The organism is Streptomyces aureus (genome assembly GCF_000725495.1).
Classification (GTDB): Bacteria; Actinomycetota; Actinomycetes; order Streptomycetales; family Streptomycetaceae; genus Streptomyces; species Streptomyces aureus_B.
The window spans coordinates 55,715-112,836 of sequence record NZ_JNZD01000008.1; the positions used below are offsets into that span (position 1 = coordinate 55,715).

Here is a 57,122-nt window from a genome sequence, read left to right on the forward strand (position 1 = left end):
GCTGGAACCAGGGCTTCCTCCAGGTCTACCGCAAGCGCGACTGGAAGCAGCTGCCCACCTTCGGGCAGCGGCTGCTCGCCCGCTACACGCTCATGACGCCGTACCTCCAGGCCGTCACCGGGGTGATCATCCCGCTCAACGTGGCGGTCGCGCTCTTCCTCGACGTGCCCGTCGGCATCGCCTTCGTCACCTTCCTGCCGGCGGTGACCGCCCTGGTCACCTTCGTCTTCGAGATCGTCGGCCTGCACGACTTCGGCCGGCAGTACGGGCTGCCCGTCCGCACCGTGCACTACCTGAAGCTCGTCGCCGGCGGCCCCTTCTACCAGGTGCTGCTCGCGGGCGCCGCCGTGCGTGCCGTCTGGCGCGAGCAACGGGGCCGCAACGACTGGGAGCTGACCAGTCATGTCGGCGCGCACCTCACCGACGCGACCCGAGAGGACGTGCCCGCGTGACCTCCACCCTTCCCGCGGCGGCCACACCGACGGCCCCCGCGCAGCGGCCTCCCGCGCCCGGGTCCGTCCCCGCCGGGCCCGCCGCCCCGCGCCTGCGCGGCTCGCGCGCCGATCTGCTCCTGTGCGCGGGCCTGCTCGCGGCGATCCTCCTCGTTCAGGGCTGGAACATCGCCGCCTACCCCACCTTCAGCGACGACGAGGGCACCTACCTCGCCCAGGCCTGGGCCGTCCAGCAGGGCAAGGGCCTGGCCCACTACACGTACTGGTACGACCACCCGCCGCTGGGCTGGATCCAGATAGCCGTGCTGACCTGGATACCGGCGCACTTCAGCCCCTCCCTGATGACGGTCGGCTCGATGCGCCTGGCGATGCTCGTGGTCAGCGCCGTCAGCGCGTGCCTGCTGTACGTCCTCGCCCGCCGGCTGTCGCTGCCGCGCTGGGCCGCCGGACTCGCGATGCTCCTCTTCGGGCTCTCCCCGCTGTCCGTCGTGCTCCAGCGGGAGATCTTCCTCGACAACATCGCGGTGATGTGGACGCTCCTCGCGTTCTGCCTGGCCGCCTCGCCGAGCCGTCATCTGTGGCACCACTTCGGAGCGGGCCTCGCGGCCGCCGCCGCCGTGCTGACCAAGGAGACGATGCTGGTCGTCCTGCCCGCGCTGTTCGTCACCATGTGGCGGCACAGCCACCGCGACACCCGCAAGTTCGCGCTCACCGGCGCGGTCACGGCCTGCGTCCTGATCGGCACCGCGTATCCGCTGTTCGCCCTGCTGAAGGGCGAGCTGCTGCCCGGCGGCGGACACGTCTCGCTCTGGGAGGGCATCACCTACCAGATGAGCCGTCCCGGCTCCGGCTTCATCCTGGAACGCGGCACCGGCTCGTACGGGGTCCTGCACTCCTGGCTGTACTACGACCGGATCCTGCCGCTCGGCGGCCTCGCCGGCGCCCTGCTGCTCCTGGTCACCTTCCGCTGGTCGGTGACGGCCCGCGCCCTGGCCGGACCCGCGCTCACCGTGGCGATCCTCGCCCTGGTGGCACTGCGCCCCGGCGGCTACCTGCCCGCGATGTACGTCATCCAGGCGCTGCCCTTCCTCGCCCTCGTCCTCGCCGGCGGCACCGCGAGCGTCGCCCACGCCGTCCTGCGCCGCCGGCGGACGGAGCGGGAACGCACGTACGTGACCTGGGGACGGCGCGGACTGGCCGCGTTCCTCGTCGTGGCCGCGGGAGCGTATGTCGTGCCCCGCTGGTACGACGGCGACCGCGTCGCCGTGACCGCCGACGCCAACGCCCCCTACCGGGCGGCCTCCTCCTGGCTGCGCACCGAGGTGAAGAACCCGCGGGACACCCGGGTGCTCGTCGACGACGCGCTCTGGCTCGACCTCGTGCACGACGGCTACCGGCCGGGCCTCGGCGCCATCTGGTTCTACAAGGCCGACCTCGACCCCGCGGTCACGAAGACGATGCCGCGGGGCTGGAAGGACCTCGACTACGTGGTCGCCTCCCCGACGGTACGGCGGGACGCGGCCGACCTGCCGAACGTGAGAGCCGCGATCGAGCACTCCACCCCGGTCGCCACCTTCGGCACCGGCGAGGACCGCGTCGAGATCCGGCGGATCGACGCCGCCGGCACCACCACCGCCCGTACCGGAGGCAGTCGATGAGCAGCTTCGAGAGCACCGTCCCGGAGGAACTGGGAGACCCGGCGGTACGCGGCGCCGAGGTCCCGGAGCCGGGAGCCGTCACGGTCGTCGTCCCGACCTTCAACGAGTCCGCGAACATACGGCAGTTGCTGCGCCAGATCACCGAATCGGTGCCCGCGCGGCTGCCCTGCGAGGTCGTCTTCGTGGACGACTCCACGGACGACACCCCCGCAGTCATCGCCGAGGCCGCGCGGGACTGTCCGTTCCCGGTGACCGTGCTGCACCGCGAGGTGCCCGAGGGCGGCCTCGGCGGCGCGGTCGTGGAGGGACTGAAGGCGGCCGGCTCCCAGTGGATCGTCGTCATGGACGGGGACTGCCAGCATCCGCCGTCCCTGATACCGGAGTTGATCGCCTCGGGCGAGCGGGCGGGCGCCGGGCTCGTGGTCGCCAGCCGCTACATCGCGGGCGGCAGCCGGGCGGGACTCGCGGGCGGCTACCGGATCGCGGTGTCGCGCGGAGCGACCTGGCTGACCAAGGCGCTCTTCCCGCGCAGGCTGCGCGGCATCAGCGACCCGATGAGCGGGTTCTTCGCGATCCGCCGCAGCGCGGTCACCGCCGAGGTCCTACGGCCCCTCGGCTACAAGATCCTGCTCGAACTGGCCGTGCGCAGCCGCCCCCGCCGGGTCACCGAGGTGCCCTTCGTCTTCCAGGACCGCTTCGCCGGCGAGTCCAAGTCGAGCGCGCGCGAGGGCTTCAGGTTCCTGCGCCATCTCGTCGGGCTGCGCACCGCCTCGCCGGTGGCCCGCATGCTGGTCTTCGGGCTGATCGGCGCCACCGGCTTCGTGCCGAACCTGCTCGGCCTGTACGCGCTCACCGCCGCCGGACTGCACTACGTACCGGCGGAGATCCTCGCCAACCAGCTCGGCGTGGCCTGGAACTTCCTGCTCGTCGAACACCTGCTGTTCCGGGACCGCCGGGGACACCGACGGGGCTGGGACCGCCTCGGCCGGTTCGCGCTGCTCGCCAACGCCGATCTGGTGCTGCGCATCCCGCTGATCGCGCTCTTCGTCGGCCGTTTCGGCATGGGCGCGCTGTCCGCCACGGCCCTCGCCCTGGTGACGACGTTCGTCCTGCGCTTCGCCGGGACCGAGGCGCTGGTCTATCTGCCGCGCCGCGGCCGCGAGAGCGAGCGCGGGAGCCGTACCCCGAGGAGGACGGTATGAGATTCCGGGTGAGACCGCGGCGCGGAACCGCGCTCCTGGCCGTGACGGGGCTCGCGGCCGGGCTGCTGCTCGGATCGCCCCAGCCCGCGTCGGCCGCCAACCTCGTCACCAACCCGGGCTTCGAGACCGCGGGGACCGACGGCATGCCGTCCTGCTGGGAGAAGTCCGGCTGGGGCGACAACGACTTCACCTTCGCGACCGTGTCCGACGCGCACTCGGGGACCAAGGCCATGAAGGTCACGCTGACCCGCCGGGTCGACGGCGACCGCAAGGCGCTGATCACCGAGTCCGCCGCCTGCGCCCCGGTGGTCACCGCGGGCCGGCAGTACGACCTCGGGCTCTACTACAGGACGACGACCCCCGACGCGGCGATCACGCTCTTCCGGCACGACACCACCGCCGGCTGGCAGTACTGGACCGACCTCAAGACCCTGGACATGGCGGCGGCCTGGACCGAGGCGAGCGTGCGCACCCCGGCGGTCCCGGCGGGCACCGACCGCATCACCTGGGGCGTCTCCGTCTACGGCACCGGGTCCGCGACCACCGACGACTACACGATGGAACAGGTCTCCGACCCGATCCCGCCGGCCACGTGCACGGGCACGGCCGACGAGTGCGCGAACGGCAGGTGGACGGTCCTGCCCACGCAGAACCCGGTCCGCTCCATGCACTCCGTCGTCCTCAACAACGGCAAGGTGCTGCTGATCGCGGGCTCCGGGAACAGCGAGGAGAACTTCGACGCGGGCACCTTCACCTCCGCGGTGTACGACCCGGTGACCGGCTCGTACAAGGTGATCCCCACGCCCAAGGACATGTTCTGCTCCGGGCACGTCCAGCTCGCCGACGGGCGGGTGCTGGTGCTCAGCGGCAACAAGGCGTTCCCGGTCGCGGGCGGGCACGGGTACGAGGGGTACAAGGAGTCGTACGTCTTCGACCCGGTCACCGAGACGTACAGCAGGACCAACGACCTGAACGACGGCCACTGGTACCCGTCGGCGACCGAACTCGGCAACGGTGACGTCATCGCGTTCGGCGGCCTGCGCGAGGACTCGTCCGGCTCGGTGACCGCCGAACGCTGGTCGAACGAGCGGCAGCAGTGGCTTCCGCTGTGGCAGGTCAACCAGACCTGGTCGTTCTGGGGCCTGTACCCGTCGATGATCCTCATGCAGGACGGGCGCCTCTTCTACTCGGGCAGCCATGTCTTCGGCAACGGCACCCCGGGCACCGGCTCCGCGATCTACGACTATGACGCCAACACCACGACCGCCGTCCCCGGGCTCCAGAACAATGACGAGCGCGACCAGTCCGCGAGCGTGCTGCTGCCGCCCGCGCAGGACCAGAAGGTGCTCACCCTCGGCGGCGGCAACATCGACTCCAACCCGGCGGCGAACCGGCTCACCGACATCATCGACCTCAAGGCCGCGAGCCCCGCCTACACCATGGGCCCGCCGATCCCGCAGGGCACGGTGGACCTCGGCAACGGCCAGGTCGCCGAGACCGGCGGCCAGGGCAAGATGTACGTCTCCGCCGTCCTGCTGCCCGACGGCAAGGTCCTGGAGACCGGCGGCGCCCTGCACAACCGCGCCGACCCCGTCCGCGAGGCCTCGATCTTCGACCCGGCGACCTCCACCTTCGACCCGGTGGCCGCCGACCCCGAGGACCGCGGCTACCACTCCTCCGCGTTCCTGCTGCCCGACGGCCGGGTGATGGCCACCGGCGACAACCCGGGCAACGGCACCTGGAACCACGACGTGTCCATCTACACCCCGCCCTACCTGCTCAAGGGCACCCGCCCGGCCATCACCTCGGTGATCGACAACGAGTGGGTCTACGGCGACACGCAGCGCATCACCGTCGACCGGCCCGTCGTGAAGGCCGAGCTGATCCGGCCCGCCGCGGTCACGCACTCCTCCGACCCCAACCAGCGGTTCGTGGACCTGCCGCTGAGCGTGGACGGGAACAACGTCGACCTCAACGTGACGAGCAACCCCAACCTGGCGCCGCCCGGCTGGTACATGCTCTTCGCGGTCGACGCCAACGGCGTTCCGTCGGTGGCGAAGTGGGTGCACCTCCAGGGGCCGTCAGCCCTGGCCGCGGACACCGCCTCGGCGCACGTCCACTCCTTCGCCGACGCGCTGCCGGGCGCGGTCCAGGGGCCGGGAGGCAAGCGGACCTCGCAGAAGGTGTCCACCACCATCTCCGGGTGCGACCGCCACTACGGCTCGGTCAACGTCTGCGTGCCGACGGCCTTCCCGGAAGGGGTGAAGCGCACGACCGCCTCCCGCTGCGCCTGGCTGAAGAAGAACGACTACGGACGGCTGCGGGTCAACGGGAAGGACGACCCGCTCGGCCTCGACCCCAGCCGGGACGGACTGGCCTGCGGGGCCAAGGACCTGATCAGGCGCTAGGCGGGAGCCGGGGGCTCGGTCCGGGGTTGCCGGCCCGGACCGGAGCCGCGGGTCCCGGCGGCTGGTCCGGCGGTCCGTCCGGCGCCCGTCCGCGGGGCGTCGGTCAGGTCCCGAACTCCGCGAGGGCGCGCTCCACGACGGTCTCCAGCCGTTCGTGGTGCGCGCCCTTCCAGTAGGCGCGCCCGCACTCCACGCACTGGGCGAACACGTCGTAGGACCGCTCGGTGCCGCTCTCCAGCTGGTCGGCGACCTGCTCCTTGGTCGCCTTCGTGAGCAGGCCGTTGCACGCGGTGCAGCGCGTCCAGGGCTTCAGTTCGGGCGCGAACCGGCCGAGCACGTCCCGGAGCTGGTCGTCGGGACGGGTGCTGTAGACGAAGCCCCCGGCCCACAGCTCGCGGCGCCGCAGCAGCCCGCGGTCGCGGCTGAGCAGCACCCGCCGCTCGGCCGCCGAACGGGCGGCGAGCGCCGGGTCGCCGATGTCGGTTGACTCGTAGGCGGTGTCGATGCCGAGCAGGCGCATCCGGCGGGCCAGGGTGCCGAGATGGACGTCCAGGAGGAAGCGCAGCGGAGCGCCCGGCACCCGCTGGGGGCGGACGACCGCGGCGACCCGCACGGACTCGCCGGCCGCCGGGATGTGCGAGACGGGCACCTCCCGCCCGTCGACGACCAGGGCGCCGACCTCCGTCAGCGGCACGCCGAGCGATTCGACGACATGACCGAGGGTGGACACACCGTCCACGGCGAGGAGGTGGGCGCCGGTCCGCCGGGCGTGCGGGACGAACAGGGCCAGCTCGGGGGCGACTTCGACGTGGATCTCCGCTGCGTTCACCCCGTCAGGATGGCACGGGGGAGGGGCGCGGCCTCAGCGGTTTTGTACGGGCAGGCCGTTCTGGAGGATGTCCAGCGCTCGGTCGAGGAGGTCCGGGAAGTCGCCCCGGTGACCGTGCTCGGCCCAGAACATCGAGGTCTCCATCAGACCGCCGATGAGCGACATCGTGTACACCCGCACCTCCAGGCTGTCCGGGTCCAGGCCGGTGCGCTCGGAGATGGCGGTGGCGAACATGCGGCCGGTGACCGACATGCTCTCCATCATCCGCGAGCGCACCGCGGGAACGTCGACCAGCAGCCGGGTGCGGATCCGCGCCACCTCCGGGTCCTCCTCGATCCCGGTGCGCACGGCCTCCCGCATCACGTGGCGGACGGTCTGCGGCCACGGTTCGTCGGCCGGGCGGGCGCGCAGCTCCTCCATGAGGATCGGGTCGTACTCGTCGGTGAGCACGATGTCCTCCTTGGTCGGGAAGTACCGGAAGACGGTCGACGGCGACACCTCGGCGCGCTCGGCGATCTGGTCGATCGTCGTGGCGTCGTACCCCTGCTCCTTGATCAGCGCGTACGTCGCGTCGCGGATCGCCTCGCGCGTCTTGATCTTCTTGCGCTCGCGCAGCCCGAGTTGCGGGCGGTCGGCGGGGGAGGTGCTGCGGGCGGCCGTCATGGAGTTCATTGTCAGGCATCCGCCCGCTGCCGGGCCACGTCGGACCGCTGCTCCCCGGCCCCGGCCGCCGCCGTCGTCCCCGGCAGGAAGGCCGCCGCGAGCAGCGCCGAGACCAGGGCGGCGATCCCGCACACCAGCAGCGTCAGGGCCATGCCGTGGACGTACGCGCTGTCGGCGGACGCGGCGAGGCGGGCGGATCCGGTCCGCTCGGCGATCAGGTGCGCGGCCACCACGGAGTGCCCGGCGGTGTCGGCGGCCGCCGCGGGCAGACCGGTGACGTCGAGGCGGTCGCGGAAGGCGCCCGCGAGCAGGCTGCCGAGCAGGGCGATGCCGATGGCGCCGCCCACCTGGCGCAGGGTCATCAGCAGGCCCGAGCCGCTGCCGGCGCGGTCGGAGGGCAGGGTGGCGAGGGCTCCCGACATCGCGGGCACGACCGCGAAGCCGAAGCCGACCCCGGCGACGGACAGCCACAGCGCGGTGAAGGCGTAGCCGGAGTCCACCGTCGTACGGCTGCCCAGGAGAGCGGCGAAGGCCAGGACCACGAGACCCGCGCCGACCACGGCCCGCGCCCCGAAGCGGGCGACGACGGGCTGCGCGGCCCGTGCCGCGACGATCAGCCCGCCCATGAGCGGCAGCAGCCGCACCCCGGTGCCGAGGGCGTCGTTGCCGAGGACGGCCTGGAGGTACGGCGGCAGCACGAACATCAGCCCGGACAGCACGAACATGACCAGGGTGGCCGCGAGCGTGTTGAACAGGAACCCGCGGTGCGCGAGGAGGCCCATGTCGAGCATCGGCCGTGCCATGCGCCGCTCCCGCAGCACGAGGGCGGCGATCAGGACGACCGCCGAGGCGAAGCAGGCGAGGACGAGCGGGTCGCCCCAGCCGCGGGTCGGGGCCTCGATGATCGCGTAGATGAGGACGCCGAGCCCGGACGCGGTCAGCGCGGTGGAGAGGACGTCCACCCGGGGGGATGCGGGGTCGCGGGTCTCGGGCAGCAGCAGGACGCAGGCGAGGATGCCGAGGGCGGCCGTCGGGAGGTTGATCAGGAAGACCGAGCCCCACCAGAAGTGGTTGAGCAGCCAGCCGCCGACGATCGGGCCGAGCGGCAGGCCGAGCGTGGAGCCGGCCGAGACGATGCCGACGGCCTTGGTGCGCTCGTCGGGGGCGAACAGCGAGGGCAGGACCGACAGGGCGAGCGGGGTGACCAGCGCGCCGCCGACGCCCATCAGCGCACGGGCGGCGATCACCCAGGTGATGTCGTCGGTCAGTGATCCGGCGAGCGAGCCGACGAAGAAGATCCCGAGTCCGACGATGAGCATCCGGCGCCGCCCGAACCGGTCGCCCAGCAGCCCGGCGGGGAGCATCAGCGAGGCGAAGACGACGACGTAGGCGTCCGCCATCCACTGCTGCTGGCCGGTGGACGCGCCGAGGTCCCGGGCCATCGTCGGCAGCGCCACGTTGAGGATCGTCATGTCGAAGCCGAGCACGAGCATGCTCGCGACCAGGGCCCCGAGGGCCCACCAGCGGCGGGGGTCGCGCACCGCGGCGTCGTCGTTCATGGAAGTAACCATGAAATGAGAGTAGCTCTCAAAAGATGGTGACAGTCAATCGAGGGTCGCTTTCAGTCGGTCGGAGGGCGGAGGGTTGGCGCGATGGAGCCCCGGGATGGCCGGAAACCTCCTGTGGTCGGCCGCCCGGGAGGGCGCCCGACGCCGGGCCGGCCGGGCGTGGCGGCCGGAAAACACGCAGTGGCCGCGGCTGGGGAGCCGCGGCCACCGGGAGGGGTGAGGGGGTGGGGATCAGCCGTGCTGATAGGCCACCAGGGAGATGCCGACGTAGTGCACGATGAACGCCGCCAGCGTCAGCGAGTGGAAGACCTCGTGGAAGCCGAACCAGCGCGGTGACGGGTTGGGCTTCTTGATGCCGTAGATCACGCCCCCCGCGCTGTAGAGCAGTCCGCCGACGATCACCAGGACCAGGACGGCGATGCCGCCCGTGCGCATGAAGTCGGGCAGGAAGAAGACGGCCGCCCAGCCCATCGCGATGTAGCAGGGCGTGTAGAGCCAGCGCGGGGCGCCGACCCAGAACACCCGGAAGACGATGCCGGCCGCCGCCGCGGCCCAGATGCTCCACAACAGCCACTGGCCCTTGGCGTCCGGCAGCAGGAGCAGGGTCAGCGGTGTGTACGTGCCCGCGATGATCAGGAAGATGTTCGCGTGGTCGAGTCTGCGCAGGACGCCGTCCATCCGCGGACTCCAGTTGCCGCGGTGGTAGAGCGCGCTGACGCCGAACAGCAGGCAGGCGGTGAGGGCGAAGATCCCGCAGGCGATGCGCCCCCGGGTCGAATCGGCCAGCGCGGTCAGGACGAGTCCGGAGACCAGTGCGGCCGGGAACATGCCGAGGTGCAGCCAGCCACGGAGTTTGGGCTTGATCTCTTCCGACAGGGAGTGCGCGACAGACGTCTGGCCGGCGGCCGGCGAGTCCGTGGGCGCGTCGGGGACGGACGCAGTCATGGGCCGAATCGTACCTACGGAACCGTAAGTTACGCGTCAGTCCCGCGTAAGCGAACCGCGAGAGTGGCCATGATCTCACGGCCTCGGGGGGCGCCGCCGGGGTACTCGGCGTGAACCCGAAGTGAGCGGGCGGAAACCTTCCGCGAAGTGGCGATGCTCACTCCGCTCAGGTGTGAGGCTCTCTGGACATATGCGCGGTTCGGTCCGATCATCAAATGAGTGCGGTCGGCACCGGATGAGCGCCAGAGGTTCAGTCACCGAGAAGCATCCGGGTCGCAGCCCCCACGGGGCACAACAACAAACCCCTCATTTAGGAGCAATCGTGGCGCGCGACATCGCGGCTCCCGTCCCGACCAACCACAAGGAACTGATCTCGTGGGTCAACGAGATCGCCGAACTGACCGAACCGGACAGTGTGGTCTGGTGCGACGGATCCGAGGCGGAGTACGAGCGACTGAGCGAGGAGCTCGTCCGTAAGGGCACCTTCAAGAAGCTCGACCCGATCAAGCGCCCCAACTCCTACTACGCCGCCTCCGACCCGACCGATGTCGCGCGGGTCGAGGACCGGACGTTCATCTGCTCCGAGAAGGAGGAGGACGCGGGCCCGACCAACCACTGGAAGGCCCCCGCCGAGATGCGGGAGATCTTCTCCGGTGAGCAGGGCGTGTTCCGCGGCTCGATGCGCGGCCGCACGATGTACGTCGTCCCGTTCTGCATGGGCCCCCTCGGCTCGGACCTCTCCGCGATCGGCGTCGAGATCACCGACTCCGCCTACGTCGCCGTGTCCATGCGCACCATGACCCGCATGGGACAGCCCGTCCTGGACGAACTCGGCACCGACGGCTTCTTCGTGCGTGCAGTGCACACGCTCGGAGCGCCGCTGGCCGAGGGCGAGGCGGACGTGCCGTGGCCCTGCAACTCCACGAAGTACATCTCGCACTTCCCCGAGACCCGCGAGATCTGGTCGTACGGCTCCGGTTACGGCGGCAACGCGCTCCTGGGCAAGAAGTGCTACGCCCTGCGCATAGCCTCCGTGATGGCGCGCGACGAGGGCTGGCTCGCCGAGCACATGCTGATCCTCAAGCTGACGCCGCCGCAGGGCGAGTCGAAGTACGTCGCGGCCGCGTTCCCGAGCGCCTGCGGCAAGACCAACCTCGCCATGCTGGAGCCCACGATCTCCGGCTGGACGGTCGAGACCATCGGCGACGACATCGCCTGGATGCGGTTCGGCGAGGACGGCCGCCTCTACGCGATCAACCCCGAGGCCGGCTTCTTCGGCGTCGCGCCCGGCACCGGTGAGCACACCAACGCCAACGCGATGAAGACGCTGTGGGGCAACTCCGTCTTCACCAACGTCGCGCTCACCGACGACAACGACATCTGGTGGGAGGGCATGACGGAGGAGACTCCGGCACACCTGACCGACTGGAAGGGCAACGACTGGACGCCGGAGTCCGGCACGCCCGCGGCGCACCCCAACGCCCGCTTCACGACGCCCGCCTCGCAGTGCCCGATCATCGCGCCCGAGTGGGAGGACCCGAAGGGCGTGCCGATCTCGGCGATCCTCTTCGGCGGCCGCCGCGCCACCGCCGTCCCGCTGGTGACGGAGTCCTTCGACTGGAACCACGGCGTCTTCCTCGGCGCGAACGTCGCCTCCGAGAAGACCGCCGCCGCCGAGGGCAAGGTCGGCGAGCTGCGCCGCGACCCCTTCGCCATGCTGCCGTTCTGCGGCTACAACATGGGCGACTACATGGGCCACTGGGTCGACGTCGCCAAGGACAAGGACCAGGCGAAGCTCCCGAAGATCTACTACGTGAACTGGTTCCGCAAGAACGACGCGGGCAAGTTCGTGTGGCCCGGCTTCGGCGAGAACAGCCGCGTCCTGAAGTGGATCGTCGACCGCCTGGACGGCCGGGCCGAGGGCGTCGAGACCCCGATCGGCGTCCTGCCGACCCGGGAGTCCCTCGACACCGACGGTCTCGAGCTGGCCGAGTCCGACCTCGACTTCCTGCTCACGGTCGACAAGGAGGTCTGGCGCGAGGAGGCCGCCCTGGTCCCCGAGCACCTCAACACCTTCGGCGAGCACACGCCCAAGGAGCTGTGGGACGAGTACCGCGCACTGGTGCAGCGCCTGGGCTGAGGCCCTCAACCACTCCGCGGCCGACCCGAGTTGCCCTGACCTGCGACCGTTGCGGCGGTCGGCCGCGGTGACCGCACCCGCCGGGGTTTCGCACACATGTGTGCGAAACCCCGGCTTTTTCGTCCTCTGCGCCCCGCCCGTGCCGGAACGGCTGAAAAAGCGCGGATTTCGAGGGACACTCCTGACATCCTGCAGTCGACCCCGAAATGAGGTGGGCGGGGTGCGTACGCCTGTCAGCGACCCCATGAGGATCGGTCCGTACCGCATCGTGGGCCGGCTCGGCTCCGGTGGCATGGGATGGGTGTACCTCGGCCGCTCGCCCTCCGGGCGTGAGGTCGCGGTCAAGGTGGTGCGGCCCGAACTGGCCGCGGAGAGCGAGTTCCGGGAGCGTTTCGCACGCGAGGTCGCGGCGGCCCGCGTGGTCAGCGGCGCCTTCACCGCCGCGGTGGTCGACGCCGACACCGAGGCCGAACTGCCGTGGCTGGCGACGCTGTACGTGCCCGGTCCCTCGCTCGCCGAGGCGGTCCGCGCCGACGGACCGCTGCCCGAGCCGCAGGTGCGACGGCTCGGCGCCGGCCTGGTCGAGGCGCTCCAGGCCATCCACGCCGCGCGCGTGGTGCACCGGGACCTCAAGCCGGCCAACGTGCTGCTCGCCGCCGACGGACCGCGCGTCATCGACTTCGGGATCTCCCGCGTGGACGGCGCTCCGGGACTGACACAGGTCGGCGTCGTCGTCGGCACCCCGCCCTTCATGTCGCCCGAGCAGGTCAAGGGCGCCAGGGTGGGGCCGCCGAGCGACGTCTTCTCCCTCGGCGGGGTCCTGGTGTACGCCCTCACCGGACGGGCACCGCACGGCAGCGGGGACGCCGTCCGTTACCGCGTCGCCTTCGAGGAGCCCGAACTCGACGGCATCACGGGACCGTTGCGGGATCTGATCGCGAGCTGTCTGGCCAAGCGCCCCGAGGACCGGCCCCGGCTGGACCGGCTGATGGCCGGGCTGCTGGAGCAGGAACCCCGGGAGGCCGACTGGCCGCCGCCCACCGTGGCCCACAGCATCAAGGCGCGCACCCGGGATCTGGCCGGGCGCCGCCGGCAGAGCACCAGCGTGTCCGTGCCCTCCTGTCTCCTGTCGCACGCCCAGGCGCTGCTCGACGCCGGGCTGACCGACGCGATGGTCGCCGAGGCGGTGGGACGTGGCGGTGCCTGACTCCGTTCCCGGACACGGCCGCGAGATCCTCGAAATCGGAACACACTGGCGCCGGCTGGTGCAGAACTGGGTGACCGGCCGGAATTTCCACACGGAGACCGACACCGTTTCCGTCTCCATGCGCTTCGACCTCGAGGAAACGGGCCGGATGGTCACCGTCCGGTTCATGACGACCAAACGGCTGCTGGTCGCCTTCGCGACCGACGGGTATTTCCTGCGCAAGGACCAACTCGCCCTCGCGGCGGCCGCGTCCAACGCGTGGAACACCGAACAGCTCCGGCCCATGCTGTCCGTGTGGGACGTACGGGGGCCGCGTCCCTGTCTCGCGGGCGTGTACGACCTCCCCCTGACCTGCCGCATGACGCAAACGGATTTCGATGCTTTGGCCAGTGATTGGGTGGAGCGGGCGAGACATATGTTCACCCGATGCCATCAGGTGTTCGAGTTGTAGAAGTGAATTCCGCCGCATTCCCCAAACCCTTACGAGTGACCGCGGGTTTCCGCCACTATGGGCGAGTGCCTTTCAGGGCCACGGGGGTGTTTTTTCGCAGGGCCACGGGGGGTCTTTGTCATGCGGCGGATTTCTTTCCTCATGCTTTCCGGCCTCCTGACCGCACTCGCCCCGGCGGCACCCGCCGCGGCCGGCCCGTCCTGCGGACCGACCTTCGAACAGCACCTGCGCTGCTGGTCCGGCGCGGTCGACCAGGGGCCGGTGCGCGTCACGATCGACCGGCAACTGCCGTACGACGGGGGGTCCGCGCAGCGCAAGGACCTCGAACAGAGGGTGCTGGAGCAGCAGGAGCGCCTCCAGGTCGAGGTCCCGAAGGGCGTCCGCACCGGCCCCGGCGGCACGGCTCTCCTCGTACTGGCGGACAGCAGGCGCCGGTTCGTCGCGGACGACGCCCGGATCGACCCGCTGACGACCACGGCCCGGAGCGAGCTGGACGCCCGCGGAGCCTGCGCCCCCAGGGCGGGGGGAGAGGACAGATGCGCCCCGTTCGCGAAGGCCATGAAGGGCAGCGACCTGGTCCGCCTGGGCCTGGCCGTCGAACTGCCCCGGCAGTACACCGTCTCCGGCTCGGGGAGTGGCGCCGCCACGGGCCCGGCCCCCACCGATGAGACCGCCGCGGGCGAGCAGGGCCAGGGGCAAGGACAGGGCCAGGGCCAGAGCCGGGGCCAGGAGGCCGGGACCATCGGCAGCACCGGCCGCGCCCCCGCGGGCGGCACCGGCCAGGACGGCTCCGGTGGCACCGGCCAGGACGACTCGGGCTGGGACACCGCCACCCAGGTGCTCACCGTCCTGTGCGCCGTGCTCGTCCTCCTGCTCGGTCTGCTGCTGTTCCTGATCCGCCGCTCCGCCCGGTCCGTCGCCGTCGGGAGCCTCTCCCGGCGCTCGCTCGCCGCCCCGGGCGTCGGCGCCGTACCGGAGGCCGCGGCACCCCGGCCGCGCACCCGTCCCCGTACCCCTCCGTCCGACGAGCCGGCCGCCCGCCCCCGTACCCCCGCGTCCGACGAGCCCGCCGCCCGCCCCCGCCGCCACGTGCCCGACGAGGTCACCACCCGGCTGCGGACCACACCGGCGCCCCGCGGCCACGGACGGCGGGTCGGGGCCGTACCGGGCCCCGCCCGGCCCGCCGTCGTGCGCACCGAACTGCACCCGCAGGGCTATGTCGAGGTGGACGAGGTGCTGTACCGCGCGGTGTGGGCCGAGCCGGGCCGCCCCCCGCCCGCACCCGGCGGACTCGTCGACGTCACCGAGGCGGGGGAGCGGGACTCCGACGTCCTCTACGCGTTCCCGCCCACACCCGGACGGCACGCCAAGGCCGCCCGGCCCTGAGACCAGGAGAGATCCCCATGCACAGCGACTACCCGCCCACCCTGCCGGCGGAATACGCCGACATCGAGTTCGAGAACAACGCGCAGCGGCTGCCGCTCGTCCTGTGCCTCGACATCTCCAGCTCCATGGCGGGGCAGCCCATCCAGACGCTGAACAACGCGCTCGCGGAGTGGACCCGGGAACTGCACGACGACGTCAGCCTCAGCTACAGCGTCGAGGTCGCCGTGGTCACCTTCGGCGGCCAGGGCGTCGCCGCCTGGCGCGGCCCTCAGCTGCTGCCCGTGGGCACCCCCGTCAGCCCCTTCGTACCGGCGCACATGTTCCGTCCGCCGCAGCTCGCCGCCGCCGGGGTCACCCTGATGACCGAGGCCCTCGAACTGTCCATGAACATCGTCGCCGCCCGCAAGGCCGAGCTGCGCGCCTCCGGACTCCAGTACTACCGGCCGCAGATCTGTCTCGTCACCGACGGGCTGCCCACCGACGCCACGGGCCATCTCACCGACTCCTGGCACCGGTTGATCCCGGTGCTCGCCGAGGAACAGCGGGCCCGCCGCTTCCGGCTCTACGCGATCGGCGTCGGCGGCATCACGGACCGGGGCGAGCAGGTGCTCCGGTCGTTCGCGCCGAAGTTCAACGCCCGGATCCAGGGATTCCCGTTCCGCGAACTGCTCCAGATGATGTCCGCGAGCGCCAACGCCGAGCAGAAGGGCGCCGGCGACGAGGTCTTCGAGAAGATCTTCAGCCAGTTCAAGACGCAGCGCCCGGCCTGGGAATCGTGACCGATGACCCGATGGGATTCCTGAGTGATGACCGCAGTCGACGAGCGCCGGACTCCGTGGCGGATCCACGGCCTGAGCGTCGAGGGATACCGGCACCGCCGCCAGGGGCAGCCCTGCCAGGACGCCTGCGCCCACACGGTGACGGAGTCCGTGGCCGTCCTCGCCGTCGCGGACGGGGCGGGCAGCAGGCCCCGGTCCGAGGAGGGCGCCCGGCTCGCGGTGGACCTGGCCACCGAGCACTTCGCGCGCCGCGCCTCGGTCGCGGCGGACCGCCGTCCCGGAACGTCCGTGCGTGACCTGCTGCGGGACGCCTTCCACGACGTCCGCACGGCGTTCCTGGACCGCACCGGCCCCGAGGCGGCCGACTTCGCGACCACGCTGACCGTGGTCGTGCTCGCCCGGGGCTGGCTCGGCCATCTGTCCGTGGGCGACGGCTTCGTCGTCCTGCGGGCCGGTACGGAGGACGGCGAGCGGCAGTTCCATCTGCTGCCGCAGCCGGCCGCGGCCAGCGAGTACAGCAACGAGACGGTGTTCCTCACCTCGCCGGACGCGACCCGCTGGGTGCACACCGACTGCGTGTCCGACCAGGGGGTCGACGGGGTGCTGCTGTCCACCGACGGACTGGCGCAGGCCGCGCTGAACCGGTCCGCGAGCGGCGCGCTGTCCCCGAACGCCTCCTTCGCCGAAGCGGTGTTCCGCTCCCTGGACGTCCCCGGTCCGGTGACCGCGAGCGCCCACGAGGGCCTCGGGACCCTGCTGCGCTCGGACCGGCTGACCGCCCTGAACGCCGACGACAAGACGCTGCTGCGGGCCGTGCTCAAGGCGCGGCCGTGAGCGGCCTCACCGTCTTCCTGGACGGCAAGCAGGTCACCCTCGCCGAGCTGCCCCTCAAGGGCGGCGGCCAGGCGGCCGTCTTCCCCGTCGTCGGCGACGACGGCATCGTCGTCAAGCTGTACCGGGAACCGCCGGGGCCCGAGCAGGAACAGCGGCTGAAGCGGATGCTGACCATGTCCCCGCTCGTGACCCGCCCCACCGACGCCTCCCAGCCCCCGGAACTGGCCTGGCCGACCGCGCTGGCCCGCGGGGCCGAGGGCGAGTTCCTCGGCTACGCCATGCGGCGCTTCGGCGAGCCCCAGCACGTGCAGCTCATCGGCCTGTTCACCCGGGCCCAGCGCCTCAAGCTGTTCGGCGACCGGGCCGACTGGCGCTTCCTGCTCGGCGTCGCCTGGAACCTCGCCTTCATGACGGCCCGCATGCACTACGACAACCTCGTCATCGGCGACTTCTCCAGCAGCAACGTCGTGGTCGACGCCAACGGCTTCGTCACCTTCCTCGACTGCGACTCCATCGCCTTCAACGACCCGGTGACCGGGGAGCTGTTCCCCTGTCTGATGCACACCACCGACTACTCCTCGCCCGAGCGCCAGGCCGGCGGACCCGCCACCCGCGCCACCGACGAGTTCGCCCTCGCGGTCCTCGTCTACCAGCTGCTGACCGCCGGGAACCACCCCTTCGGCGGCGTCCCGCACGACAGTGCCTCCGAGTCGACCGTCAAGGACAACATCGCCGCCAGCATCTCCTACGTCGTGCGCCCCGAGCGGGTCGTCATGCCGCGCGGCACCATCGATCCCTCCGTGCTTCCGCCCGAACTCCTCACGCTCGCCCGCACCGCGTTCGGCCCCGGGGTCCACGACCCCGCCACGCGGCCGCCCGCGGAGGCGTGGCTGCGCGCCCTGGACAAGGAGCGCGGGCTGGTACGGGTCTGCCCGGCCCGCCCGCTGCACGCGTTCGGCTCCCATCTCAGCGCCTGCCCCTGGTGCACCCGGGCCTCGCTCACCGGGCACGACGTGTTCAACGTCCCCGTGGCGGCCCCGGGCCCCGGGATCCCGGGGCCCCGGCCGGCGCCGCCCGTTCCGGTGCCCGGCCAGCCGTGGCCCACGGGACTGAAGGTGGCGCTGCTGATCCTGGTGGTCATGGTCCTGGTGGTGATCGTGGCCAACGCCTGAGCCGTCGCCGGCCGCTGTCACTGCGAGCGGCCGCGGTCCTCCAGATAGCGGGTGTGGGACTCCTGGCGCCGTGCCTCCGTCTCCCTGAGGGCCGCCGCGAGCCGGTCCGACTCCTCCTGGAGCACGGTGAGCTGGCGTTCCAGATGGCGTTCGGGCGGCTCGGTGCCGGGGGCCAGCCGGGTCCACCACCGGCTGCGGACGAAGGTGTCGACCGCCTCCGGGATGTCCTGGCGTACGGCACGGGAGAGGGCGTGGACCCCCTCGGGGTCCTGGGCGAGGATCTCGGCGGCCCAGCCGGGATCGAGCAGGGCGGTGAGGACCGCCGTCAGCTCCGTGAGCCGGCCGGTCGCCGCCGGGGGCAGCTCGACACCGTCCAGGTACTCCCGGAGCTTGGCGAAGTCGACGCGCAGTTCGGCCAGTTGGGCCGAGGGGTCCGGGAAGTCGGGCGGGGCCGGACGCTCCGGCGGGGCGATCAGCGCGCCCGCGCCGTACAGACCCGCGACGACGACCGGCCAGTACGGGCCCGCGACGCCCGAGAAGGTCAGCGCGAGTCCGGCGATCCCGCAGGCGCTGCCGGTGAGGTTCTTGCGCGACTCCAGGTAGCCGAGGAACTTACTGGTAGCCACGGATCTCCTCGAAGGCGCCGTCGAGCGAGCCCTTTTGGGCGTCGAAGAGACGGCCGCCGGTCAGGTCGGCGATGTGCTGGAGCTCGCCCCGGTCGGAGTCGCCGAACAGGATGGGGAAGACCGGGATCTGCCGCTGCGGGCCGGGCAGCCGGCCGTAGAAGCCGTCGAAGTCGGACGGGCCCGCGCCCCGGGTGTTCTCGCCGTCCGTCATCAGCACGATCGAGGTGAACGTGTCGTCGTCGGCGCCCAGATGCTCGTACGCCTTCTCCAGCGAGGTGTAGATCGCGGTGTCGCCGTCGGCGCTCAGCGCGCGGGTGTCCGCGCGGATGGCGTCGATTCCGGCCTTCGGGTCCTCGGGGCGGACCACGTGCGTGCGCACGCTCTTGACCCGGGAGCCGAAGGGCATGAGCGTCACCTCCTCCCGGTCGCGGAAGTCGCCGGTCAGATCGCCGAGGGACTTCTTCAGCCGGGCGAGCCGGTCGCCGTCCATCGAGCCCGAGGTGTCGAGGACGTACACGGTCCGGGAGGGCCGGCGCAGCTTGTTCTCGTAGGAGTCGAGGAGACGGTCGGCGACGGACCGGGTGCCCGGGAAGGGGAGTTCGCGCCGGCGTCCGACGCCGAGCCCGGCCGCGGGGGCGACGGAGGCGACGACCGGACGGCGGTACGTGCTCTCGGTGATCGCCTTCTGGGTGGCGGGCGTGCGCAGCGCCTCGGCGAGACGGCGGACGTCGTCGCGGGTTTCCTTGGAGGACGCGGCCAGGGAGGAGAGCGGATAGTCGGCCGTCACGACGCCGTCGCGCGGGCGGATGACCGTCAGTCCCTTCACGCCCTCGAGGACGGACTCGTAGTTCAGCAGGGCGTCGACGGTGCCGCGGCGCTCGTAGGCGGTGGCCAGCCAGCCCGACGAACCCGAGGTCAGCTTCTGCCCCTTGAAGAACTCCCGCAGCCGGGGTGTCGCCGTGTCCACGTCTGCGTCCGTGAGCGCCGACTGGGCGCCCGACAGCGCCGAGGCAACCGAGATCAGCGTGGAGAAGCCGGAGTTGGAGCGGGCCGGGTCGGTCATGCCGTAGGTGAGCTTCCCGTCCGCGACGGCCTGCTCCACCTGCTTCCAGGTGACGGCGTCCGGTGACCAGCCCAGCGCCCGTACGGTGGCGGGCCTGACGCCGATGGCCACCGGGCTCGACATGACGGGCGTCTCGGAGACGACCTTCCTCGCGGCCTCGGGGCGCAGCCGCAGATAGGCGTCGGAGGAGAGCCACAGGGCGTCGTACCGGCCGTCCGCCGCGCCCCGCGCGAGCAGGTCCACGGCGGCGAGGGTGCCCATGTAGGTGGGCCTGACCGTGATGCCGGTGTCCTTCCGGATCCGGTCGAGCACGGGCTTCATGTCGCTCAGTTCGCTGGAGGCGAGGATGCGCAGGGTGCCGGGCCGCGGGGCGCCGTCGTCCCCGGACTTCGCGTCCTCGTGGGCCGTGCACGCCGTGACGGCGAGCAGGGCCGCGGCGGCCGCCGCCGCGCGTCGAAGGGCTCTCATCCGTGTCCGCCCTCCAGCGCGCCCTGGGTGCGGCTGCGCTCCAGACGGGCTCCGGCGGTCTGGAGCTCGGCGGTCAGGGACTCCACGGTCGCGGCCATCGTCTCGGTGGCCCTGACCTTGTAGGTGTCGATGGCGTCCAGGGTGCGGTAGATCTCCTGGAAGGCGGTGCGCAGGGTCTCGGCGCCGACGGCCGGGTCGGCGGCGATGCGCTGGATCTCCCCGCTCTGGGTGGAGAGCATCTCGGCGTTGCCGCGGATGAGGTCCTCCGTCGTGCCGCGCAGGGCGTTGACCTGTTCGACGACCTTGCGCTGGTTGTCGAGCGCGGAGGCGAGCATGACCGAGATGCGCAGCGCGGAGACCGTGGTGGTGGCCGCGCGGTCGACGCCCTTGATGAGTTCGTCGTTGTTGCGCCGGACCACGTCCATCGCCAGATAGCCCTGGGCGCACACCGCGAGCTGGGTGAGCAGGTCCTGGTGCTTCTGCCGGACCGGGAAGAGCACGTCCGAGCGGAGCGTGTCGGCCCCCGCGGGGTCGGCGGCGTCGACGCCCGCGATGTGGGCCTCGACCGCGGAGTCCAGGGCCTGGGTGAGCACCACGTACTCCTGGAGCTTGCCCATCGTCTCCCAGAGCCGGACGCGCTCGGTCCCCAGGGCCGCGTTGTCGCGCCGCAGTTCGTCCTGGCCGCCGCGCAGCGAGCCGACGATCCTGTTCAACGTGCCCTGTGCGGAGGCGTACTTGGCGACGTGGTCGCGCAGCTTGTTGCCGCCCGGCAGCCGGGACAGGAACTTCCTTCCCCTGCTCGCGGACAGCTCGCGCGGGTCCAGATCCTCGACCACGCGCCGGAGTTCGACGAGCGAGCCGGCGACGTGCGACTGCGCGTCCCCGCCCTTGTCGGGCAGGCTGCGGATCGTCCGTTCCAGCATCCGGTTGGACTGGGCGGCGGCCCCGCGCATCTCGCTCGCCCCGAGGCCGGCGATCTCCCCGACCTTGCCGGCGAACTCCGGGGAGCGGGCGTCCAGGACGGCGAGTCCCTCGACGTACTCCGCGGCCCGGCGCGCCATCTCGTCCTGCACCCCCGGGCCGACGGGGACGAGCCCGCCGGCCTTCTCGCGGGGCACGGGCGCCACGGCCTCGGGCGGAGTGAGGGTGAACGTGTCTTCGGTGCTCATCTAGTGCTCTTCCCCCTGGTTCCCGGCCCGGCGCGCCATCTCGTGCAGCACCTTGTAGGCGGGCACGGGCGCCTGCCGGACGCCGGTCAGCTTCTGGTTGAGGTAGGTGGAGCGGCCGGCGGCGGCCGCGGTGAACTCGCCGGTGGCTCCCCGGGGACGGAACCCGTGCCGCACGGCCAGCTTCCGCAGCGCCGGGTCGGTGCTGAGGAGTTCACCCAGCGCGCGGCCCTCGGGCGTGAGCGGTACGACGGTGTGGTCGCTGTTGGCGGTGGTGTCCGGGTAGAGGACCGTGAGGTCCCCGGTGTCCTTGCCCTGGGCGAGCAGTGCGGCGACCTGTGACTCGTAGACCAGGACGAGCGGGTTGCCCGCGCCGCTGACGAAGTCGCCGAACGCGGCGTCCGTGCTGGGCTGCTGGGCGCCCTGGACGCTGATGAGCCGGTGCATCAGGGACGCGGTGCGGCCGACGGCGGCGTCGTCCGTGGCCACCCGCCCGCCGTCGGCCACGTAGGACGCGGCGGCGAGGTAGAGGGCGCCGGAGTTGGAGGTCTCCGGGTCGGTGGTCGCGATGTACAGCGTGCCGGTCAGCTCGCCGTGGGCCCCGGCGCCCTTGAGCCGCTGCCAGGTCTGCCCGTGCCCGGCCGCGCCGAGGTAGGCGGCCATCTTCAGGGTGCCGGTGTTCTTGTCCAGGGTGGCCAGCTCGTTGGCCGCGAGGACCTGGGCCGCGCTGCGGTGGGCCACCACGACCAGCGGCGAGTAGAAGGGCCGGGGCAGCGGCCGGCGGACGTGGTACTTGTCCGCGAGTTCGTCGGCCGGGGCCTGACTGGAGGGGAAGGCGAAGTCGTACCCCTTGAGGTCGAGGCCGTCCATGGCCCAGGACCCGGAGGTCTCCGTCTTCACGGTGTAGCCCTTGGCGGCGAGGGCCTTCACCACGGCCGGATCCGAGAAGAACTCCGCCTTCTCCGAACCGATCACACCACGCACGGTCTTCGTTGCCGTGCCCTTGTCCTGACCAGTGCGGCCCGCGACGACGGCTGCTGCCACTCCGCCGATCAACAGGACCGCCAGGACGATTCCCGCTATGCGTCTCACGCCTGGAGCGTGCACCTCGGAATCCAACGTTCCCCGTCTGCGGCGGTGAACACGAGGTGACCACCGGGTCCCGGTACGCAACCGGAGGGGGTGGTGCCGTTACGCGGGGCGGAGCGGCCACGGCGGGGTGGCGGCGGTGGGTGTGGCGCCCGGTCCGCGCGCGCTTCGAAGGCGCGCGGACCGGGGCCGTTCAGGGGGCCGGACCGGGGCTCAGCGGGAGGCGAGCTCGCGGGGTCCGACGGCGAGCGCGTGGGCGTCCATGCGCTCGGCGGAGAGGATCGCCGCGGCCGTGTCCGCGCGGGAGGCGGCGACGACGAGGGCGCGGCCGGCCAGCGCGTGCGCGCGTCGGTGCAGGGTCGCGAGGTGGGACTCCTCGGCGGTGGGGGCCGCCGGGGTGCGCAGCGGGGCGCCTCCGCGCAGCCGGGTCACCTGCTCGGTGAGCCGCTCGGCGCCGGCGTCCAGGTCGGCGGACGGGGCGAGGGCGCGGATCTCGTCCGTGACGGCGAGCAGTGCCGCGAGGTGACCGGCGAGCTGGATGTCCAGCTCCTCCTCGCGCGACCGGTGGGGGAAGTCGGAGGAGGGGGTGCCGGCCATCGTGTGGACCGACTTCGAGCGGATCGGTTCGTACATGGGATGGCCTCCTGTGCCTGACAGGAAGCCATCCTAGCTTGGAATTCGTCTAAAGTTGAGCAGGTTCGCAAAATGGGACGCGGCGCGTACACAGGGTGAGCGCGAGGTCCGTTCCCTCGGCGGGGTGTCACGGGGTGTGCGTCCCCGCGGGGCGCCGCCCGGCGCGTCCCCGCCGGGCGTCACGGCTGGCCGTAGCCGTCCAGGAACGTGCCGATCCGGGTCACCGCGTCCGTCAGATCCGCCACCGTCGGCAGGGTGACCACCCGGAAGTGGTCCGGCTCGGGCCAGTTGAAGCCCGTCCCCTGGACGACCATGATCTTCTCGGCCCGCAGCAGGTCGAGCACCATCTGCCGGTCGTCCTTGACCTTGAAGACCTTCGGGTCCAGACGCGGGAAGAGGTACAGCGCGCCCTTCGGCTTCACGCAGGTCACGCCGGGGATCTGGGTGAGTAGTTCGTGGGCGACGTCCCGCTGCTCCTTCAGGCGCCCGCCCGGCAGCACCAGATCGTTGATCGTCTGGCGCCCGCTGAGCGCCGCGACCACCCCGTGCTGCCCCGGCATGTTGGCGCACAGCCGCATGTTCGCGAGGATCGTCAGCCCCTCGATGTACGAGGAGGCGTGCGTGCGCGGTCCCGACACCGACATCCAGCCGACGCGATAGCCCGCCACCCGGTACGCCTTCGACATGCCGTTGAAGGTGAGGGTGAGCAGATCCGGAGCGATCTTGGCGGTCGCGGTGTGGGTGGCGCCGTCGTAGAGGATCTTGTCGTAGATCTCGTCGGAGCAGACCAGCAGGTTGTGCCGCCGGGCGATGTCCGTCAGCCCTCGCAGCATCGCGTCGTCGTAGACCGCGCCGGTCGGGTTGTTCGGGTTGATGATGACGATCGCCTTGGTGCGGTCGGTGATCTTCCGCTCCACGTCCGCCAGGTCGGGCATCCAGTCGGACTGCTCGTCGCAGCGGTAGTGGACGGCCGTGCCGCCGGACAGGGAGACCGCCGCGGTCCACAGGGGATAGTCCGGGGCCGGTACGAGCACCTCGTCGCCGTCGTCCAGCAGTGCCTGCATCGCCATCACGATGAGCTCGGAGACGCCGTTGCCGATGAAGACGTGGTCGACGTCCGTCTCGATGCCGAGGGTCTGGTTGTGCATCACGACCGCGCGGCGGGCGGCGAGCAGGCCCTTGGCGTCGCCGTAACCGTGCGCCGAGGAGACGTTGCGGAGGATGTCCTCGAGGATCTCGGGCGGACACTCGAAGCCGAAGGCCGCCGGGTTGCCCGTGTTGAGCTTGAGGATGCGGTGACCTGCTGCTTCGAGGCGCATCGCCTCCTCGAGAACCGGGCCCCGGATCTCGTAGCAGACGTTGGCGAGCTTCGTGGACTGGATCACCTGCATGTCCGTGAGCTTACGGCCGCCCGCCGGACACCGGGGCGTGTTTTTCACCACGTGAGACGTGTCGGTTCCGGCGACTTTGTCCGCGGGCTGCGCCGAACCCCCTGGTGGTCCCTACAATGCGCGATCATGTCCTGGCAGTCCGGAGACCCCGAAGCCCGGCCGACGGTGTACCTCCCCCAGAGCGACGGGGAGACGCCGCTGGCCTACGAGACGTACGCCGACCCCGCCGAGGCGCACGGCTGGAGGAAGGCGTACACGGACGGCGCGGACACCTCCGTCCTGCCCGTCGTGCCCGGCGGCCCGGGGCGGGGCGAGCGGCGGCGGCAGGAGCGCGAGCGCGGCCGCGGCGGCCGGACGGCCCGACGGCTGGCCGTCGCCGGAGGAGTGGCCGGCGTCGTCGCCCTCGGTGTCGCCTTCTCCGGGGTGTTCGACTCCGACCCCGGCGGACCGGCGAGCACGCCCGCGGGCACGCGTCAGCCGGTGCGGCTGCCCACCGGGCCGGCCGAGCCGGACGACGGCTCCAGCGCCACCTCCTCCGCCGAGCCCCTGCGGGCCCCGTCGGCCACCACGTCGGCGCCCGCCGCCACCGGCGCGGCCACCGCCTCCACGGGCGCGAGCGCCGCCGCGAGCGCCTCCGCGTCCGCGAGGGCTTCCACGGCCCCCGCGCCCACGCCCTCCGCCACGACGACCCCGTCGGCCACCCCGCCCGCCCCGACCACGACGGCCCCCGGCCGCCACGGCCACGGGCACGGGCACGGCAGCTGGTCCGAATAGGGCCCCCGCTCCCGACCCGTCCCAGTAGGTTGGCTCCGCCGCAAGGGGGAGGCAGGGCATGGAATTCTCGCTGCTGAACGACGAGCCGGTGGCCGGGCCGGGGGACGACCTGCTGGGCACGGGGCGGGCCGCCCGCGAACTCGCCGGACTGCTCCACGCCTCACGGGGGGCGACCCCGCTCACCCTCGCGGTGGACGCCGGCTGGGGCATGGGCAAGAGCAGTCTGATGCGGCTCGTGGACGCCGAGCTCCGGACCCGCCCGGGCGTCCACACCGTCTGGTACAACGCCTGGACCTCGACGGGCGCCGACGCCCTCGAAGGGCTGATCAAGTCCGTCCTGATGCGGTTCGACCGGCGGTTCCTGCGGCGGGCGGTGCGTCACGTGTCCGACCACGGGACGCTGTACGGGCTGGCCCGGGCCGCGCTGACGCTCGGGCTCGCGCCGTTCGGGGCCGCCGCCCTCGTCGACCGGCTCTGGCACGCCCTGTCCGTCGACGCCCGGTCCCGCAACGCCATGCGCGACGCGCTGCTGCGGCTGACCCAGGAGTGGGCGGAGTCCGCGCCGTACGACACCCGGCGGCTGCTCGTCGTCTTCGTCGACGACCTCGACCGCTGCTCCGAGGAGACCGTGCTCGCGGTGTGTGAGGCGGTCAAGGTGTACCTGGACGTGCCCGGGCTCGCCTTCGTCATCGGCTGCGACCGCTCCGCCCTCGGGCCGAGCGGGCTGCTGCGGGACCTGTCGCCGGCCGGGTCGGCGTTCATGGAGAAGATCTTCCAGACGAGCTACCGGGTGCCCGTCCCGGCGACCGCGGAGGTACGCGCGTACGTCGACCGCTGCGCGCAGCGCTCCGGCATCCAGGACCTGCTCGGCGGCCACCTCGCCGAGCTGATCGCCCTGCGCTCGGCCCGCAACCCGCGCCGGATCAAGCGGCTCATCAACGGCTTCGGCCTGGAGTGCGCGCTCAATCCCGTCTGGGAGTCGTTCAGCGCGGAGGCGGTCATCCGGGTCCTGCTGCTCCAGCAGCTCTACCCCGACTTCTACCGGGTGCTGCTCGCCCGCGACGGCGCCGACGTGCACGCGGCCCGCGAGTTCCTGCGCTACCGCACGGCCCGGCGGGTGCTGAGCCAGCCGTTCGCCCGGCCCGAGGAGGGGAGCTGGCCGGCCGCGGTGGGCTGTCTGCTCGCCTACGACCTCCACGCCCCGGAGCCGGACCGGCCCGACGACTGGGGTCAGCTGCTCGCCCGGCTGGAGGAGCAGCTGCCCACGGGGTTCCCCGAGCTGGCGCTCGACGCGAACTTCGTGCGGCTCATCGAGGAGCTGATGGCGCTCACCGAAGTGGACGACCTGGTCGGGCAGTTGCAGCGGGGGACGCCCCAGCTGGCCCCCGACTCCGTGGACGGGGCGGCGCCGGAACCGGGCTCGGCAGCGGTTCCGGGCAGCGGGGTGTCCGCCGCGTACCCCGGGATGCAGGTGCTCTGGATCGACGACCACCCCGAGCGCAACACGCAGTTCACCGAGCGGCTCCAGGAGCGGGGCGCGCGCGTCTGGACGGCCGTGAACCGGGCGCGGGCCGAGCAGATCCTCGACACCACCCGGATCGGCCTGCTGGTCTCCGACGTCCAGCGTGGACTGGACCGGGAGGCGGGGCTCACCGATCTGGGCCGCTGGCGCCAGAGCGGGCGGTACACCGGGCCCGCCGTCTTCTTCACCAGCCGCACCACCCCCAGCCGCGAGGCCCGCGCCGAGGCACTGGACGCGAAGGTCGCCACCAGCGGCACCCTGCTCTTCCGCTACGCCGAGGAGGCGTACGAGACGTCCCTGGCGTAGGGCGGGTCCGGGGCGCGGAGCTTTCCGGGCGCCGGTTCCGGAGCGTGCTGGTTCCGCGCGCGGGACGGTCCCGCCGGTCCGGGCCAGGCCAGTCCCGCACGCGCGGCCCGGTCCGGCCGGTCCGTGGCGGGCCCGTCCCGCACGCGGAGCCCCGCCCGCCGGTCCGGGACCCCGGCTCCTTCCGTGCGCAGGCCCTGCTCGGCCGGTTCGGGGCCCGGCTAGGCCAAAAACGGCTCCTTGTTCACTTTCCCCACTCCCCTCACAATGCGCATGACAACAGATGGCCGGACGACCTCCGGTCAGCGGAAGGCCGTCGGACGACCTCCGGCGGCCCCAAGTCGCAAGAGGGGACCCCCACATGAGAAAGCCTCTCGTCGCCGCTCTGTTCGCCCTGGTGCTCGCCGGGGCGGGCGCGGCACCCGCGGTCGCGGCACCCGCTCCCCACGCCGTACCCGCGTCCTCCCACCCGGCTCCCGCGCGAGCGTCGGTCCCGGCCACTACGGCGGACACCGGCACCGCGCCCACCCTGAAGGCCGTCACCCTCGCCGGGACGGTGTCCCTCAGCAACTGCTCCGGTTCGGTCATCCGCTTCCCCAACTCGGCGGACTCCGACCCGGCGCTCGTGCTCTCCAACGGCCACTGCCTGGAGACCGGATTCCCGGACCCCGGGGAGGTCATCGTCGGCCAGTCGTCCAGCCGCTCCTTCGGTCTGCTGAACGCGTCGGGAACCCGGGTCGCGACCCTGCGCGCGAACAAGGTCGCGTACTCGACCATGACCGACACCGACATCACGATCTACCAGCTCACCAGCACCTACGCGACCATCAAGAACTCGTACGGCATCAGCGCGCTGACGGTGCAGGACACGCACCCGGTGGCCGGCACCGCCATCACCGTGGCCTCCGGCTACTGGAAGCGTCTGTACAGCTGCGCCATCGACGGCTTCGTGTACCGCCTCAAGGAGGGGGACTGGACCTGGAAGGACTCCGTCCGCTACACCTCGGCCTGCCAGACCATCGGCGGGACCTCGGGCTCGCCGGTCGTCGACCAGTCCACCGGCAAGGTCGTCGCCGTCAACAACACCGGTAACGAGGACGGCGAGCGGTGCACGGTGGACAACCCGTGCGAGGTCGACGCGAACGGCACCGTCACCGTCCGTCAGGGCATCAACTACGCCGAGGAGACCTATCAGATCCCGGCCTGTTTCACGACGGGCAACAAGCTCGACCTGAGCCTGAGCGGGTGCGTCCTGCCCAAGCCGTAACACCGCGGGAGGGCGGGCGGTCACGCCGTGCGGCGGACCGCCCGTCCCGCGAGCACGTCCGTCCTGCGCCCGTCCTCGACGACGAAACGCCCGTCGATCAGGACGTGCGGGATGCCGGTGGGCAGGGTGCGCGGGGCCGCGAACGTGGAGCCCGCCGCGACCGTGGCCGGGTCGAAGAGGACGAGGTCGGCGCGGTACCCCTCGCGGACCAGACCGCGGTCGGGCAGCCGCAGCCGTGCGGCGGGCCCGCCGGTCAGATGGGCGACGCACTCCTCCAGGGTCAGGACGCCGAGCTCCCGCACGTACCGGCCGAGATAGTGCGGGAAGGTGCCGTAGGCGCGCGGGTGCGGCTTCGCGCCGTGCAGGATGCCGTCGGAGCCCCCGGTGTGCGCGCGGTGCCGCATGATCGTCCGGACGTTCTCCTCGTGGCCCACGTGCTGCAGGATCGTGGGGCCGAGCCGGTCCTCGACGAGCAGCCGCCGGGCCGTGGTCCAGGGCTCCTCGCCGCGCAGGGCGGCGGACTCCAGGACGGTCCTGCCGACGTACGCGCCGAGGCCGGGGTCGTTCACGCCCGAGATCTCGATCGTCGCCCAGTCGACGGGGACGCCGTGGCAGCCGTCCGATCCCACGACCTCCAGGCCGTGGCGCACGCGTTCGGCCGTGGCCTCGTCCCGCAGCCGGGCGAGCACCGCCTCCGGGCCGCCCTCGTTCGCCCAGCTCGGCAGCAGCGCCGCCAGCGTGGTGCACCCGGGGGTGTACGGATAGGTGTCGAGGGTGACGTCGGAGCCCTGGGCGAGCGCCTCGTCCAGCAGCGCGAGGAGCTCCGGCGCCTTCCGCTCGTTCTCGGAGAAGTTCATGGTGGCGTGGGCGAGATGGAGCGGGCAGCCGGCCTCGCGGGCGACGGCCAGCATCTCCGCGTACGCCTCCAGCGCGCCCGCGCCGTACGAGCGGTGGTGCGGGCACCAGTAGCCGCCGTGCTCCGCCACCACCCGGCACAGGGCGGTGAGTTCGGAGTCCCGGGCGTACATCCCGGGGGTGTACGTCAGCCCCGAGGACATGCCGACCGCGCCCTCGCGCAGTCCGTCCGCCACCAGCCGCCGCATCCGGTCCAGCTCCCGGGGCGTGGCCGCGCGGTCCTCCCAGCCGACGGCGAGCATGCGGACGGTGCCCTGGGGGACGAGATAGGCGGCGTTGACCGCGATGCCCTCGCCGTCGAAGCCGTGGTCGAGCCGGTCCAGGTACTCACCCACGGAACGCCAGTCGAAGTCGACGTCGTCGCCGTGGCCGTTCCAGCCGGTGATCGTGCTGCGGACCTCGGCGAGCGTCCGGTCGTCGACCGGCGCGTACGACAGGCCGTCCTGGCCCACGACTTCGAGGGTCACGCCCTGGGCGGCCTTCGCGCTGTGGTCCGGGTCCCGCAGCAGCGCGAGGTCGCTGTGCGCGTGCATGTCGATGAAGCCGGGGGCGAGGACCAGGCCCTCGGCGTCCAGCTCCCGGGTGCCGCGCGGCCGCTGGCAGCCGGCCGCCGCGGCCTCCTTGACGATCGCGACGATCCGGCCGCCCTTCACGGCCACGTCCGCGCGGTAGGCGGGGGCGCCGCTGCCGTCGGCGACGTCCACGTCCTGGAGGACCAGGTCGGCGAGGTCCATGGCGCGATTCCCGTCCTAGAAGTACGTACGGATGTAGTCGACGACCGTGCCGTCGGACTCGACCAGCGGGATCAGCTGCCACTTGTCGAAGGAGGTGCACGGATGGGACAGCCCCATGCCGACCCAGTCGCCGACCTCCAGATCCGTCCCGGGCTCCGTGCGCAGCCAGGCGTGCTGGTCGGAGAGCTTGCTCACCTCGATGCCGTCCGCCGGGCGCTCGGCCCCGTCGCGGCGCACGACCTGGGCGAAGGGCAGGTCGAGGTCGTGGGCCGCGTCCCGCTTGCCCGCGTTGGTGAAGGCCTGCTCGGGGGAGGGGCGTGAGACGACCTGCGACCAGAGGCGGAACGCCGGGTGCAGGGCGCCCTCGTCCGGGACCCGGACGAAGGGGGTCAGCCGGCGGTAGTGGCCGTCGTCGTGCGAGACGTAGGCGCCCGAGCGCAGCAGCTTCAGGACGGGCAGCGACAGTCCGGGGATCTCCGCGAAGACGTCGGCCACCGCGTCGAACCAGGCGCTGCCGCCCGCGCTGACGACGATCGTGCCGGCGTCCTTGAACCGCCCGGCGGCGTCGAAGGAGACCGCGAGCGCGGTCAGCCGCCGCAGCCAGGCGTGCACCCGCTCCGGGTCGGCGTCCGGCACCTCGCCCTCGTACCCGGCGACGCCGGTCAGCCGGAGCGTCGTGGTCGCCGCCACCGCGTCGGCGACCGCCGCGCACTCCTCCTCCGTGCGGACGCCGGTCCGGGCGCCCGCGCCCGCCGCGAGTTCGACGACGACGTCCACCGGGCGGGCACTGCCGCGCAGCGCGGCGTCCATCAGCTCGACCCCGCGCACCGAGTCGACGTAGCAGACGAACGTGAAGTCCGGGTCCGCGGCCAGCTCGGCGGCGATCCAGGCGAGGGCGGCCGCGTCGACCAGCTCGTTCGCCAGGAAGATCCGGTCGATCCCGAACTGCCGTGCCACCCGCACCTGGTGGGGGACCGCGAGGGTGATGCCCCAGGCGCCGTGCTCGATCTGCCGCCAGAACAGCCGGGGCGCCATGGACGTCTTGCCGTGCGGGGCGAACGCGAGGCCGTGCCGGGTCGCGTACGTCTCCATGAGTTCGAGGTTGTGGGTCAGACGCTCGGCGGACAGCGCGAGGACCGGGGTGGTGAAGCCGCCGGTGAAGAGGTTGCGGCGCTGTGCGGCCAGCTCACCGACGCTCAGACCGTCGGCGTCCGGGGGCAGGCCCCTGAACCGGTGGTCGACGCGCTCCGCCGCGAGGGCGGCCAGCGGTGCGGCGGCGGTCTCGGCGCTCATGGGGGCCTCCTCGGCCGGTCGACGCGTTGCATCATATGCAACGCGCGTTGCGTATGTCGTTCCCTGCTGTCTAACATCCCAGCCGACGCAGGGTCAACGGTGCCCTTCGCCGCCGTCGGCCGCCAGAGCGAGGAGCCCCGACCACGTGACCAGCAACGGACCCGCGGACGCCGTGTCCCCCGGCACCGGCACCGGCACCTGTGACGTGGTGGCGCTCGGCGAGTCCATGGTCACCTTCCTGCCCACCCTGGCCGGACGCCTCGCCGACGTCCCCTCGTTCCTGCGGGGCATCGGCGGCGCCGAGTCGAACGTGGCCTGCGCGCTCGCCCGCGCCGGCCACTCGGCCCGCTGGGTCGGCAGGGTCGGCGCCGACGGGTTCGGCGACCATCTCGTACGGGCGATCGCCGCGTACGGCGTCGACACCTCCGCCGTACGCCGGGACCCCACCCGTCCGACCGGCGTCTACTTCCGCACCGCGGGCGACCGGGGCACCGACGCCCACGAGGTCGCCTACTACCGGGCCGGGTCCGCCGCCTCCGCCATGACCGCGGAGAACACGGACCTGGCCGCCGTCCGCTCGGGCCGCGTGCTCCATCTGTCCGGCATCACCGCCGCGCTCTCCGACGGCGCTCTGGCCCTGATGCGAGAACTGACCGCGCCCCGGCCCGGCCGGCCGCTCGTCTCCTTCGACGTCAACCACCGCCCCGCCCTGTGGCGCGGCCGCCCCGGGGGACCCCGGGTGCTGCTCGACCTGGCGCGCGGCGCCGACATCGTCTTCGTCGGCGAGGACGAGGCCCGTGAGGCCTGGGGACTGCACGGGGCCCGCGCGATCCGCGAGGCCCTGCCCGAACCGGATGTCCTGGTAGTCAAGGACGGCGAGCGCGGAGCCGTCGTGTTCGCGAGTCCCACGGCCGCCGGCCCGCGCGGGGGAGCGACGGCGCTTCACGCGTCCGCTCCGGCGCACCGGGACCCCCGCGCGGCCGACGCAACCGGCGAGCGGCCCGAGGGCGCCACCGGACGCTGCGCCGACACGGCGGGCGCCGCCGGGCGCGGCGAGGACGCAGTGGACACCCCGGGACGCGGCGAGAACGTGGTGGACACCGCCGTCTTCGTGCCCGCCCCGCGTGTCGACGTCGTCGCGGCCGTCGGTGCCGGGGACGCCTTCGCCGCCGGGTTCCTCTCCGCCACCCTGCGGGGCCTGCCCGTCCGCGACCGGCTGCGGCACGGCCATCTGGCGGCCGCCGCCGCCCTCACCGTCCCGGGCGACCTCGCCGACCCGCCCGCCCGGGGGCACGCCGACCGGCTCGCCGCTCTCGGCGACCACGCCTGGGAGACACTTCGTCTCGGCCCCGGCTGGACCGAAGCCGACGCACGGGCCGCGGAGGAGGTACGTACGCCATGAGCCAGACCGTCGACCGAGCCCTGAGCATCCTGCCGCTGCTCGCCGAGGGCCCCGCCGACCTCGGCCAGGTCGCCGACCGGCTCGGCGTCCACAAGTCCACGGCCCTGCGCCTCCTGCGCACCCTGAACGAACACGGCCTGGTGTACCGCCAGTCGGACCAGCGCTACCGGCTCGGCGCCCGGCTCTTCGCCCTCGCCCAGGAGGCCGTCGAGAACCTCGACGTCCGCGAGATCGCCCACCCCCACCTCGTGCGCCTCAACGAGAGCTGCGGGCACACCGTCCACCTCGCGGTGTACGAGGACGGCGAGGTGCTCTACATCGACAAGGTGGAGAGCCGCTACCCGGTGCGCATGTACTCCCGGATCGGGAAGCCCGTCGCCATCACCGTCGCCGCCGTCGCCAAGCTGCTCCTGGCCGATCTGCCCGAGGCGGAGCGCCGCGCCGTCGCCGAGGGGCTCGACTACCCCCGGTACACGGCCCGTTCGACCCCCGACGCGTCCGCCTTCCTGAAGGAGCTGGCGACCGTGCGCGAGCAGGGCTGGGCCACCGACCTCGGCGGCCACGAGGAGTCCATCAACTGTGTCGCCGCCCCCGTCCGCGGCGCCGACGGACGGGTCGCGGCCGCCCTGTCGGTCTCCGCGCCCAACGTCGTCGTCACCGCCGAGGAACTCCTCACCCTGCTCCCGCTGGTCCGCCGTACGGCGGACGCCGTCGGCCGCGACTACTCCGGCCAAGCCCCCACCCCGGACGACCCGAAGGAATGAGCACCGCATGACCGACAAGACCGCCCTCACCCCCGCCACCCACACCGCCCCGCCGGCCCGGTTCTCGCACGGCGTGCGGAAGGGGAACATCCTCCAGGTCGCCGGGCAGGTCGGCTTCCTGCCCGCCGAGGAGGGCAAGCCCCCGACGCCCGCCGGTCCGACCCTGCGCGAGCAGACCCTCCAGACCCTCGCCAACGTCAAGGCGATCCTCGAGGAGGGCGGTTCCGGCTGGGACGACGCGATGATGATCCGCGTCTACCTCACCGACGTCGGCCACTTCGCCGAGATGAACGAGATCTACAACCGGTACTTCGACGAGCAGGGACTCACCGCGCCGCCCGCCGCGCGCACGACGGTCTACGTCGGCCTGCCGGCCGGGCTCCTCGTCGAGATCGACGTCCTCGCCGTCCTCGGATGACTCTCTTCGTGTAACAGAGGCACCGCCAATTCGGGGCTGACTGTGCCCCACACAGGATCTTCGACCATACTTCCCGCTGTGGAGCAGCGCATAGGTTCGAAGAGCCAGCCCCTGGACGCCGCCGCGGTGAACCCGGCGTACATCCCCGGGCTTACGTCACCCGTGCCGGCGGAGCCGAAGGACGCGGTCGCGGAGGCCGAGGAGGCGTCCGCCGAGAAGGCCGTCTCCGACGAGACGGCCTCCGACGACGCGGCCTTTGACGGCGAGGCGTCCGGCGAGGCGCCCGCCGCCGAGGAGTCCGAGGAGTCCGAGGAGTCCGCGTCCGCGGAGGAGACCGTCTCCGCGGACGGCACGGAGTCCGGACCCGTCCCCGACGGCCCCGTCTTCGAGGCCTCCGACCGGCGGGCCTCGATCAGAGCCGACCACAGCGGTGTCGTGCTGCGCCTGGACGACCAGGAGGCGGAGTTCCGCTGGGACGAGATCGGCGCCGTCGAGACGGAGACGCCGCGCTTCGGCAAGCGGTTCACCATCACGGTGCACACGCCGGAACGCCGCTGGTACCCGATCGAGATCGAGGCGAACGCCCGGGCCCGCCACAAGGAGTGGGAGGAGCAGCTCGACGCCGTCCTCGACACCTACTTCGAGGACGGGGACGAGGACGAGGCCGCGCAGGACGCGGAGGAGACCCGCCCGGCCGCCGAGTCCGAGGCGTCCGGGCAGGCCGATGGGTCCGAGTCCGCCGAGCCGGAGGACAAGGCCGACGCCAAGGCCGATGCCGATGCCGAGGCCGACGACACGGCGGACACCGCCGACGCCGAGAAGCCGTAGACGGTACGGGGATCCGCGTGCCCGGCAGGGAAGGGCACACGGATCCCCGGTCACCGGCCGGCGCCTCCGCTCCTAGGAGCAGTACTGCGCGGCCTTGCCGATCGAGCGGTACATGCAGTCGGCGTTCTCCAGGAGCTGGAGCACCGCGTCCCGGTTGCGGGACGTCTCCCGCTCGATGACCTCGTCGGGCGGGTAGAAGCCGCCGCCGGAGCTCGACGTCGGGTACATCTCGAAGGTGTAGTCGAAGATCTTCTGGGTGCCCCAGAGGTAGTCGTCGATCGAGCCGTCCGTGATGTACAGGTCACTGGCCTGCTCGGCCGTGTACCCGTTGCTGGCGGCCATCTTCTGCCCGATGGCCTTGAACGCGGCGGCGTCGTCCGCCGTCATCCCGGTGGCCGTGTCCGAGGTGGTGTACCCGAACGGCCACAGCACCAGCTCGCTGTAGGTGTGGAAGTCGATCCCGGCGGTGATCTGCTGCTTGCCGCCGACGACCCGGCCGCGGACGAAGTCGGCGACCACCTTCACCTCGGGCGCCGACTCCGCCGAGGCGCCGCGGTAGGTCTCGGAGGACTTGGAGGACGAGGAGCCGCCGCAGCAGCCCCACTTGTAGTTCCAGTTCCGGTTCAGGTCCGTACCGACGTACGAGGAGCCGGAGTTGGGCTGGCGGTTCTTGCGCCACGAGCGGTAGGACCCGCTCGCGATGTCGTACTCGCCGCCGTCCGGGTTGAGGTCGGGGACGATCCAGATCTCGCGGTTGTTCACCATGTTGGTGACCCGGGAGTCGCTGCCGTAGCCCGCTCCGAGCTCGCGCAGCAGATACAGCGCCATCTCCACCGTGAGGTGCTCACGGGCGTGCTGGTGGAAGGTGAGCAGGACCTCGGGCTCGTTCTCGTCCGTGGCCACGTTGTCGCTGACCTTGATGGCGACGATGTCCCGGCCCTGGTAGGACTTGCCGATCACCCGCTTGCTCATGATGTTCGGGTAGGCCGCGAGCCGCTGGTCGATCTCCGTGTTCATCTCGGCGTAGTTGTGGTACTTCGCGTCCGCCGTCGGGAAGTCGAAGAGGCGCACGTCGCCGGCGGCCGAGGAACGGTCGGGAGCCGCGCCGAGGGGCGCGACGTCGTAGCCCTGACGGCGCAGCGCGGCGATCTGGTCGGCGCGGCCCGAGACGACGACGGTCTCCTCGTCCGCCTCGTCCACGGTGACCCCCGAGCGCTGGATCTCCGCACGGGTCACGGGAGTCGTGCTCCGGTGGATCTCGTACTGCCGGACGTCGTCCGCCGAGGGCGCGTGGACCCTGGCCCCGCTCGCCGTGGCGTCGGTGACGGTGGCGGTCAGGGGAGCCGCGAGAGCGAGCGCCGCGAGGACGGCGAGGGCGGCGGAACGCCGGCCGCCTCTGCCGCCGTCGGAGCTGCCGGGTAGGCGAAGTCGCATGAAGTCTCCTTGGTTCTCCGTGATTCCGGGATCTCCGGAACGTGGGGGAGCGGAGCCGGGGGGTGGCTCAAGGTGACGTGCCTGGTGCGGGTGCGGCGCTCATGGTGAGGGTTGTGGCATGAGCAGGTCAAGAGACGACAAAGCGGTGTCGGCGGGAATCGGCCGCTCCGGGCGGCATCGGGCCACCGGCGCGCGGGGGCGGCCCGGCCCCCTTCGCCCGGCCTTCGTCGTCCGGTTCCCTTCGTCCGGGGCCCGCGACGGCAGCGGCCCCGCCCGCCGCGAGTGCGGCGGGCGGGGCCAGGAGGCGGACCGCCGGGGAAGTGGGGGAAGCGGCCGCCGGGACTACAGCGCGTGCACGTGCGGGCCCACCGCGTTCGACCAGGCGTTGCCGGCCGAGGCGTCCCAGTTCGTGGACCAGGTCATCGCGCCGCGCAGGGCCGGGTAGGCCTTGGAGGGCTTGAACGAACCGCAGTTGGTGAGCTTGGTCAGGCAGTCGAGGGCGTTGTTCACGATCGTCGGGGAGACGTAGCCGCTGCCCGCACCGCTGGTGGAGGCCGGAAGGCCGAGGCCGACCTGGGAGGCGTCGAGACCGCCCTGGAGCTGGATGCAGGCGAGCGCCGTCAGGAAGTCGACCGAACCCTGCGAGTAGACCTTGCCGTCGCAGCCGAGCATCGAACCGCTGTTGTAGTACTGCATGTTGACGACGGTGAGGATGTCCTTGATGTTCAGCGCCGTCTGGAAGTAGGAGTTCGACGTCGACTGCATGTCGATGGTCTGCGGGGCCATGGTGATGACCAGGGACGAGCCCGCCTTCGCGGACAGGGACCGCAGGGCCTGGGACATGTAGGTCGCGTTGAGGCCGTTCTCCAGGTCGATGTCCACGCCGTCGAAGCCGTACGTCTGCATCAGCGAGTAGACGGAGTTGGCGAAGTTCGTGGCCGAGGCGGAGTCGCTCACCGAGATGGTGCCGTTCTGGCCGCCGATGGAGATGATGACCTTCTTGCCCGCGGCCTGCTTCGCCTTGATGTCGGCCTTGAACTGGTCGACGGTGTAGCCGCCGAGCCCGGCCGAGTCGAGCGTGAAGCTCACCGCGCCCGGCGTGCTCGTGGCGTCCGCGAAGGCGACCGCGATGATGTCGTACTGCGACTGCACGGCGGAGAGCTTCTGCACGGTGGCGCCGTTGTTGAAGTTCTGCCAGTAACCCGTCACGGCGTGCGCGGGCACGGTTCCCCCGCCGCCCCCGCCACCGCCGGTCGCGGCCGTCGTCCCGGTCACGGCCGAGGACTTGGCCGACTCACCGGCCGAGTTGGTCGCGCTGACCTGGAACGAGTACGCCGTGGAGGCGCTGAGCCCGGAGACGGTCGCGGAGGTCCCGCTCACCGACTGGACCTTGGAGCCGCCCTGGTACACGTTGTAGCCGGTCGCGCCCGACACCGTGTTCCAGGCCAGGGAGACCGACGAGGAGGTCGTGCCGGACACCGCGAGGCCCGCCGGGGTGGCCGGGACCGTCGGCGCCGGGTCGCCGCCACCGCCGCCGTCGGGGCCGAACACCGAGAAGTCGTCCGCGAGGTAGGCGGGCTGTCCGTACCAGCCGTGCGACCAGACCGACACCGAGGTCGTCGAGGCGCCGGTGGTGAAGGTCGTCGAGAGCTGCGTCCAGGTGGTGTTGGGCGTCCAGGTCGAGACGTCCGTCGTCCCCGTGCCGGTCACCCCGAGGTAGGTGTACGACCCCTGCACCCAGGCGCTCAGCGTGTAGGTCGAGTTGGGCTTCACGGCGACGGACTGGGAGCACTGCGCGAAGTCCTGCCCGGCGGGCGTGGCCTTCAGCGCGGCCGCGCCGCCGTGCACCGGCGAGGAGACGGTCGTACCGCTGCCCGCCGAACAGGTCCAGTTGCTCAGCCCGGACTCGAAGCCGCCGTTCTTCACGTTGTTGACGTCGGCGGCCTGGGCCTGGCCGGCCAGACCGGTGAGGGAGAGGACGGACGCGGTGACGGCGGCGGCGAGGGCTCCCGCCCATCTCCGTTTGGGCATACGGGTGACGCGGTCCACTGGGTCCTCCAGGAAGAGGTGGGGGAGGGGAGGGGGAACGGAACGGTGGCCACCGCCGGTGGATACAAGTTGGTCCAGACCAATCGGGTTGTCAAGCCCCGCGGCACGTCAAGTCCCCTATGGGAGCGCCCAGTTGTTTTGAGACGGCTTACTCTGCGTTGATCACGCCCGCACCTTCGGTGAGATGATCTCGGAGATTCTGTGTTGAGCGGGCCATGCCGTGGATATGGTGCTGATGCAAGAGGACGTCACAGTGGCGATCCGCGGCCGTACGGGAAACGTCCGTGACGCTCTATGGCGACAAAGGGGCGATCTGAGGCGGTAGTTGACCACTCCGCCGCAGTGAACGGGGTGTGTGCAGCGTGCCGACCGCGATAGCCGTCACCAGTCCCGATCTGGTGCTCCCGCCGCACGACCGGGGGACCCCGCCGGCGGCCGTGCAGCCGCTCGGCACCCTGGAGGACTCCCTCACCGGGATGCACGCGCTCATCGAACAGCACGGCTACGTCATCTCCCTCTACCCCTCCAGTACGCAGAGCGACGTCACCCGGCGGCTGCACACCGTCCGCTCCGTCCTGGAGAGCGACCGCATCGCGCTGCTGGGCATCGATCTGCCGCCGCTCGGAATCGCCCTGCTGGCCCAGCAGTTACGCCAGCTGTCGGTCTGCGACTTCAGCCCCGGCGTGCTCGCCTCCGCCGCCCGGCTGCTCGCGCACTACATCTACGCCGGAGCCCTGCTCGGCTCCGTGGCCAAGCTCGACCGGGTCCCGGTCTCCCTGAAGTCGCACGCCAAGTCCTGGGTGCCGGGCGCCCAGTTCGCCGTCCTGGCCAACCCCCGGGCCGAGCTGGTCAGGGTCGGCCAGGAGGACCTGCCCGGACCGGAGTTCGGGACCCGGCTGCTCTCGGCGGCCGGCCAGCCGCCCTCCGACTGGGTCACCTCGACCCTCGCCCCCGCCTGGCAGGTCCAGGGCGCCGCGACCGTCCCGCTGCCCGCGGAGTCGGTCCGCTGGTGGGGGACGAACCGGCTCGTCGAGTTCGCCGCCGGGCTGTACGACGTCTCGGTCCTCTACCAGCTCGTCTCCTCCGTCCGCCGGGACGAGTGCCGCTGGTGCGGCCTCGAACTCATCGGTGACCGCTGCGGGTTCTGCGCCGCCCCGCTCGCACCGCCTGTCGCGCAGGAGCTTTCGGCCACCACCGGCCGGGCACCCTCTCCGGTGCGTGCGCTTCCCCGCGGGGCCACCTAGGCCTCCGGCGCAGCGCACCGGGACCGTCGGACCGGGCACCGGGCCCGCGACCCGAGGACGACCGCACAGCGCACCAGGCATGACCCGAGCCCGACCGCACAGCGCACCCGGCACGACCGCACAGCCCGTCGGGCACCACCGCCCGGCCCCGCCGCCCCCTAGACCGAGGTTGTCCTGAACATGCTGCATCACCCCGGAGGTCACCCCCCGGATCCCCGGCAGGAACGACAGCCCGGTCCACTTTCCGGTACCGCCCCACGAGGTGAGATTCAGTGAACTCGCGCCAGCGCCGCGGCGTCATCCTGCTGGTCCTCTCGGTCCTGTGCGCCCTCGGCGCCTTCGCCGGAGTCCTCTCGGTGATCCGCGACGTGAACTCCAAGGTCGGCCCGGAGGTCACGGCGTACCGCCTCAAGAGCGACATCGCGCCCTACAAGGAGCTGACGGCCGACCAGTTCGAGAAGGTCTCGATGCCCGAGCGGTGGCTGTCGTCCACCGCCGTCACCGACCTCTCCCGCATCCGCGGGAAGATCGCCGTCACCCGGCTGCAGAAGGGCTCCCTCCTCCAGGCCGACATGATCGTCGACAAGCCGGAGCTGGCCCCCGGGCAGCAGGAGATCGCCATCATGATCGACGCGTCGACCGGTGTCGCGGGCAAGATCGACCCCGGTTCGCGGGTCAACATCTACGCCACCTTCAAGGCCGAGAACGACAAGGGCCACGACCAGTCCAAGGTGATCGTCGAGAACGCCCGCGTCATCGACGTCGGCAAGCTCACCGCCCTCGAACCCGACCAGTCGAGCGCCGACCGGCGCAACAGCGCCGGCCAGGCCGTGCCGATCACCTTCGCGCTCGGCACCGCCGACGCCCAACGCGTCGCGTACGCCGAGTCGTTCGCCGAGCACGTCCGGCTCGCCCTGGTCGCCGGCGGCTCCGACACCGTCGTGGCGCCCGGCGACCGTACGTACACCCTCGACGAGGACAAGTAGGAGGCCGCGCATGAGGCCCATGCCCACGGGACGGTGCCCGGGTCCGCGGACGCGGCCGGCACCGACGACGCGGACCCGGCAGGCGCGGGGCCCCGGGCCCGGAGCGCGGTCACCACGTCGCGCGGCACCGGGCACGGGGGCCGGCGCACGGCACGCGAGCGAGGAGCTTCGCCGATGACCATCCGTATCCTTCCCGCCGTCGGCGACATCGACTCGGCCCGCGCGCTCACCACCCTGCTGAGCCAGCTCGCCGACACCGAACCCGCCCCGCCGGTACCCGACTCGACCGCCCTCCTCGACACCCTCGCGCGCCTCGCCGCCGAGTCCCTCGACGAACTGCCCGAAGTGGTCCTCGTCCACGAACGCATCGGTCCCGTACCGGCGCTGGACCTGATCCGGGACCTGGTGATGCGCTTCCCGGCCGTCGGGGTCGTGCTCATCACCGCCGACACCAGCGCCGGCGTCCTCACCGCCGCCATGGACTCCGGCGCCCGCGGCATCGTCGGCCTGCCGCTCGGCTACGACGCCCTGGCCGAACGCGTCCAGGCCGCCGCCGCCTGGTCCGCCGGAATGCGCCGCCACCTGCACAGCGGCGCCCCCGAGCTGTACACCGGCCCGGGCGGCACGGTCGTCACCGTGACCGGGGCGAAGGGCGGCGTCGGCGCGACCGTCACGGCGGTCCAGCTCGCCCTCGCCGCGAAGGCGTCCGGCCGCAGCGTGGCCCTGCTCGACCTGGACCTGCAGTCCGGGGACGTGGCCTCGTACCTCGACGTGCAGTTCCGCCGTTCGGTGGCCGACCTGGCGGCCATCACCGACATCAACCCACGCGTCCTCCAGGACGCCGTCTACACCCACGACAGCGGCATCGCCCTGCTGCTGGCCCCCTCCGAGGGCGAGAGGGGGGAGGAGGTCACCGACCGGGTGGCCCGCCAGGTCCTCGCCGCGCTGCGCTCCCGCCACGACATCGTGGTCGTGGACTGCGGCTCCCAGATGAACGCGGCCACCGCCGCCGCCGTCGAGACGGCCGACCAGGCCCTGCTCCTGGTCACCCCCGACGTCATCGCCGTACGCGCCGCCAAGCGCATGGTCCGCATGTGGGACCGCCTCCAGATCCGCAAGGCGGAGGAGACCACGACGGTCGTGAACCGCTTCGCCCGCGCCACGGAGATCCAGCCCTCCCTCGTCGAACGGGTGACCGGCACCAAGGTCGCCCGCACCGCGATCCCCGCCGCCTTCAAGGAACTCCAGTCGGTCGTCGACGCGGGCCGGCTGCAGGACCTGGACGCCCGCTCGACCGTGAAGCAGGCCTTGTGGTCCCTCGCCGGCGACCTGGGTCTCGTGGTCCCGCAGGAGGGCGGGGGCGGCGGCCGACGCCGCAAGGCGTCCGCGTCGGACCGGGGCGCGCTCTCGCTGCGCGGCCGCGGCGACCGGGGAGCGGTCACCCTCGAGTTCGCCGGGATGTTCCCGCTGCTGCTCGTCGTCATGACGATCCTGTGGCAGTGCGTGCTGTACGGCTACTCGTACTCCCTGGCCGGGAACGCGGCGGACGAGGCGGCACGGGCCGCGACCGCGGCGTACGCGGTGCACGGCGACGTGTCGGGCGCCTGCGCCGCCGCCGGGAGCGAGCACCTGCCCGGCTCCTGGAAGGACGCGGACATCGAGTGCGTCGAGGCGGGCCAGGTCATGAGGGCCACCGTCAAGATCGATGTCCCCCTGTTCTTCCCCGGCTTCGACGCGGGTTTCCACGTGAAGGGCAGGGCGGGCGCGGCGCTGGAGGGGAACGACGGATGAGGACGTGCCGGTACATCGCATGTCCGTGCGGAGGGCGGAACGGGCAGCGCACCGGAGGAGGACGCCGGATGAGGACGAACCCGCGGACGGCATCCGGCGGAAGGGGGCGTGCCGGTACATCGCATGTCCTTCGCTCACGTTCGGATCGGGCAACGCTTCACACCACACCGACGTCCGATCCAGCGGCGACGGACGGATGTACCGCCACGCCCCCGCCCCACCGCACAACCGACCCCGAACCCGCAGCCGCACCCACACGCCGGCTCCGGGACGACAGGGGCGTCTCCATCCTGGAGTTCGTCGGCTTCCTGCCGATCCTGCTGCTGGTCGGGATGGCGGCCGTCCAGCTGGGGCTCATCGGGTACGGCGTCAACCAGGCGGGCTCGGGGGCGCGGGCCGCCGCCCGGGTCGCCTCGCAGGGCGGCGACCCAGACGCCGCGGCCCGGTCCGCCGTGAGCGGGTGGCTCGACCCGAGCGTGTCGCTGGGCGGAGGACCCGGGTCCGACGTCACCACGGCCACGGTCAGGGTCACCGTCCCCAACGTCATCCCCCTCTTCGACCGCTACGCGATCACCCGCCGCGCCACCATGCCCACCGACGACTGACCGGGAGGAGCCGACACCATGAGCCTGCGTTCCCGCATCGCCACCCCCGACGACGGGGGACCCGACCGTGAGGACGGACACCTCGTCGCCGTCTACCGGGCCAAACTCCTGGAGGAGATCGACCTCGCGGAGATGTCCAGCCTGGCCGCGGCCGAGCGCCGGGTCCGGCTCGAACGCGTCCTCGGCCACATCATCAGCCGCGAGGGCCCGGTCCTGTCGACCGCCGAACGCTCCCAACTGATCCGCCGGGTCGTCGACGAGGCCCTCGGACTCGGCGTCCTCGAACCGCTGCTCGCCGACGCGTCCATCACCGAGATCATGGTCAACGGACCGGACTCGATCTTCGTCGAGCGGTCCGGCCGCGTCGAACAGCTGCCCCTGCGCTTCGCCTCCACCGAGCAGCTGATGCAGACCATCGAACGCATCGTCTCCACGGTCAACCGCCGCGTCGACGAGTCCAATCCGATGGTCGACGCCCGCCTGCCCACCGGCGAGCGCGTCAACGTGATCATCCCGCCGCTCGCGCTGACCGGCCCCACCCTGACGATCCGCCGCTTCCCCCGGGCCTACACGCTCCCGGAGCTGATCGGCCTCGGCTCGCTCGACGAGCAGACGCTCATGCTGCTCGCCGCGTTCGTCCGGGCCCGCTTCAACGTCATCGTCAGCGGCGGCACCGGCAGCGGCAAGACGACCCTGCTCAACGCGCTCTCCGGGCTGATCCCCGCGCACGAGCGCATCATCACCATCGAGGACTCCGCCGAGCTCCAGCTCCAGCAGGAGCACGTCATCCGTCTCGAATCACGGCCCCCGAACGTGGAGGGCAAGGGCCAGATCACCATCCGCGACCTGGTCCGCAACTCGCTGCGCATGCGCCCCGACCGCATCATCGTCGGCGAGGTCCGCGGCGGCGAGACCCTCGACATGCTCCAGGCCATGTCGACCGGCCACGACGGCTCGCTCGCCACCGTCCACGCGAACTCCGCCGAGGACGCCCTCATGCGTCTGCAGACCCTCGGTTCGATGTCCGAGGTCCAGATCCCCTTCGAGGCGCTCAAGGACCAGATCAACTCCGCCGTCGACGTGGTCGTCCAGCTCTCCCGGCACGCCGACGGCTCCCGCAAGGTCACCGAGGTCGCGCTGCTCGTCTCGCACGGCCGCGAACAGTTCCGGGTCAGCCCCGTCACCCGCTTCGTGCCCCGGCCGGTCGGCCCCGACCGGGTCGTCCGGGGCCACTTCGAGCACCTGCCGCTCCCGCGCCAGATCGCGGAGAAGCTGTACGTCGCCAACGAGCCGCTGCCGCCCGCCTTCGGCGTCGCCGAGGCCATCGACGCCCTGAACACGAGGCAGGCCATCGGATGACGCCCCGGACCACCAAGCCGCCGCCACCGAAGCCCCTGGCCACGGAGCCGCCCTTCGCCACGGAGCCACCCCCGACACCGGAGCCCCCGGCCCCCGTACGGCCCCTCTCCGCGCCCCCCACCTCCGCCGCGACCCCCACCTCCGAAGGGAGGCAGCCATGAACGACCCCGCGCTCCTCGCCCTCGGCGGGACGCTCCTCGGCGGCACGCTCGCCGTCGCCGGCGTGCACACCTACGCCTCGGGCCGCGCCCAGCGACAGGAGCTCCTCGACCGGCTCTCCGGCGGCGGACGCCCGTACACGGAGGGCGGCAGGACCCGCCGCTTCGCGGGCGTCGACCGCCGGCTGCGCCGCACCCGCCTCGGCCGCACGATCCATCTGCGGCTGACGGCCACGGGACTCGACCTCACGGCGGGCGAGTTCTTCACCTACGTCACGACCGTGGTCGTCGCCCTGTGGCTGATCGCCGCCGCGACCCTGGCCCCCTTCTTCGGCCCGATCGCCGCCGTCCTCGGCGTGTGGAGCGCGGCCATCTTCCTCAACTGGCAGCGCCAGAAACGCATCGAGGCGTTCATCAACCAACTACCCGACGTGGCACGCCTGCTGGCGAACGCGACAGCGGCCGGCCTCGCGCTGCGCACCGCGCTCGCGATGGCCGCGGAGGAGCTGGAAGCCCCGGCTGGCGAGGAACTAGCTCACGTGGCACATCAGTTGACGCTGGGCCGCACGATCGACGACGCCCTCGGGGAACTCTCCGAGCGGCTGCCCTCCCGCGAGCTGATCGTCCTCGTCACCACCCTGGTGCTGGCCAACAAGGCGGGCGGCTCCGTCGTCAGCTCCCTGCGCAACCTCACCCAGACCCTGGAGGACCGCAAGGAGACCCGACGCGAGGTCCGCACCATGCTCTCCGAGGTCAACGCGACCGCCTTCACGGTCCCCTTCCTCGGCATCGGCTCGCTGGTGCTGATCAACTCGTCGAACGAGGGGGCACTCGCCCGCGTCACCGGGTCCGCGCTCGGCCAGGGCCTCGTCCTGCTCTCGCTCGGCCTCTACACCGTGGGCTTCTTCGTCATCCGCCGCCTCGGCAAGATCGAAGTGTGAGGGAGGGGTCACCGTGCTGTCGCTGCTGCTCGCCGTCCTGATGGGCGCGGCCGTCGCGGGCGTCCTCCTGGGCGTCCGGATGATCCGCTCCGAGGTGAAACTCCCGAGCGACCTCCAGCTCGCCCTGGAGGTCGGCGGTACCCGTGTCTCCGCGGCGGACTCGGCCGTCGACCGCCTCGGCATGCGCTTCGCGCCGGCCGTCCTGCGTCTGATGGGCCCCCGGCGCGTGGACGCCAAACGCCGGCGCATCGACATGGCGGGCAACCCGGGCGGTCTGACGCTGAACCGCTACGCGGCCCGCCGGGCGGTGTACGGCGTCTTCGGCGTCGTCCTCGGCCTGGTCTTCCTCTCCAACGGCCAGATCCTGTTCGCCGTGCTCACCTTCGCCTTCGGGCTGGTCGCCGCGGACGCCCTGATCTGGCAGGCCGTCCGGGAGCGCAAGGAGGTCATCGACCGCACCCTGCCCGACTTCCTCGACGTCCTCGCGGTCGTCGTCTCGGCGGGCCTCGGCTTCCGCCAGGCCCTGGACCGGGTCGCGGAGAAGTACGAGGGCCCCTGGGCCGACGAACTGCGCATCACCCTGCGCCAGATGGACATGGGCGTCAGCCGCCGCCAGGCCTTCGACGAGCTGCGCCGGCGCAACTCCTCCGAACAGGTCGCCCAGTTCGTCTCGGCGCTCCAGCAGGGCGAGGAACTCGGCTCCCCGATCGCCGAGACCCTCATCCAGCTCGCCACCGACATGCGCCGCACGGACGCCCAGAACGCCCGCCGCCGCGCCGCCAAGACCATCCCCAAGGCCACGATGGTCACCCTGGTGTTCATGCTCCCGGCCACGATGATCCTCATCGCGACGGGCATGTTCCTGGGTTCGGGCACCGACTTCGGCTCGATCCTGGGGCGCTGATGAGGAGCCGTGACCGGGGCACCGGCTATCTCGCCGACGACGCCCCCGCGCCCGGCGGTATCCGCCTCCAGCTCAACGCCCTCCAGGCCCTGTGCCGGCAGGCCTTCGCGGTCCGTCTCGCGGCCATCGCGGTCGGCGCGCCCTTCGCGATGACCAACGCAGGCGGCGGTCCGCTGCGCTGGGCGGTCCTCGCCGCGGCCGTCCTCGGCGTCATGGGCTCGTACGCGATGCTCCGCGACTGGGACCGCTTCGGCCCCCGCCTCCTCGCCCACCCGACCCTGATGGGCCTGGACCTCACCTTCGGCGCGGTCCTGCTGCTGACCGCGTCCCCGGCCTCCCCCCTCGCCTACGCCACCGTCTGCACCCCGCTCCTGTCGGGCCTGCTGTACGGCTGGCGCGGCGCGGGCGTGTTCACCGGCTTCCAGCTCACCGTGCTGCTCACGGTGTTCAGGGCCTGGGAGCACCGGCCGGGAGCGGGCTCCAACACCGTGCTCATCGCGGGCTTCTGCGTCGGCGCCGGCATCATCGGCGTCACCCTGCGCAATCTGCTCTTCCGCTTCGGCACCGCCGGCCAGGCACTGGCCGAGGCGACCAGCAGACTCGCCGTCGCGGAGGCCGTGGAGTCCGAACGCGCCCGGCTGGCACGGGAGATGCACGACTCCGTGGCCAAGACGCTGTACGGCCTCGGGCTCGCCGCGGACGCCCTGGCCGCCTCCGCGGACGACGCGGACCCGGGAGAACTCAAGCGCCAGGCGGTCCTCGTCGCGGACGCGGCGAGGCTGGCCGCCGCCGAGTCCCGCACGCTCCTGACGGATCTGCGCAGGCACACCGACCTGACCGGACCGGACGTCGACTTCCTGCCCGAACTCGTGGCGCTGGCAGCCGACTTCGAGACCCGTACCGGTCTGACCCCGGTCGTACGGCACCGGGGCGCGCGTCCGGTGCTGCCCGCCGCCGCCGCCCACCATGTCCTCGCGATAGCGTCCGAGGCCCTGGAGAACGCCCACCGCCACGCGGACGCGCGTGCGGTGACGGTCGAACTCGACGTTTCCGCAAACGAGTTGTCCCTTCTCGTCCGCGACGACGGGGTGGGCCTGGTAGCGCCCACGACCCCGGCGGCGCTGGCCGCCTGGACCAGTTCCGGCCATTTCGGCCTGCTCGGCATGACGGAGCGGGCCGCGTGCGTCGGCGGCCTCATCGGCGTGGACCGGCCCCGCGCGGGGGGCACCGAGGTCCGGCTGACCCTTCCGCTCGCGACGGCCGCCCCGCTCGTTCCCCCCACTTCCCAAGAGGAGGCCGCACATGCCTGACCAGGCACTTCCCGGCCCGTCCCTGCGCGTTCTCGTGGCCGACGACAACCCGGTCGTACGGGCCGGCCTGACCGCGCTGCTGGACGCGCACCCCGACATCACGGTCGTCGCGGCGGCGCGGGACGGTGCGGAGGCGCTGGACCGTGCCGCCCGGCTCGTCCCGGACGTGATCCTCCTCGACGTGCGGATGCCCGGTACGGACGGGCTCACCGCCCTGCCCCACCTGTGCGGGATCGCCCCCGTGATGATGCTGACGTACAGCAGGGAACCCGAGGTCGTGGCGGAGGCGCTGCGCAGGGGCGCGTCCGGCTACCTCGTCCACGGCGAGTTCACGGCGGCCGAACTCATCACCGCCGTACGGGAGATGCGCCAAGGGGCGCCGACTGTCCCGGATTCACTCGGAGGTTCGTACCAACCGTACTCGTTCTCTTCGCATCTGCAATCTGCTGTGGCACAGTCGTCGGAGGCTCGGCCCGTGCCGACGGCGGGACTTCACCGCCATGCCGTCCATCAGTCCGCGTTCGGCCTGAGTTCGAGGGAGGTGGAGGTGATGGACCTCATCGCGGCTGGTATGAACAACCGTCAGATCGCCGCCACCTGCTTCATCGCGGAAAAGACCGTAAAGAACCACATCAATCGCATCTTCGCGAAGCTGCACAGTTCCTCGCGCAGCGAAGCGATCGCCCACTGGCTGGGCACGAGCCGTGAGGGGTGGGGCCGATGACCCGGATCCGCCCTGCTCACCGGCGAAGTTGGGCCCCTGGGCCCACTCGCGGTAGGCGACTTCTCACGTACGGTGCTCGGGTCGTTGGTTGCGTCGGCAGGGAGGGCAGTCCTGATGAACAGGTTCACCGCATGGACCCGAACGGTGATCTCCCGGACGCGGGGCGCCCACCGGGACGCGGGCGCGGGGTTCGTGGAGTACGCGGGCTTGATGATCATCATCGCGGGGATCTTCACGTTGATCGACCAGATCGGCCTGGACGGAATGATCTCGGGCGCGATCAGGAACGCGGTCACCCAGGTCACCGGAGGCTGACCCGAGCCGTCCACGGCGACGAGGGGCAGACCCTTCCCATCTACATCTGGCTGACGGGGATCCTGCTCTTCGCCGCGTTCGCCTTCTTCGCCTTCGCCCAAGCAGCGTCCGCCCGCAATGGAGCTCAATCCGCGGCGGACGCTGCTGCGTTGGCCGCCGCACAGGACTCCCGCGACGAACTCGTCCGAGGGCTGACGGAAGCCGTCGGCACGGACGACCACTGGCTGGACTGGTTCGACGGCGACAAGTTCCAGGGCGCGGGGGCCACCGCCGCCGCCGACCGGCTGGCCGCCGCGAACGACTCGACGGTGCAGGGCGGGGCCCAGCCCGCCGTCGTGAACGGGTTCCCCGGCTACCGGGTGGAGATCCAGACCCGGTACACGGTCGGCAAGTCGATCATCCCGGGCACCGAGAGCCGTCATGCCACGGCGCACGCGACCGCGGTCATCGAGCCGCGCTGCACCTTCGCGGCCGACGCTGACCCCAAGAAGCCCGTCGATCTGGACTGTCACGGGCGCATTGTGAACATCGATCCCGGAAATTTCCATTCGGACGACCTTCCCGACGCGTCCGTGCTGTTCTCAGTGCATCTGGCCGAGTGAGAGGAAGCCGTACCGATGGATCTCCGGCACACCATGAAGGGCCGCAGGGCTGTGGCCGCGGTGGCGATCAGCACCGGATTGCTCCTCACGGTGTCCGGGTGCGGCGGGGGAGGCGACGGCGACAAGCCCAAGGCCGTCTCGTCCACCTCCTCGTCGGACGAGGGAGGCGGCGACGATGCGAAGCAGGCTTCGCCGACGGCGAGTCAGGACCAAGTGCTGGCCGAGGTCAAGGGCGGCGACGTGACCCTGGCCATCACGTCGGCGGTCCGGGACCAGGGCGGCTTCGTGACCGTCAGCGGGACGGTGACCAACAGCGGCGGTCAGTTCTGGGTCGCCGCGAACTGGCGGGGTGACGAGCGCGAGTTGAGCCGGAACGGTGCCTCCCTGGCCGGAGCCTCCTTGACCGACAGCAAGGGCAAGAAGAAGTACCTGGTCCTGCGGGACACCCAAGGACGCTGCCTTTGCACCAAGTTCGACGGCGGCGGCGTGGACGCCGGGAAGTCGGCCGACTGGTTCGCCCAGTTCCCCGCACCCCCCGCCGGCACCACCGCCGTTGACTTCCAGGTCGGCTCCATGCCACCCGCCTCCATCGAGATCTCCGAGGGCTGACCCATGGCCCTCCCGCCCCGTGCCGCCGCGACCACGTTCACGGCGCTCGCCGTACTGATCACCCTCGGCCTCCCGGGCCCCGCGCACGCGGACGGCGGCGACCCCAGTGCCCCGCCCGGCAGCGTCACCACCTCCCCGCCCCCCGACGTCGACGCCAACAGCCCCGGGCTCAAGCTCGCCGACGGAGCGACCCTGGCGCCCGCCAAGGTGCTGGACATCAAGTCGGTCGTGGAGGACATCGGCGGTGAGGAGCGCCGTGAGGACACCAACGCGGACGTCACGTTCGCGCTCCAGGCGGAGGTCCTCTTCCCCAAGGACAGCTCGACGCTCAACCCGGACGCCCAGTCCCGTATCCAGGCGATCGCGGACGAGATCAAGGCCCAGCATGCCACGACCGTCCGCGTCTTCGGCTTCACCGACAACCTCGGCTCGTACGCGCACGGCCTGACCCTGTCCAAGAAGCGCGCGGAACAGGTGCACGACCGGCTGGCCGCGGCCCTCGGCTCCGCGGAGTCGGACGTCACCTTCGAGGTACGGGGCTACAGCGAGGACTACCCGATCGCCGACAACACCTCGGAGCAGGGCCGCCGCAAGAACCGCCGGGTGGAGGTGACCTTCCCGAGGGGCGCCGCCGACGGGAACAGCGCCTGACGAGCGCGTCACCTTCTCCCTCGCCCGGCCTCCTGGCAGCATTCCTCCGACGAACGGGTCGCGCACGAGGTCGATGGAGTCCGCCATGAGGAAGATCGTGTTGATGTCGTCGGTGTCCCTCGACGGATACATCGAGGGCCCGAACCGCGAGATCGACTGGCACCGGGTCGACGCCGAGCTGCACCAGCACTTCAACGACCTGGTCAGAGGCTTCGGCGCCGTGATGTCCGGCCGGGTGACCTACGAGCTGATGGCCGCCTACTGGCCGACGGCCGACAAGGACCCGGACGTCAGCCCCGAGATGGCCGAGTTCGCCGGAATCTGGCGCAACATCCCCAAAGTGGTGTTCTCGCGGACGATGGAGCGCGGCACCGGACACACCACGGTCGTCCGGGAGGTCGTGCCCGAGGAGATCCGGGCGCTGAAGGCCCAGGAGGGCGGCGACCTCGGGCTCAGCGGCGCCGACCTGGCCGCGGAGTTCCTGCGGCTGCGCCTGGTGGACGAGATCAGGCTGTACGTGCACCCCGTCCTCATCGGCGCGGGCAAGCCGCTGTTCCCCCAGGCCGAGGCCCCCACCGACCTGCGTCTCGTCGAGACACGGACCTTCGGCAACGGGGTCGCCCTCCTGCGCTACGAGCGGGACACCACCGCCGACGCGGGCGGCACCACCGGCGCGGAGGGCGGCGCGTAAAGCGGTTGTCCGCCGCGGGCCGTCCGGGTAGGAAGGCGGCATGACGTCCCTCGGTGTTGTCTTCAGGCCCCAGCTGCCCCCCGAGCGACTGCGCGCCCTCGCGCGCGAGGCGGAGGGGGCGGGACTCGAGGAACTCTGGCTGTGGGAGGACTGCTTCCTCGAAGGAGGCGTCTCCGCCGCCGCGGCCGCGCTCGCCTGGACCGAACGACTGCGGGTGGGCGTCGGCCTGCTGCCCGTCCCGCTGCGGAACGTCGCCGTCACGGCGATGGAGACCGCCACCCTGTACCGGCTGTTCCCCGGACGCGCCACCGTCGCGGTCGGCCACGGCGTCCAGGACTGGATGGGACAGGTCGGGGCCCGCGCCGAGTCGCCCATGACACTGCTGCGCGAGCATCTCGACGCCCTGCGCGCCCTGTTGCGGGGCGAGCGCGTCACCACCGACGGGCGGTACGTGAAACTCGACGGCGTCGCCCTTGACTGGCCGCCGTCCGAGGCGCCCGGGATCCTCACCGGCGCCACCGGCCCCCGGACGCTGCGGCTCGCCGGAGAGGCCGCCGACGGCACGGTCCTCACCGCCTCGACCACCGTCGAAGGGGTAAGGCGGGCCCGCCGGCTCATCGAGGAGGGACGCCGAAGCGCCGGCCGGACGCAGGAGCGGCACCGGGTGGTCGTCTATCTGCACACCACCACCGGCGCCGGTGCCGAGGCCCGGCTGAGCGCCGAGATCGAGGCCGACGGCGGGAGCGCCACCGGGGAGCTGGGGGTCGCGGGCGACGCGGACGCCGTCGCCGAGGCCGTCCGGCGTCTCGCGGACGCGGGCGCCGACTCGGTCGTCCTGCAACCCACCGCGGACGAACCGGACCCCGAGGGCTTCGTCCGCTTCGCCGCCGAAGAGGTGCGCCCCCGGCTGACCTAGCGCCCTCTTCGCCGCCGCAGGCTGATGCCCCCGGCCGACCCGGCCCCGTCCTTCGCCGCCGAGGGGCTGCGCCCTCCCTCGCCGCCGAACGCGTACGGCGCCCCCTGCCGGCCGGACCCGGCCCACCGCTTCCCCCGCCCCTCAGGCTCCCGGCACCCCGTGTTCCCCGGGAGTCCTCCGTCGGTTCTCCCGCCCCTCGGGTCCCGGTCGGCGGGGCGGGGGGCCTTGATCCGGACCGGCCCGCGCAGATTGACCGAAAACCTCACCATGCGGACCACTCGGGGCGGGATGTCCCACCGGCCCGCGGAGGGGTGCCGGCGGCACGGCACACGGTGTCCGGAAGATCCGCACGGGGTGTCCACATCGTTATCCGGAGGCTGTCGCCAGAAATGTTTGACTGACGTAAGTTCAGACCAAGGTAATTCGCGTGAGCAAAGCTGCGCGTGTGGCACCGCGCAGAGGAGGGGGCTGCGCGGTGCTGCCCTGCCTGATGACGTGATGTCAGGCGCCCTGGACCAGGATCCGGGCGCCGCGTCGCACGCCCCACCGCTCCATCGCCCCGGCCTCCGCCTCCAGGACCCGCCGGGCCCGCGGCCGCGGCAGTCCCAGCCGGCCCGGCCGCATCGTGCGTACCGCCAGGACCCGTGACGAACGGTCCAGATAGGCGACGTCGATCGCGAACCGCATCCCGAACGTGTGCACCGAGTTCGCCGGGGTCAGCAGCAGTGCGCCCTCGATCCCCGTGCGTCCGAGCAGTCCCCGCCGCCGGGCGCGCGCCGTGCCGGCGACCTCCAGGGGCACCGGTGCGGACGTCCCCTCCGCCGGGTCCGTCGTGAAGGTGGTCATGCGGGCGAAACTAGCGCGGCCGTCAAGCGGAGGGGCGCCACGCGGATCACCCGCCCGGAGTACGGACGGCCCGGTCGGCGACACGCCCCGGGACGGGGTGTGGACCCATTGGATCTCTGTCGATCGTCCGCGATTGCCTTTGAATCAGCCATGATTCAGCCATGATCACACCCGGAATCGATGGTTCCACGGGTGTCGCGGCGTCGCCGGGCGACTCCGGAGAGTAGTTGTGGCACGCGGATGCACGCAGCATCACTTACGAAGGGTTATGGTGGAAACCCCCCCTCGGGCCGGTCCGTCTCCCCCCCACGGACCGGCCCGTTTTTCTTGCCCGCGGCGGCCCGCCCGTCAGGCGCCCCCGTGCGCCCCTCGGGCGGACCGTCCCGCGCGGCCCGGATTTCGGTGACTCAGCGCCGTCCGGCCCAGATGTTCGTGCCCGGCGTCGACACCGCGAACGTGTCGATCTCCGTCAGCTCCTCGGCCGTGAGCTCCGGGGCCGACAGCGCCGCCAGGTTCTCCTCCAGCTGCCGCACGCTGGACGCGCCGATGAGGGCGGAGGTCATCCGCGGGTCGCGCAGCACCCACGTCACCGCGAGCTGGGCGAGCGACTGGCCGCGCCGCTCCGCGATGGCGTTCAGGCCGTTCAGCCGGCGTACGACCTCCTTGCTCAGCAGACCCGGGTCCAGCGACTTGCCCTGGGTGGCGCGCGAGCCCTCCGGGATGCCCTGGAGGTACTTGCCCGTCAGCAGACCCTGCGCGAGCGGCGCGAAGGAGATGCAGCCCATGCCGGCCGCCTCCAGCGTGTCGAGCAGCCCGTCGTCCTCCGTCCAGCGGTTGAGCATCGAGTACGAGGGCTGGTGGATCAGCGGACGGACGCCCATGCCGGTGAGGATCCGGGCCGCCTCCGCCGTCTGCTCGCTGCTGTAGGAGGAGACACCGACGTACAGCGCCTTGCCCTGCTGGACGGCGGACGCGAGCGCGCCCATCGTCTCCTCCAGGGGAGTGTCCGGGTCGAAGCGGTGAGAATAGAAGATGTCGACGTGGTCGACGCCCATCCGCCGCAGCGAGGCGTCCAGGGACGACAGCAGATACTTGCGCGAGCCCCACTCGCCGTAGGGGCCGGGGTGCATGAGGTAGCCCGCCTTGGTCGAGATGACGAGCTCGTCCCGGTACGGGGCGAAGTCCTCCTTCAGCAGCTTGCCGAAGTTGAGCTCCGCCGAGCCGGGCGGCGGTCCGTAGTTGTTGGCGAGGTCGAAGTGGGTGACACCGAGATCGAAGGCGCGGCGCAGGATCGCGCGCTGGGAGTCCAGCGAGCGGTCGTCGCCGAAGTTGTGCCACAGGCCGAGCGAGATCGCGGGCAGTTTGAGGCCGCTGCGGCCCGTACGCCGGTATTCCATCGAGTCGTACCGCTCCGTCGCGGCCCGGTACAGAGTGGGGTCGTTCATGAGGACGAACCTATGTCAGGGTGCACAGGGCCCTCGGCAGCCCCCGCGCCGCGCGGGGGTAGGCTTCGCCCCGGGGGACCGCCATATGGACAGGGACTGTGCTCGGGCGCGGCTGTCCGATCCGCACGGAGGGGCTGACAACACGTGACCTTGCGCGACAACCTGCGCCGTCTGCTGGTCAGGTTCTATGCACGCAGGGTGGAAGGCCACCTCGACCACGACCAGGTGCCCAAGCACATCGGGGTCATCATGGACGGCAACCGCCGCTGGGCGAAGGCCGCCGGCTCCACCACCGCACAGGGCCACCGGGCCGGTGCGGACAAGATCGAGGAATTCCTCGGGTGGTGCGCCGAGACCGATGTCGAGGTCGTCACCCTGTGGCTGCTGTCCACCGACAACTTCGACCGCCCGCAGGAGGAGCTCGGTCCGCTCCTCGGCATCATCGAGGGCGTCGTCCGCACCCTGGCGGCCGACGGCCGCTGGCGGGTGCACCACGTCGGGACGCGGGACATCCTGCCCTCCGCCATGCAGTCGGCCCTCAAGGAGGCCGAGGAGTCCACCGCGCACGTCGAGGGGATAGTCGTCAACGTCGCCATCGGCTACGGCGGCCGCCAGGAGATCGCCGACGCCGTGCGCGCGATGATCCTCGACGCCGCCGACAAGGGGACCTCCATGGAGGACCTCGCCGACCGCGTCGACGTCGACCTCATCGGCAAGCACCTCTACACCGGGGCCCAGCCCGACCCCGACCTGGTGATCCGTACCAGCGGTGAGCAGCGGCTGTCCGGATTCATGCTCTGGCAGACCGCCCACTCCGAGTACTACTTCTGCGAGGTCTTCTGGCCCGCCTTCCGCAAGGTCGACTTCCTGCGCGCCCTGCGTGACTACGCGGCGCGACACCGTCGCTACGGAGGCTGAATAAAGGGGTATCCCGCGAGGCCCGGGGTACCCGGCGGGGACACCCGTCATCGGGAGTTAACGAACGCGCCGTCATATGCACTTGCATGGCTTGGCTCGTTGAAGGGCATAAGCCTTGCAGGTCGACGCCCGAACCACGGGTGTCGTATCTCAGCGGACGGCACGGGGCCGTCCGCCCGGGAGGCCCTTTGCACCAGCCCGACCGTGCGGTCAGCACGGACGAAGCGGAGGGCCGGTTTTCGGCCCGTGCATCGGTGCCGGACACCGGTCCAGTTCTCCTTCGTCGCTCCCCGACCTCATCCGAGGGGGTACGTCCTTCCGTGGTGACCAGCACAAAGCGCCGCACGCCAGACCGGCGCACCTATGTTCTCGACACCAGCGTCCTGCTGGCCGACCCGAATGCCGTGAGCCGATTCGACGAGCACGAGGTAGTGCTCCCGATCATCGTGGTCACGGAACTGGAGGCCAAGCGGCACCATCCCGAACTCGGTTACTTCGCCCGGCAGGCACTGCGCCTGCTGGACGAGTTCCGGGTCCGGCACGGCCGCCTCGACTCCCCGATCCCCGTCGGGGACCTCGGCGGGACGGTACGCGTCGAGCTCAATCACTCGGACCCCAGCGTCCTGCCCAGTGGTTACCGCCTGGGAGACAACGACTCCCGCATCCTCGCGGTCGCCCGCAATCTCCAGGCCGAGGGATACGACGTCACCGTCGTCTCGAAGGACCTGCCGCTCAGGATCAAGGCGTCCTCCGTGGGTCTCCTCGCCGAGGAGTACCGCGCGGAGCTCGCCATCACGGGCTCCTCCGGCTGGACCGGAATGTCCGAACTGAACCTGGCCGGTGAACAGGTGGACATCCTCTTCGAGGAGGGGCGCGTCCATGTCCCCGAAGCGGCCGACCTGCCCGTGCACACCGGGCTGACGATCCAGTCGGAGCGCGGCAAGGCCCTCGGCCGTGTCACCGCCGACGGCAACGTCCGGCTCGTGCGCGGCGACCGTGAGGCGTTCGGTATCAAGGGACGCAGCGCCGAGCAGCGCATCGCGCTCGATCTGCTGCTCGACCCGGACATCGGGATCCTGTCGATGGGCGGCCGGGCCGGCACCGGCAAGTCCGCGCTCGCGCTGTGCGCGGGCCTGGAGGCCGTCCTCGAACGCCGCCAGCACCAGAAGGTGATGGTCTTCCGGCCGCTGTACGCGGTGGGCGGGCAGGAGCTCGGCTATCTGCCCGGCTCCGAGTCCGAGAAGATGAGCCCCTGGGCGCAGGCGGTCTTCGACACCCTCTCCGCGGTCACCAGCCGCGAGGTCATCGAGGAGGTCACCGCGCGCGGCATGCTGGAGGTCCTGCCGCTCACCCACATCCGCGGACGCTCGCTCCACGACGCGTTCGTGATCGTGGACGAGGCCCAGTCCCTGGAGCGGAACGTCCTGTTGACCGTTCTGTCCCGTATCGGCGCCAATTCACGGGTCGTTCTGACCCATGACGTGGCACAAAGGGACAATCTGCGCGTCGGGCGGTACGACGGAGTCGTCGCCGTCGTAGAGAAGTTGAAGGGCCATCCGCTCTTCGCGCACGTCACGCTGAATCGTTCCGAGAGGTCCCAGATTGCGGCCCTCGTGACCGAAATGCTGGAGGACGGGCAGATCTGATCCGGGGTGTCCCCCCTGGTCAAAGGGTGTGGGATACACGCTGGTTGACGCCGTCCGGCAAAGGCGAAAGAGCCTAGCCGGGCGGCGTACTGCTGCGCTGGCGTTTCCTGGAAACAGCTGTGGCAAACGGGGTGTGAGCTTTCACACGCGACACGGAATTGCCGTGCGGAGCCGGGTTACGGCTAGAGTCTCACTCCTGTCAGGCCCCGCATACGACACAGCTGTATCCCCAGCGGTACGGCGACACCGGAACCTCAGAACTCCATAGAGACGTCGTATGCCGCCCGCGCACCACGCGGCGCTCCCCGAGCGGGAGTTGCCCACCGGGCCCGTGTCTCCCCGTGACCCCGCAGTTGGGAGGCCAGCGCCGAGGGGCACGATTGCGTCCGCGAGGGTCACCTAAACGGGCGATGCTGGAAGGAAACCGTGTGAGCCGGATTTCGGTCCGGGGATTCGCAGTGGCCTCGGCCACCGCGGTCACCGCTGTCGGAAGCGTGGTCGGAGTTGCCTCGGGCAGCGTCGCCCAGCCCTCGAACGATGCCGAGGCGACGGCGAGCGACTCGACTCTCCTCGCAGACATACCTGCCGGCCAGCAGGCCCAGGTGCAGACCGCGTCCCTGACACAGCA

The 57,122-nt window shown here is 71.8% G+C and carries 52 protein-coding genes (2 of these 52 running past the window's edge); 36 read left to right on the plus strand and 16 right to left on the minus strand.

Annotated elements, in window-relative coordinates; all coding sequences use genetic code 11:
* The 4 genes in view from IO36_RS15975 to IO36_RS15990 are tightly spaced (each overlapping or abutting the next) and all read left to right on the plus strand, a layout consistent with a single transcriptional unit that may run on beyond the window.
* Positions 1-452 carry the 3' end of a glycosyltransferase gene (locus IO36_RS15975; protein ID WP_037620586.1) on the plus strand. Its footprint begins 811 nt before the window's first position, so the window shows 452 of its 1,263 coding nt (coding positions 812-1,263); the start codon falls outside the window, past its left edge; it ends in the stop codon at positions 450-452.
* Positions 449-2,110, plus strand: a complete 1,662-nt coding sequence (locus tag IO36_RS15980) for an ArnT family glycosyltransferase (RefSeq protein WP_037620589.1) — start codon at positions 449-451, stop codon at positions 2,108-2,110. The genes IO36_RS15975 and IO36_RS15980 overlap by 4 nt, the downstream gene beginning before the upstream one ends.
* A complete protein-coding gene (locus IO36_RS15985) occupies positions 2,107-3,312 on the plus strand; it encodes a glycosyltransferase (RefSeq protein WP_037620591.1) in 1,206 nt (401 codons plus the stop codon). The genes IO36_RS15980 and IO36_RS15985 overlap by 4 nt, the downstream gene beginning before the upstream one ends.
* A complete protein-coding gene (locus IO36_RS15990) occupies positions 3,309-5,720 on the plus strand; it encodes a galactose oxidase early set domain-containing protein (RefSeq protein ID WP_037620593.1) in 2,412 nt (803 codons plus the stop codon). The genes IO36_RS15985 and IO36_RS15990 overlap by 4 nt, the downstream gene beginning before the upstream one ends.
* Positions 5,721-5,823: 103 nt before the next feature.
* On the opposite strand, the gene IO36_RS15995 is transcribed toward IO36_RS15990, so the two are convergent.
* The 4 genes from IO36_RS15995 to trhA all read right to left on the minus strand — a co-directional run bounded on the left by IO36_RS15995 (position 5,824) and on the right by trhA (position 9,725).
* The gene (locus IO36_RS15995; protein ID WP_037620594.1) at positions 5,824-6,549 is read right to left on the minus strand and encodes a Mut7-C RNAse domain-containing protein; all 726 of its coding nucleotides are present in this window, start codon (positions 6,547-6,549) and stop codon (positions 5,824-5,826) included.
* 33 nt (positions 6,550-6,582) lie between these two features.
* Positions 6,583-7,221, minus strand: coding sequence for a TetR/AcrR family transcriptional regulator (locus tag IO36_RS16000; RefSeq protein ID WP_037620595.1), 639 nt, complete (start codon positions 7,219-7,221; stop codon positions 6,583-6,585).
* Between the two features lie 2 nt (positions 7,222-7,223).
* Positions 7,224-8,771 (minus strand): DHA2 family efflux MFS transporter permease subunit, encoded by a 1,548-nt coding sequence (locus IO36_RS16005; protein WP_167347401.1) that lies wholly within the window; start codon positions 8,769-8,771, stop codon positions 7,224-7,226.
* A 240-nt stretch (positions 8,772-9,011) separates the two neighbouring features.
* Positions 9,012-9,725: a PAQR family membrane homeostasis protein TrhA gene (gene trhA, locus IO36_RS16010; protein WP_037620597.1), complete on the minus strand. Its 714-nt coding sequence runs from the start codon at positions 9,723-9,725 to the stop codon at positions 9,012-9,014.
* Positions 9,726-10,047: 322 nt separating this feature from the next.
* Here trhA and IO36_RS16015 point away from each other — a divergent pair, with 322 nt between their 5' ends.
* The 7 genes from IO36_RS16015 (at position 10,048) to IO36_RS16045 (ending at position 17,694) form a co-directional block, all read left to right on the plus strand.
* Complete coding sequence (locus tag IO36_RS16015) at positions 10,048-11,865, plus strand: phosphoenolpyruvate carboxykinase (GTP) (RefSeq protein WP_037620598.1); 1,818 nt, start codon at positions 10,048-10,050, stop codon at positions 11,863-11,865.
* A gap of 220 nt (positions 11,866-12,085) precedes the next feature.
* The gene (locus IO36_RS16020) at positions 12,086-13,072 is read left to right on the plus strand and encodes a protein kinase domain-containing protein (RefSeq protein WP_051900558.1); all 987 of its coding nucleotides are present in this window, start codon (positions 12,086-12,088) and stop codon (positions 13,070-13,072) included.
* Entirely contained in the window at positions 13,059-13,523 is a 465-nt protein-coding gene (locus IO36_RS16025; RefSeq protein WP_037620599.1) for a hypothetical protein, read from the plus strand. Before IO36_RS16020 ends, IO36_RS16025 begins: the two co-directional genes overlap by 14 nt.
* Positions 13,524-13,664: 141 nt before the next feature.
* Positions 13,665-14,909, plus strand: a complete 1,245-nt coding sequence (locus tag IO36_RS48195; protein ID WP_051900559.1) for a hypothetical protein — start codon at positions 13,665-13,667, stop codon at positions 14,907-14,909.
* 17 nt (positions 14,910-14,926) lie between these two features.
* The gene (locus tag IO36_RS16035) at positions 14,927-15,688 is read left to right on the plus strand and encodes a vWA domain-containing protein (RefSeq protein WP_037620601.1); all 762 of its coding nucleotides are present in this window, start codon (positions 14,927-14,929) and stop codon (positions 15,686-15,688) included.
* A gap of 27 nt (positions 15,689-15,715) precedes the next feature.
* Complete coding sequence (locus tag IO36_RS16040) at positions 15,716-16,522, plus strand: PP2C family serine/threonine-protein phosphatase (protein ID WP_037620602.1); 807 nt, start codon at positions 15,716-15,718, stop codon at positions 16,520-16,522.
* Positions 16,519-17,694, plus strand: a complete 1,176-nt coding sequence (locus IO36_RS16045) for a hypothetical protein (RefSeq protein WP_037620603.1) — start codon at positions 16,519-16,521, stop codon at positions 17,692-17,694. Before IO36_RS16040 ends, IO36_RS16045 begins: the two co-directional genes overlap by 4 nt.
* A 17-nt stretch (positions 17,695-17,711) precedes the next feature.
* Here the strand turns inward: IO36_RS16045 and IO36_RS16050 are convergent, their stop codons facing one another.
* The 6 genes from IO36_RS16050 to IO36_RS16075 form a co-directional block, all read right to left on the minus strand.
* Positions 17,712-18,320 carry a hypothetical protein gene (locus tag IO36_RS16050; RefSeq protein ID WP_037620604.1) on the minus strand — a complete coding sequence of 203 codons (609 nt, stop codon included), beginning with the start codon at positions 18,318-18,320 and terminating at the stop codon, positions 17,712-17,714.
* Positions 18,307-19,851, minus strand: a complete 1,545-nt coding sequence (locus tag IO36_RS16055) for a substrate-binding and vWA domain-containing protein (RefSeq protein WP_037620605.1) — start codon at positions 19,849-19,851, stop codon at positions 18,307-18,309. Before IO36_RS16055 ends, IO36_RS16050 begins: the two co-directional genes overlap by 14 nt.
* On the minus strand, positions 19,848-21,020 hold the full coding sequence (locus IO36_RS16060) for a toxic anion resistance protein (RefSeq protein WP_037620606.1): 1,173 nt from the start codon (positions 21,018-21,020) through the stop codon (positions 19,848-19,850). Before IO36_RS16060 ends, IO36_RS16055 begins: the two co-directional genes overlap by 4 nt.
* Complete coding sequence (locus IO36_RS16065) at positions 21,021-22,109, minus strand: substrate-binding domain-containing protein (protein WP_037620607.1); 1,089 nt, start codon at positions 22,107-22,109, stop codon at positions 21,021-21,023.
* 210 nt (positions 22,110-22,319) lie between these two features.
* Positions 22,320-22,739: an SCO4983 family protein gene (locus tag IO36_RS16070; protein ID WP_037620608.1), complete on the minus strand. Its 420-nt coding sequence runs from the start codon at positions 22,737-22,739 to the stop codon at positions 22,320-22,322.
* 179 nt (positions 22,740-22,918) lie between these two features.
* Positions 22,919-24,130: a pyridoxal phosphate-dependent aminotransferase gene (locus IO36_RS16075; RefSeq protein ID WP_037620609.1), complete on the minus strand. Its 1,212-nt coding sequence runs from the start codon at positions 24,128-24,130 to the stop codon at positions 22,919-22,921.
* A gap of 126 nt (positions 24,131-24,256) precedes the next feature.
* On the opposite strand from IO36_RS16075, the gene IO36_RS46865 reads away from it, so the two are divergent.
* The 3 genes from IO36_RS46865 to IO36_RS16095 all read left to right on the plus strand — a co-directional run bounded on the left by IO36_RS46865 (position 24,257) and on the right by IO36_RS16095 (position 27,996).
* Positions 24,257-24,904 (plus strand): hypothetical protein, encoded by a 648-nt coding sequence (locus IO36_RS46865; protein ID WP_037620610.1) that lies wholly within the window; start codon positions 24,257-24,259, stop codon positions 24,902-24,904.
* Positions 24,905-24,962: 58 nt separating this feature from the next.
* Complete coding sequence (locus IO36_RS16085; protein WP_051900560.1) at positions 24,963-26,732, plus strand: KAP family P-loop NTPase fold protein; 1,770 nt, start codon at positions 24,963-24,965, stop codon at positions 26,730-26,732.
* 358 nt (positions 26,733-27,090) lie between these two features.
* On the plus strand, positions 27,091-27,996 hold the full coding sequence (locus IO36_RS16095) for a S1 family peptidase (protein WP_037620612.1): 906 nt from the start codon (positions 27,091-27,093) through the stop codon (positions 27,994-27,996).
* 20 nt (positions 27,997-28,016) lie between these two features.
* Here the strand turns inward: IO36_RS16095 and IO36_RS16100 are convergent, their stop codons facing one another.
* Together IO36_RS16100 and IO36_RS16105 are read right to left on the minus strand one after the other, a co-directional pair.
* Positions 28,017-29,645: an N-acyl-D-amino-acid deacylase family protein gene (locus IO36_RS16100; RefSeq protein ID WP_037620613.1), complete on the minus strand. Its 1,629-nt coding sequence runs from the start codon at positions 29,643-29,645 to the stop codon at positions 28,017-28,019.
* Between the two features lie 15 nt (positions 29,646-29,660).
* Positions 29,661-30,938: an amino acid deaminase gene (locus IO36_RS16105; protein ID WP_037620614.1), complete on the minus strand. Its 1,278-nt coding sequence runs from the start codon at positions 30,936-30,938 to the stop codon at positions 29,661-29,663.
* Positions 30,939-31,083: 145 nt separating this feature from the next.
* Here IO36_RS16105 and IO36_RS16110 point away from each other — a divergent pair, with 145 nt between their 5' ends.
* From IO36_RS16110 to IO36_RS16125, 4 genes are all read left to right on the plus strand, one after another.
* Positions 31,084-32,340, plus strand: coding sequence for a sugar kinase (locus IO36_RS16110; protein WP_051900561.1), 1,257 nt, complete (start codon positions 31,084-31,086; stop codon positions 32,338-32,340).
* Positions 32,337-33,104, plus strand: coding sequence for an IclR family transcriptional regulator (locus tag IO36_RS16115; protein ID WP_037620615.1), 768 nt, complete (start codon positions 32,337-32,339; stop codon positions 33,102-33,104). The genes IO36_RS16110 and IO36_RS16115 overlap by 4 nt, the downstream gene beginning before the upstream one ends.
* A 7-nt stretch (positions 33,105-33,111) precedes the next feature.
* Positions 33,112-33,522, plus strand: coding sequence for a RidA family protein (locus IO36_RS16120; RefSeq protein WP_037620616.1), 411 nt, complete (start codon positions 33,112-33,114; stop codon positions 33,520-33,522).
* Between the two features lie 78 nt (positions 33,523-33,600).
* Positions 33,601-34,350, plus strand: coding sequence for a hypothetical protein (locus tag IO36_RS16125; RefSeq protein WP_037620617.1), 750 nt, complete (start codon positions 33,601-33,603; stop codon positions 34,348-34,350).
* A gap of 72 nt (positions 34,351-34,422) precedes the next feature.
* Here IO36_RS16125 and IO36_RS16130 read toward each other — a convergent pair whose 3' ends face one another.
* Together IO36_RS16130 and IO36_RS16135 are read right to left on the minus strand one after the other, a co-directional pair.
* Positions 34,423-35,784, minus strand: coding sequence for a M14 family metallopeptidase (locus tag IO36_RS16130; protein WP_037620618.1), 1,362 nt, complete (start codon positions 35,782-35,784; stop codon positions 34,423-34,425).
* Positions 35,785-36,126: 342 nt separating this feature from the next.
* Positions 36,127-37,815 (minus strand): chitinase, encoded by a 1,689-nt coding sequence (locus IO36_RS16135; RefSeq protein WP_051900576.1) that lies wholly within the window; start codon positions 37,813-37,815, stop codon positions 36,127-36,129.
* A 380-nt stretch (positions 37,816-38,195) separates the two neighbouring features.
* Here IO36_RS16135 and IO36_RS16140 point away from each other — a divergent pair, with 380 nt between their 5' ends.
* The 15 genes from IO36_RS16140 (at position 38,196) to IO36_RS16210 (ending at position 51,639) form a co-directional block, all read left to right on the plus strand.
* Complete coding sequence (locus IO36_RS16140) at positions 38,196-39,077, plus strand: hypothetical protein (RefSeq protein ID WP_037620742.1); 882 nt, start codon at positions 38,196-38,198, stop codon at positions 39,075-39,077.
* Positions 39,078-39,349: 272 nt separating this feature from the next.
* Positions 39,350-40,063 carry a Flp pilus assembly protein CpaB gene (cpaB, locus tag IO36_RS16145; RefSeq protein WP_037620620.1) on the plus strand — a complete coding sequence of 238 codons (714 nt, stop codon included), beginning with the start codon at positions 39,350-39,352 and terminating at the stop codon, positions 40,061-40,063.
* Between the two features lie 174 nt (positions 40,064-40,237).
* Positions 40,238-41,854: a CpaE/TadZ family protein gene (locus tag IO36_RS16150; protein WP_037620621.1), complete on the plus strand. Its 1,617-nt coding sequence runs from the start codon at positions 40,238-40,240 to the stop codon at positions 41,852-41,854.
* Between the two features lie 332 nt (positions 41,855-42,186).
* Positions 42,187-42,459 carry a hypothetical protein gene (locus tag IO36_RS48200; RefSeq protein WP_037620622.1) on the plus strand — a complete coding sequence of 91 codons (273 nt, stop codon included), beginning with the start codon at positions 42,187-42,189 and terminating at the stop codon, positions 42,457-42,459.
* Between the two features lie 18 nt (positions 42,460-42,477).
* Positions 42,478-43,818 (plus strand): TadA family conjugal transfer-associated ATPase, encoded by a 1,341-nt coding sequence (locus IO36_RS16160; protein ID WP_037620623.1) that lies wholly within the window; start codon positions 42,478-42,480, stop codon positions 43,816-43,818.
* Positions 43,819-43,975: 157 nt separating this feature from the next.
* A complete protein-coding gene (locus IO36_RS16165; RefSeq protein WP_037620624.1) occupies positions 43,976-44,917 on the plus strand; it encodes a type II secretion system F family protein in 942 nt (313 codons plus the stop codon).
* A gap of 13 nt (positions 44,918-44,930) precedes the next feature.
* Complete coding sequence (locus IO36_RS16170; protein WP_037620625.1) at positions 44,931-45,821, plus strand: DUF5936 domain-containing protein; 891 nt, start codon at positions 44,931-44,933, stop codon at positions 45,819-45,821.
* A complete protein-coding gene (locus tag IO36_RS16175; protein ID WP_037620626.1) occupies positions 45,821-47,131 on the plus strand; it encodes a sensor histidine kinase in 1,311 nt (436 codons plus the stop codon). The genes IO36_RS16170 and IO36_RS16175 overlap by 1 nt, the downstream gene beginning before the upstream one ends.
* Positions 47,124-47,855 (plus strand): response regulator, encoded by a 732-nt coding sequence (locus IO36_RS16180; RefSeq protein WP_037620627.1) that lies wholly within the window; start codon positions 47,124-47,126, stop codon positions 47,853-47,855. Before IO36_RS16175 ends, IO36_RS16180 begins: the two co-directional genes overlap by 8 nt.
* Positions 47,856-47,969: 114 nt before the next feature.
* Positions 47,970-48,170: a hypothetical protein gene (locus tag IO36_RS16185; RefSeq protein WP_037620628.1), complete on the plus strand. Its 201-nt coding sequence runs from the start codon at positions 47,970-47,972 to the stop codon at positions 48,168-48,170.
* Positions 48,167-48,772, plus strand: a complete 606-nt coding sequence (locus tag IO36_RS16190) for a pilus assembly protein TadG-related protein (protein WP_209441218.1) — start codon at positions 48,167-48,169, stop codon at positions 48,770-48,772. Before IO36_RS16185 ends, IO36_RS16190 begins: the two co-directional genes overlap by 4 nt.
* A 15-nt stretch (positions 48,773-48,787) precedes the next feature.
* The gene (locus IO36_RS16195) at positions 48,788-49,381 is read left to right on the plus strand and encodes a hypothetical protein (protein WP_037620630.1); all 594 of its coding nucleotides are present in this window, start codon (positions 48,788-48,790) and stop codon (positions 49,379-49,381) included.
* 3 nt (positions 49,382-49,384) lie between these two features.
* The gene (locus IO36_RS16200) at positions 49,385-50,032 is read left to right on the plus strand and encodes an OmpA family protein (RefSeq protein ID WP_037620631.1); all 648 of its coding nucleotides are present in this window, start codon (positions 49,385-49,387) and stop codon (positions 50,030-50,032) included.
* An 85-nt stretch (positions 50,033-50,117) separates the two neighbouring features.
* Positions 50,118-50,723 (plus strand): dihydrofolate reductase family protein, encoded by a 606-nt coding sequence (locus IO36_RS16205; RefSeq protein ID WP_051900562.1) that lies wholly within the window; start codon positions 50,118-50,120, stop codon positions 50,721-50,723.
* A 40-nt stretch (positions 50,724-50,763) separates the two neighbouring features.
* Positions 50,764-51,639: an LLM class flavin-dependent oxidoreductase gene (locus IO36_RS16210; RefSeq protein ID WP_037620632.1), complete on the plus strand. Its 876-nt coding sequence runs from the start codon at positions 50,764-50,766 to the stop codon at positions 51,637-51,639.
* 501 nt (positions 51,640-52,140) lie between these two features.
* Here the strand turns inward: IO36_RS16210 and IO36_RS16215 are convergent.
* A complete protein-coding gene (locus tag IO36_RS16215; RefSeq protein WP_037620633.1) occupies positions 52,141-52,485 on the minus strand; it encodes a DUF192 domain-containing protein in 345 nt (114 codons plus the stop codon).
* A 407-nt stretch (positions 52,486-52,892) separates the two neighbouring features.
* Positions 52,893-53,930, minus strand: a complete 1,038-nt coding sequence (gene mgrA, locus IO36_RS16220) for an L-glyceraldehyde 3-phosphate reductase (protein ID WP_037620634.1) — start codon at positions 53,928-53,930, stop codon at positions 52,893-52,895.
* 144 nt (positions 53,931-54,074) lie between these two features.
* On the opposite strand from mgrA, the gene IO36_RS16225 reads away from it, so the two are divergent.
* The 3 genes from IO36_RS16225 to IO36_RS16235 form a co-directional block, all read left to right on the plus strand.
* Entirely contained in the window at positions 54,075-54,848 is a 774-nt protein-coding gene (locus IO36_RS16225) for an isoprenyl transferase (RefSeq protein WP_037620635.1), read from the plus strand.
* A 320-nt stretch (positions 54,849-55,168) separates the two neighbouring features.
* Positions 55,169-56,494 carry a PhoH family protein gene (locus IO36_RS16230; protein ID WP_037620636.1) on the plus strand — a complete coding sequence of 442 codons (1,326 nt, stop codon included), beginning with the start codon at positions 55,169-55,171 and terminating at the stop codon, positions 56,492-56,494.
* A gap of 410 nt (positions 56,495-56,904) precedes the next feature.
* On the plus strand, positions 56,905-57,122 hold the 5' portion of the coding sequence (locus tag IO36_RS16235; RefSeq protein ID WP_078943236.1) for an aggregation-promoting factor C-terminal-like domain-containing protein. Its footprint extends 499 nt past the window's final position; 218 of the gene's 717 nt are visible here — the first part of the coding sequence; its start codon is at positions 56,905-56,907; its stop codon lies off the right edge, out of view.

What these genes read in the sequence shown, in the direction of transcription:
- IO36_RS15985 (WP_037620591.1), top strand. Translation starts at nt 2,107, where the DNA reads ATGAGCAGCTTCGAGAGCACCGTCCCGGAGGAACTGGGAGACCCGGCG.
- IO36_RS15990 (WP_037620593.1), top strand. Translation starts at nt 3,309, where the DNA reads ATGAGATTCCGGGTGAGACCGCGGCGCGGAACCGCGCTCCTGGCCGTG.
- IO36_RS16000 (WP_037620595.1), bottom strand. Translation starts at nt 7,221, where the DNA reads ATGAACTCCATGACGGCCGCCCGCAGCACCTCCCCCGCCGACCGCCCG.
- IO36_RS16005 (WP_167347401.1), bottom strand. Translation starts at nt 8,771, where the DNA reads ATGAACGACGACGCCGCGGTGCGCGACCCCCGCCGCTGGTGGGCCCTC.
- trhA (WP_037620597.1), bottom strand. Translation starts at nt 9,725, where the DNA reads ATGACTGCGTCCGTCCCCGACGCGCCCACGGACTCGCCGGCCGCCGGC.
- IO36_RS48195 (WP_051900559.1), top strand. Translation starts at nt 13,665, where the DNA reads ATGCTTTCCGGCCTCCTGACCGCACTCGCCCCGGCGGCACCCGCCGCG.
- IO36_RS16035 (WP_037620601.1), top strand. Translation starts at nt 14,927, where the DNA reads ATGCACAGCGACTACCCGCCCACCCTGCCGGCGGAATACGCCGACATC.
- IO36_RS16040 (WP_037620602.1), top strand. Translation starts at nt 15,716, where the DNA reads ATGACCGCAGTCGACGAGCGCCGGACTCCGTGGCGGATCCACGGCCTG.
- IO36_RS16055 (WP_037620605.1), bottom strand. Translation starts at nt 19,851, where the DNA reads ATGAGAGCCCTTCGACGCGCGGCGGCGGCCGCCGCGGCCCTGCTCGCC.
- IO36_RS16060 (WP_037620606.1), bottom strand. Translation starts at nt 21,020, where the DNA reads ATGAGCACCGAAGACACGTTCACCCTCACTCCGCCCGAGGCCGTGGCG.
- IO36_RS16070 (WP_037620608.1), bottom strand. Translation starts at nt 22,739, where the DNA reads ATGTACGAACCGATCCGCTCGAAGTCGGTCCACACGATGGCCGGCACC.
- IO36_RS16075 (WP_037620609.1), bottom strand. Translation starts at nt 24,130, where the DNA reads ATGCAGGTGATCCAGTCCACGAAGCTCGCCAACGTCTGCTACGAGATC.
- IO36_RS46865 (WP_037620610.1), top strand. Translation starts at nt 24,257, where the DNA reads ATGTCCTGGCAGTCCGGAGACCCCGAAGCCCGGCCGACGGTGTACCTC.
- IO36_RS16085 (WP_051900560.1), top strand. Translation starts at nt 24,963, where the DNA reads ATGGAATTCTCGCTGCTGAACGACGAGCCGGTGGCCGGGCCGGGGGAC.
- IO36_RS16095 (WP_037620612.1), top strand. Translation starts at nt 27,091, where the DNA reads ATGAGAAAGCCTCTCGTCGCCGCTCTGTTCGCCCTGGTGCTCGCCGGG.
- IO36_RS16100 (WP_037620613.1), bottom strand. Translation starts at nt 29,645, where the DNA reads ATGGACCTCGCCGACCTGGTCCTCCAGGACGTGGACGTCGCCGACGGC.
- IO36_RS16105 (WP_037620614.1), bottom strand. Translation starts at nt 30,938, where the DNA reads ATGAGCGCCGAGACCGCCGCCGCACCGCTGGCCGCCCTCGCGGCGGAG.
- IO36_RS16115 (WP_037620615.1), top strand. Translation starts at nt 32,337, where the DNA reads ATGAGCCAGACCGTCGACCGAGCCCTGAGCATCCTGCCGCTGCTCGCC.
- IO36_RS16120 (WP_037620616.1), top strand. Translation starts at nt 33,112, where the DNA reads ATGACCGACAAGACCGCCCTCACCCCCGCCACCCACACCGCCCCGCCG.
- IO36_RS16130 (WP_037620618.1), bottom strand. Translation starts at nt 35,784, where the DNA reads ATGCGACTTCGCCTACCCGGCAGCTCCGACGGCGGCAGAGGCGGCCGG.
- IO36_RS16135 (WP_051900576.1), bottom strand. Translation starts at nt 37,815, where the DNA reads ATGCCCAAACGGAGATGGGCGGGAGCCCTCGCCGCCGCCGTCACCGCG.
- IO36_RS16150 (WP_037620621.1), top strand. Translation starts at nt 40,238, where the DNA reads ATGACCATCCGTATCCTTCCCGCCGTCGGCGACATCGACTCGGCCCGC.
- IO36_RS48200 (WP_037620622.1), top strand. Translation starts at nt 42,187, where the DNA reads ATGGCGGCCGTCCAGCTGGGGCTCATCGGGTACGGCGTCAACCAGGCG.
- IO36_RS16160 (WP_037620623.1), top strand. Translation starts at nt 42,478, where the DNA reads ATGAGCCTGCGTTCCCGCATCGCCACCCCCGACGACGGGGGACCCGAC.
- IO36_RS16165 (WP_037620624.1), top strand. Translation starts at nt 43,976, where the DNA reads ATGAACGACCCCGCGCTCCTCGCCCTCGGCGGGACGCTCCTCGGCGGC.
- IO36_RS16175 (WP_037620626.1), top strand. Translation starts at nt 45,821, where the DNA reads ATGAGGAGCCGTGACCGGGGCACCGGCTATCTCGCCGACGACGCCCCC.
- IO36_RS16180 (WP_037620627.1), top strand. Translation starts at nt 47,124, where the DNA reads ATGCCTGACCAGGCACTTCCCGGCCCGTCCCTGCGCGTTCTCGTGGCC.
- IO36_RS16185 (WP_037620628.1), top strand. Translation starts at nt 47,970, where the DNA reads ATGAACAGGTTCACCGCATGGACCCGAACGGTGATCTCCCGGACGCGG.
- IO36_RS16195 (WP_037620630.1), top strand. Translation starts at nt 48,788, where the DNA reads ATGGATCTCCGGCACACCATGAAGGGCCGCAGGGCTGTGGCCGCGGTG.
- IO36_RS16200 (WP_037620631.1), top strand. Translation starts at nt 49,385, where the DNA reads ATGGCCCTCCCGCCCCGTGCCGCCGCGACCACGTTCACGGCGCTCGCC.
- IO36_RS16205 (WP_051900562.1), top strand. Translation starts at nt 50,118, where the DNA reads ATGAGGAAGATCGTGTTGATGTCGTCGGTGTCCCTCGACGGATACATC.
- IO36_RS16210 (WP_037620632.1), top strand. Translation starts at nt 50,764, where the DNA reads ATGACGTCCCTCGGTGTTGTCTTCAGGCCCCAGCTGCCCCCCGAGCGA.
- IO36_RS16215 (WP_037620633.1), bottom strand. Translation starts at nt 52,485, where the DNA reads ATGACCACCTTCACGACGGACCCGGCGGAGGGGACGTCCGCACCGGTG.
- mgrA (WP_037620634.1), bottom strand. Translation starts at nt 53,930, where the DNA reads ATGAACGACCCCACTCTGTACCGGGCCGCGACGGAGCGGTACGACTCG.